The sequence below is a fragment of the Pseudomonas jilinensis genome, from assembly GCF_003586265.1.
GTDB lineage: Bacteria > Pseudomonadota > Gammaproteobacteria > Pseudomonadales > Pseudomonadaceae > Halopseudomonas > Halopseudomonas phragmitis.
In genome coordinates, this window is record NZ_QJSA01000007.1 from 54,364 (window position 1) to 111,769 (window position 57,406).

The following is a 57,406-nucleotide window of genomic DNA, read 5'->3' on the forward strand; positions in this document are numbered from 1 at the left end:
GGTGATCTGGTCGAAGTGGCTGGCCGGGTCGATGACACGGGCGCCGGCAATGGTCAGTTTCATCGGTTACTGGGCTTCCTGGTTGAGCTGGCGCTGGGCGTTCTGGCCGGCCATGGCCATCGACATCACTGCCATACGGACGGCGATACCGTAGGTGACCTGATTGAGAATCACCGACTGCGGACCGTCGGCGACTTCTGATTCGATTTCCACCCCGCGGTTGATTGGCCCAGGATGCATCACCAGGGCCTCGGGCTTGGCCAGAGCCAGGGTTTCCCGGGTCAGGCCGTAGAGTCGGTAGAACTCGCCTTCGCTGGGAAGCAGACCGCTTTGCATGCGTTCTTTCTGCAGGCGCAGCATGATCACTACGTCGACATCACGCAGGCCGGTGCGCAGGTCGTTGAACACCCGTACGCCGTACTGTTCGATACCGGCTGGCAGCAGGGTGCGCGGGGCGATCACTCGCAGATCCTCACAGCCCAGGGTCTTGAGCGCCAGCATGTTCGAGCGCGCCACCCGTGAATGCAGGATGTCGCCGACGATCGCCACCGACAGATTCCTGAAGTCGCCGGCATGCCGGCGGATGGTCAGCATGTCGAGCATGGCCTGGGTCGGGTGCGCGTGGTTGCCGTCGCCAGCGTTGACGATGGCGACCTGGGGGCAGACCTTTTCGGCGATGAAGTGCGCGGCGCCGGAGTCGCCATGGCGGACGATGAACATGTCGGCGGCCATGGCCTCCAGGTTCTGCAGGGTATCGAACAGGGTCTCACCCTTGCTGGTCGAAGAGGTCGAAATGTTCAGGTTAAGCACGTCAGCCGACAGCCGCTTGGCGGCCAGTTCGAAGGTGGTGCGGGTGCGCGTGGAGTTCTCGAAGAACACGTTGCAGACGGTCTTGCCGCGCAGCAGTGGGACCTTCTTGACTGCCCGTTCGCCGACTTCGAGAAAGGAGTCGGCGGTGTCCAGCAGTTCGGTCAGCAATTCGCGCGACAGTCCCTCGATGGTCAGAAAGTGGCGCAATTGGCCCAGGTGATTGAGTTGCAGGTGGCTGGGTGTCAGGCTCATGGGGCTCTCAGTCTGCCGGGTTCAGGGTCAGGTGCAGGGGCTCGGGGCCGGTCAATTTTATCCGTTGGCTCGGCGGCAGGGCCAGGCTGGCGCCGAGGATGTCGGCACGGATTGGCAGTTCGCGGGCTTCGATGTCGAGCAGGGTGACCAGGGTCACCGAGGCCGGGCGGCCATAATCGAACAGTTCGTTGAGCGCGGCGCGGATGGTGCGGCCAGTCATCAGTACGTCATCGACCAGTATCAGGTGGCGGTCGTCGACGGCAAACGGCAGTTCCGAGGGGCGCACCCGCTGCGGCAGGCCGACCTGCTCGAAGTCATCACGGTAGAAGGCGATGTCCAGGGTGCCCAGCGGTGCTGCGGGGGCGCAGCGCTGACGCAGGCTTTCGGCGATCCAGACGCCGCCGGTGTGAATCCCGACAAACGCGGGGTCAGGCCGCTGCAGGCGTTTGAGGTGGGCGGTCAGCTCGGTGGCCATGCGCGCCAGTAGCGGCTCGACCTCGGGCAGTGCGGTCATGATGTCTCCTCGGATAGATTGCCAAGCCAGGTTTGCAGCAGCAGCACCGCCGCCAGGCTGTCGACCGGATTGTCACGGTAACTGGTCGGCGTGCGGTCGCTGTCGCGCAGGCTCTGCTTGGCTTCGAAGGTGGAAAGGCGTTCGTCGATGCAGTGGACCGGTAGACCGAAGCGGCCCTGAAGCCTACGGGCAAATTTTTCCGCGCGGGCACTCATCTCGCTAGGGCTGCCATCCATGTTCAGGGGCAGGCCGACGACCAGGGCGTCGGGTTGCCACTCGCTGATCAGTCGGGCGATCTGCTCCCAGTCGGGCACACCATCGCGGGCGCGTAGCTCGCGCAGCGGCTCAGCGCTGCCGGTCAGGCTCTGGCCGACGGCTACACCAATTTGTCGGGTGCCGTAATCAAAACCCAGGGCGCGGATCGGCATCAGGCGTGGCCTGCCTGGCTGGTCAGCAGGTTGAGGTCGATCCCCAGACTGCGGGCGGCGGCGCTCAGACGTTGCTCGCAGGGCAGGTCGAACAGGATGGAGAGGTCGGCCGGGCAGTTCAGCCAGACGTTGTCGATCAACTCCTGGTCCAGTTGGCCGGCGCCCCAGCCGGCATAGCCCAGGGCGATGACGGCGGTGTCCGGGCCGTGTCCGCGGGCCATGTCGATCAGGATGTCGCGCGAGGTGGTCAGTTGGATCGGGCCCAGATCCAGGGTCGACTCCCATTGGCCAGCGCCCCGGTGCAGGACAAAGCCGCGCTCGGGTTGAACCGGGCCGCCGCTATAGATGACCTGGCTGGCGCAAGTGGCCGGCACTTCGAGTTCGGGCGCCAGTTGATCGAGGATGTCGCCCAGACTCAGGCCGCTGGGCTGGTTGACCACCAGGCCCATGGCGCCTTCTTCGTTGTGGTCGCACAGGTAAATCAGGGTATGCACGAAGCGCGGATCACTCATGTGTGGCATGGCGATCAGAAACTGGTGCTTGAGATAGCTCGGGGTCGATGTGCTCATAGCCATAGTATTGAGGGGAAGTCAGGCGAGGGCAAGGGGCCTGGTGCGACGGGCAAGGTTGCGCTGGACGTTGTGCTTGTCGGTTAAAAGCTCGATACCCGGTCGCCGGGCTCGAAACGCCAGGTGCGGATGATTTCCAGTACGTCGACGTCGAGCAGGTCGCCGGTGAAGGGGGCGTAGGGGGCGGCCAGGCGGACGATGCGCAGGGCGGCCTGGTCGAGGATCTGATGGCCCGAGGACTCCAGTACCTGGACATCGCGCAGGCTGCCATCGCGGTTGATGGCGACCATCAGCCGCAGACTGCCGTAGATCCGGTTTTGCCGGGCCTGGGCCGGGTAGTTCTGGTTGCCAACCTGTTCGACTTTGCGGCGCCAGGCTTCCTTGTAGTAGGCGCCTTTGTCCTGCATGGTCGAAGCGGCGTTGAGCCGGTGCACGCGCGGACGTTTGGCGTATTGCTGGCGTTCATCGGCCAGTTGCGCTTCCAGGCTGGCGATCTCCTCTGACAGGCGCGACAGATCGAAGCGTTGCAGCGGACGGGGCTGTTCGACCGGCTGCGGCTGGGTCGGAGTCGGGCTGACCCGGTCACGACTGGGGGCCTGGGTAGTTACCACCGGGGTCTGTTGCTGCGGGACCGGGGGCGGGCTGCTGGCTTCGGCCGGTGGTGTGACTTCGTGAATCTCGCTGTCCTGGAACGGTGCCTGCTCCGGGGTGCTGGGCGCGGCCTTGTGTTCCAGCGTGCCGCTGCCTTCCTGATTGATCTGGGCCAGGTAGTCGGCCTGCTCGGGCACCTTGTCGCTGGGCTGGGTGGCGAGGGTGATTTCCAGGGTTTTCGACAGCTCGCTGGGTTTGGGCAGGTCGAAGGTGATGCCGAGAACGACCAGGGCGTGCAGTATGGCGGCCAGGAACAGGGTGAAGCCCAGACGGTCATTGGCGCTGACGACTGGGGGTTCAAGCTGGCTGGGGGCGACTACTGCGGTATTCATGTGGTCCGTAAATAAGGGGCATACCCGATTCCTGCGCAGTCTGCCCCGCCATGCGGCAAAAGTCTATGCGCCAACTTTGAGCTGTTCCTCAATACAGTCCATTAGTCGTCCGCCGATGTCAGTATCGTAGGCGGCATCGATCTCGCGGATGCAGGTCGGGCTGGTGACATTGATTTCGGTCAGGTAATCACCGATTACGTCCAGGCCGACGAACAGCAGGCCACGCTCGCGCAGGGTCGGGCCAACCTGGCTGGCGATCCAGCGGTCGCGTTCGGTCAGGGGACGAGCTTCGCCGCGACCGCCGGCAGCCAGATTGCCGCGGGTCTCGCCTTGCTGCGGGATGCGCGCCAGGCAGTAGGGCACCGGTTCGCCGTTGATCATCAGGATGCGCTTGTCACCATTAGCGATTTCCGGCAAATAACGCTGAGCCATGATCTGCTGCTGACCGTGACGGGTCAGGGTCTCAATGATCACGCTGAGATTGGGGTCGTTCTCGCGGATGCGGAAAATCATCGAGCCCCCCATGCCGTCGAGTGGTTTGAGAATGACGTCACGGTGTTGTTGGGCAAATGCGCGCAAAATGTCTGCCCGGCGGGACACGACGTTGGTCGGCGCGCATTGCGGGAACTGGGTGGCGAACAGCTTTTCGTTGCAGTCGCGCAGGCTGGCGGCGCGGTTGACTACCAGCACGCCGTCGCGCTCGGCTGCTTCGAGGATGTGGGTGGCATAGAGGAATTCGTTGTCAAACGGCGGGTCCTTGCGCATCAGGACCACATCCAGTTTGGCCAGCGGGGCAGTTTCTGGCTCACCCAGGTCGAACCAGTGTTTGGGGTCGGCATGTACCTTTAGCGCACGCATCCGGCCCATGGCCTTGCCGTCGCTCAGGAACAGGTCGTCCGGCTCCAGATAGAACAGCTCCCACTGGCGTGCCTGGGCTGCCAGCAGCATGGCCAGTGAGCTGTCTTTCTTGTAGTGGATCGCGTTGATCGGATCCATGACGATGCCGAGGCGAATGTGCATAGGAGGCGGGTCCGCTGAACTGTTGATGGGTTTTGGAGTGTAACCTCTGCCTGGCTCGGGGTGGAAGATTGACGAAATGTCGGGTCTGTCCCATACCTGAGAGGGGTTTATAGATTGACCAGGAAATCTGTGTTAAAAGTACGCGGAAAGGGATTGGCTGGGCTACGGCCGGCTCTTTGCCGCCCGACGATGTAAGCCTCCATTCATAATAAGGCTGGTCTTATGGAAGAAAATTTCGAAAGCCTGAAGGTCATGGTGATTGATGACAGCAAGACCATCCGGCGTACGGCGGAAACCTTGCTGAAAAAGGTCGGGTGTACGGTCATCACCGCGGTTGATGGCTTTGACGCGCTGGCCAAGATTGCCGATAACCACCCGGATATCATTTTTGTCGATATCATGATGCCGCGACTCGATGGTTATCAGACCTGTGCGCTGATCAAGAACAACAGTGCGTTTCGTGCCACGCCGGTGATCATGCTGTCGAGCAAGGACGGTCTGTTCGACAAGGCCAAGGGCCGGATTGTCGGTTCGGACCAGTATCTGACCAAGCCGTTCAGTAAGGAAGAGTTGCTGGGAGCAATTCGCACCCACGTACCACAAACTGATAATAACGCCGCCGGGGCCGCCAGCGCCTGAGGCACGCAGTACCATTTTGGAAATACCAGGGGAGCCCAATGGCCAGAATTCTTATCGTGGATGACTCGCCAACCGAGCTGTACAAGCTGACTGGCATGCTGGAAAAAAATGGCTATGAGGTGCTCAAGGCCGATAACGGTGCCGACGGCGTTGCCCTGGCCCGCCAGGAAAAACCCGATGCAGTCCTGATGGACATCGTCATGCCTGGCCTCAATGGCTTTCAGGCTACCCGTCAACTGACCAAGGACCCGGAAACCGGGAATATCCCGGTCATCATCGTCACCACCAAGGATCAGGAAACCGACAAGGTCTGGGGCAAACGCCAGGGGGCCAAGGACTACCTGACCAAACCGGTTGAGGAAGCGACCCTGATCCAGACGCTGAAGTCGGTGCTGGGCAGCTAGTGGTCACCTCCACCGTGCCGCATAACAACCAGAACAGGGCCGGCATGTCTGAGTCAAATCACCCTTTTGATCTGCTGTTGCAGTTGACTGGTCTGTGTCGCCAGCAGGCGACCGGCTTGCCGGCTCAGGACGTGGTCAGCGAGACCTGGAGCGGCGTCGGTTTTCGGCTGGGCGATCAAGCTCTGATCGCGGCCATGGGTGAAGTCAGCGAGATTCTGCACGAACCGCGCTACACCGCCTTGCCCCGGGTCAAGAGCTGGGTGCGGGGAGTGGCCAATGTGCGTGGTCGGCTGTTGCCGATCATCGATCTCGGACGTTTTTTCGGCAGCGCCAGCAGTGGCTCGCGCAAGCAGCGTCGGGTGCTGGTGCTGGACCGCGACGGACTGTTCGTTGGGCTGCTGGTCGACGAGCTGCTGGGTATGCAGCATTTTCCGGTCAGCACCTTCACCGCCGAGGTGCCAAGCGTGGCGCCGGAATTAAGCCCTTTTGTCGTGGGCGCTTACGTCGGGCAACAGACATCGCTGGTGTTCAACTTCAGGGCACTGGCGCGCGATCAGGCGTTTCTCGACGTGGCGATCTGATCGGGGGCGGTGGCCGGCCAGGGCACCGTGACAGTCCAAGGGTAATTAGAACTACGCTGTAGGCCAGGTAGGGGCCAGAAGATGAAAAAGCTCGATTTGCAGATACTGTCCGCCATGCGCGGTAACCGCGCGATCAGTGGCCTGTTCGCCGCGCTGATCCTGTCGTTGCTGCTGCTGTTCGTGAACTTTTTGTACCTGAACCTCCAGAGTTCCTACGACACCGAATACATCGCGCACGCCGGTGAGCTGCGGGTACTGTCCCAGCAGATTTCCAAGTCGGCGACCGAAGCGGCGACCGGGACCCAGGAGGCCTTTGGTCTGCTGCTGGAGGCGCGCAATGACTTCCAGGAACGCTGGGGTTATCTGACCGAAGGCCGTGAGGAAACCGCTCTGCCGGCTGCACCGGCCAGCCTGGCTGACATCATGGGAGCTGCCCAGGCCGACTGGGACAAGGTGCGGACCAATGCTGATGCGATCCTGGCCAGTCAGCGCACGGTACTGTCGCTGCACGAGGTGGCCATGGTTCTGGCAGATACCATTCCTTACCTGCAGGTCGAGTACGAGGATGTGGTTGATGTTCTGATCGAAAACCGTACACCGGCTGACCAGGTCGCTATTGCCCAGCGTCAGTCACTGCTGGCTGAACGGATTCTGGGTTCGGTAAACCGGGTACTCAGTGGTGATGCCGATGCGGTCATGGCAGCTGACAGTTTCGGCCGTGACGCTGCGCTGTTCGGTCGGGTATTGCAGGGCATGTTGACGGGTAATGCGGTGATGGGCATCGAGCGGGTCGATGATGAGGATGTGCGCGCCCGTCTTGACGAAATCGCCAATCAGTTCAGCTTCGTATCCGACTCAGTGGATGAGATCCTGCTGACTTCCCCGGAACTCTATCTGGTGCGTACCGCCGCCAACGAAATCTTCACCGACTCGCAGTCGCTGCTGGATAACACCTCCAGGCTGGCTGATAACTTTGAGGCACGCAGCAACTCGCGTCTGGCCAATACCCTGCTGGGCTATGTGCTGGCCTTGATCGCGCTGGGCTGCATTCTGTTGATCGGTGTGCAGATGACCCGCGAGACCCGCCAGCGTCTGGCCGAAACGGCGGAAAAGAACGAACGTAACCAGGCCGCGATTCTGCGTCTGCTCGATGAAATTGCCGACCTTGCCGACGGTGACCTGACGGCTGAGGCGACAGTAACCGAGGACTTCACCGGGGCCATCGCCGACTCGATCAACTACTCGATCGACCAACTGCGGGCGCTGGTTCAGACCATTAACGAAACCGCTCTGCAAGTGGCTACAGCGGCTCAGGAAACCCAGGGCACGGCGATGCATCTGGCCGAGGCGTCCGAACACCAGGCCCAGGAAATTGCCGGGGCTTCGGCCGCGGTTAACGAGATGGCGGTGTCGATTGATCAGGTGTCGGCCAACGCTGCCGAATCGTCAGCGGTAGCGGAGCGCTCGGTAGCCATCGCCAACAAGGGCAACGAGGTGGTGCAGAACACCATCGTTGGCATGGATACCATTCGCGAACAGATCCAGGATACTTCCAAGCGGATCAAGCGCCTGGGTGAGTCGTCCCAGGAGATTGGTGACATCGTAAGTCTGATTAACGACATTGCCGACCAGACCAACATCCTGGCCTTGAACGCGGCGATTCAGGCGTCGATGGCCGGTGATGCTGGCCGAGGCTTCGCGGTGGTAGCCGACGAAGTACAGCGTCTGGCGGAGCGCTCATCGGCGGCGACCAAACAGATTGAGGCGCTGGTTAAAACCATTCAGACCGATACCAACGAGGCGGTAATCTCGATGGAGCAAACCACTTCCGAGGTAGTCAGTGGTGCGCGCCTGGCTCAGGACGCGGGTGTGGCCCTGGAAGAGATCGAGAAGGTATCCACCAGTCTGGCGGCGCTGATTCAGAACATTTCCAACGCTGCCCGTCAGCAGGCCTCGTCCGCAGGTCACATCTCCAACACCATGAACGTGATTCAGGAAATCACCTCGCAGACCTCGGCGGGTACCACCGCCACGGCGCGCAGCATCGGTGAGCTGGCCAAGTTGGCCGACGCCATGCGCCAGTCGGTTGAAGGCTTCACCTTGCCAGACCAAAAGGGCTAGTCTGAAAGACGGGGCGCCGGCTTGGCGACCCCGCTGCCGGCGTCAGCGAGGGGTACAAGGTGCAAAAACAACCCAACTGGTCATTGCAGCAACTGCCGGATATGGACAGCCATCAGTTTAACCAATGGCAAACGCTGCTGGAAAATCGCACAGGCGTCTGTGTCAGCGCGCAGCGCAAGCTGTTCCTGCAGACCAGCCTGGGTATGCGCATGCGTGAGTTGGGGATCGATGATTACCAGCACTACTACGAGCATGTGACCCAAGGGCCGGTCGGCGCGGTGGAGTGGTCGACCTTGATTGATCGGCTGACCGTGCGTGAAACCAGTTTTATGCGCCACCGACCATCATTTGACTGCGTGGCTCGCTATCTGACCCAGCGTCTGGCGCAGCGGCCTGCCGGCCAGCCCTTGCAGCTCTGGAGTGTTGGCTGTGCCAGTGGTGAGGAAGCCTACTCGCTGGCGATGGTGGCCGAGCGTAGTCTGCAAGCCCATGGCCGCGCTGCGCGCGACTACGGGGTCTGGGCGACCGACATCAGTGCGCGGGCCCTGGAGCAGGGTAGGCAGGCTCGTTATGCCCAGAGCCGCATGACCCAGTTGCAAGTCCCCGAGCGTGATACCTGGCTGCGCCCGCTGGAGGATGGCAGCTATGAGGTAGTCGCCAATCTGCGCGAACGGGTGTGCTTCAGTCGGTTGAATATTCTTGAACTTGCCCAGGCTCCGATCCGGGACCTGGACGTCATCTTTTGTCAGAACCTGCTCATCTATTTCCGCCGTTGGCGTCGGCGCGACCTGCTCAACCTGATGGCCCGGCGCTTGGCTCCGGGCGGCATGCTGGTGATCGGATTGGGTGAGATCGTGGACTGGAACAATCCCCTGCTCGAGCGGGTACCCGATGACCGGGTACAGGCCTATGTGCGCCGGGATGGTATGGAATCTCTGGAGTGAATATGGCTGATCGGCATGATTATGTCGCCCTCGACTGGGTCAAAGGCGAAATTTCCGAGACGCTTAACCAGGCCCGCCAGGCCCTGGAAGCCTTTGTCGAGACGCCTGAGGATTCTACGCGTCTGCGCTTTTGCCTGACCTATATTCATCAGGTCCATGGCACCTTGCAGATGGTCGAGTTTTACGGTGCGGCGCTGCTGGCCGAGGAAATGGAAAAGCTGGCCCAGGCGCTGATGAGTGGTGTGGCCAGACGTGATGGCGAGGCGCTTGATGTCCTGATGCAGGCCATCCTGCAAATGCCGACCTATCTGGACCGTGTCCAAAGTGGTCGGCGTGACCTGCCATTGGTGCTGCTGCCGTTGCTCAATGACATGCGCACGGCGCGGGGCGAGAAACTGTTGTCGGAAAATGCCCTGTTCAGCCCGGAAATCGAGGTGGCCGGACAAGCCGAATCGTCCAGCGCCGAGGTGTTTGATGCCGGCGCGGTGCGCCAGTTGCGCAAGTTGCGTCAGGCGCTGCAGATGTTGCAGGCCAATATCATTCGTGAGCAGGACATGCCATCCAGTTGCCAGCAACTGGGCAAGGTTTTTGCCAGGCTGGAAATACTGTGTCGTGGCCGTCCGCACGCCGAGCTATGGACCATCTTTGCCGGGCTGGCCGAGGGCCTGGAGTACGGCAGCATCGACAACGGCGCCTCGGTGCGTCAGCTTCTGCGTCAGGCTGACCGCGAATTGCGTCAGTTGCAGGATCAGGCCAGTGAGCCTGAATTGCCGCCACCGCCGCCGGAGCTGATTCGCAATCTGCTGTTCTACGTGGCCAAGAGTCCGGGCGGCAGCCCGCGTCTGGATGCGCTCAAACAGCGCTATCAGTTGCAGGCCTTATTGAGTGATGCCGACCGCGCGGCCCAGGCCAGCGGCAGTCGGCTGGTAGGGCCGGATCGCAGTGCACTGCATTCGGTGGTGTTGGCGCTCAACGAAGAACTGCTGCAGGTCAAGGATCAGCTTGATCTGTTTGTCCGTGGTGATCGTAGCCAGCCGGATACGCTGGCCGGACTGCTGCCGACCATGAAACAGATCGCCGATACCCTGGCCATGCTCGGCCTGGGGCAGCCGCGCCGGGTGCTGGGTGAGCAGATCGAGCGTCTGCAGCAACTGGTAGGCGGGTCGGCTGAGATCAATGATACGGCCTTGATGGATGTCGCTGGTGGGTTACTGTTTGTCGAAGCCAGCTTGCAGGGTATTGCCGGCCTGGAGCGACAGGATGGCAGCGATGCGGCAACGGGTGAAGAGGCACACCGCTTGGCGGTGGCCAGAGACATGCTGCATGTCCAGCAGCAGGTGGTGACAGAGGCGCGCAACGCTCTGGAGCAGACTCGTGAGGCGATCAATGCCTTTATCGCCAACCAGTGGGATCATGCACATCTGGCCCCGGTCGATGATTTGCTCAACAGCATTCGTGGTGGTCTGGCCATGTTGCCGCTGGAGCGTGCAGCCCAGGCGATAGCGCTGTGTCGGCGTTATATCAACGAGCGGTTGCTGGCTGAGCGACGGATTCCGGACTGGGTTTCGCTGGATGCCCTAGCTGATGTGATCACCAGCATCGACTATTACCTGGAGCGGCTGGCTGAAGACGATACCGAACGCAGTGACGGTATTCTCGCCGTGGCTGAAGAACGGTTGAAGAGTCTGGGCTTTGATCCGGCTGCGCCGTTCGAACCGCAGGCCGAACCGGAAACTCCACAGGCCGAGGCTGAGCCGGTCAGCAGCGCAGTGCCCGAGTCCGAGCCTGACGAGCAGGACGACGAGCTGGACGCCGAACTGGTGGAAATCTTCGTCGAAGAAGCTGGCGAGGTACTTGAGACTCTGGCCGAGTTCACGCCGCAATGGCAGGCCGACCCCGAAGATCGCAAGCCCCTGGCTGAGGTCCGACGGGCGTTCCACACCCTCAAGGGCAGTGGGCGGATGGTCAAGGCGACGATCCTGGCCGAGCTGGCCTGGTCGGTTGAGAACATGCTCAACCGGGTGATCGACCGCAGTATCGAACTCGGCGATGAGGTCTTCCAGGTAGTTAACGCCGTGCGCGCATTGATGCCGCAACTGGTCGAGGACTTCGCTGGCGGCGTTCAGCAGGCGCTTCCTGAGGTAAGCCGCTTGAGCGCCTGGGCCGATGCCTTGTCGCAAGGCGAAACCGGGGTTGAACTGTACTCATCTGAGTCCATGGCGGCGGTTGAGTCTGAGTCGCAGGCTGAAATGCTCACAGAGTCGCTGCCTGATCCGTTGCCAGTGATTGAGAGCGAAGAGCTTGAGCTGACCGACAGGGTGGAGACAGCCGGTGATGGGGATGAGCTGCCGGTTATCGAGTTTGACAGCGAGCCCGAGCCCGAAGCTGAGTCCGCTGTGGCGCAACTGCCCGCGGATGAGTCGTCGGGCATGGACCCGATCCTGCTGGAAATCTTTCGCAACGAGGCGCAGGCCCACCTGGAGCAGGTCGAGAGCTTTGTCGCTCAGTGCGCCCAAGGCTTGCCGCGTCCGGCCAGTGATGCCCTGCAGCGCGCCCTGCACACCCTCAAGGGCAGCGCTCATATGGCGGGTATCCAGCCGATTGCCCAATTGGCGACTCCGCTGGAAAAACTGATCAAGGACTTCAAGGCCAATCTGGTTCCGGTTGAACAGCCGCTGGTGGAACTGTTGTGTGATGCGCTGGCGCTGATCCGGGTCGGTATTGCGCAACTGGATCACGCCCCGCAACAGCCGATTGCCGGCACCGAGGCGTTGCTGGTCCGGGTCAGGGAGCTACACGAACAGGGCATGAAAGCCCGCGACGCCAGCCGCGCCGACCTGGAAAGTGGCCGGGCCGATGCTGGGCTGCTGTCAATTTTCCTCACCGAAGGGGTTGAGTTGCTGCTGGATGCCGGTGACCAGTTGCAGGCCGATCCGCACAGCATCGACAGTCAGGCCCTGGTCGGCAGCCTCCGGGCGTTGGGTGAGGTGGCCGGAGAGGTCGATCTGGAAGCGATCGAGCAGCTATGTCAGGCGCTTGAGGATGTACATGGGGCGCTGTATAGCGGGCAACTGACGCAAGAGCAGGTTGACTGGCCGGTGCTGGCCGAGGCGCACGAGCGCTTGATCACCATGATGGATCAGGTCGCCGCGCATCAGCACGTGGCCTCGGCGCAGGCCGAGATCGAAGCCTTGCAGGGGCTGCTGCGTTCGGCGCGCCCGGAGCCGGCGATGCCCCTGGGGAATGCCTGGCACCCGGAGCAGGCCGGTACTGATCCGGAGCTGGTCGAGATCTTCCTTGAGGAAGCGCAGGAAATCATCGACAGCGCCGCTGCCAGCTTGCAGCAGTGGCTGGCCGACACTGACAACACCCTGGCGGTGGAAGCCCTGCAGCGTGATCTGCACACGCTCAAGGGTGGTGCGCGCATGGCCGAAATTCGCCCGGTGGGTGATCTGGCGCACGAACTGGAGTATCTCTACGAAGGGTTGGGTAACCAGCGTTACCAGCCTAGTGCCGGGCTGGCCGATCTGCTGCACGCCTGCCATGACAGTCTGGCGGAAATGGTTGAAGGCGTGGTTGCCAATCGGGCGATTGACGATGGTCAGGCGCTGATTGCCTGCATTCGTGCGTTCCGCGTTGACCCGGAGCAGCCGCCCAGACTGCCCGAACAATCGCGTGCAGCTGCTCCGTCGGCCAAACCCAGCGAGCCGGTGCCAGTTGCGCCAGCCCCGGCACCGAGCTTGCCGGGCATGTTGCAGATGTTCCTCGAGGAAGGCCGCGATCTGTTGCTGCCGTGCGATGAACTGTTGGCCCGGCGCGACGAATCGGCAGCCAGTCAGGAGCTGTCGCACCGACTGCAAACCTTCAAGGGCAGTGCCCGTCTGGCCGGCCAGCATACTCTGGCCGAGCAGGCTAAGGGCCTGGAGCAGGCTTTGAGTGGCGGCGCCAGTGACGAGTCGCTGTATCAGGCGCTGGCGCAATTGCAAAATGGCCTGGAACTGCTGGCCGGACAGGACGAAGAGCCGGCGCCGGTGGTATGGACTCCGATGCCTGTCGAGCCTGCACCGGCTGCGGCGTTGCCGACGGTTGCTGAGCCCGAACAGCCAACCCTGGCAGAGGTCAAGGCACTGCTGCGCCAGGCCATGGAGGCCGGTGAGCCGGCTCAGAGTAACGGCAGTCGTGGCGGCGCCCAGGAAAGTGTCAAGGTCTCGGCCAGCCTGCTTGAGGAGTTGGTCAACCTGGCCGGTGAAACCTCGATCTTTCGTGGCCGGATCGAACAGCAGGTCAATGACCTGAGCCAGACCTTGGGCGATGTGGAAAGTACCATCGAGCGGGTACGTGACCAGCTCCGGCGTCTGGACATGGAAACCCAGGCGCAGATTCTATCCCGTCACCATGAGGAAACCGGCCAGGATTACGATGAATTCGACCCGCTGGAGATGGACCGTTACTCGCAGCTCCAGCAATTGTCGCGCTCGTTGTTCGAGTCGGCTTCCGACTTGCTCGACCTGAAGGAAACTCTGGCTAGCCGTGCGCGAGATGCCGAAACCCTGCTGATGCAGCAGGCCCGGGTCAATACCGAGCTGCAGGAAGGCCTCATGCGTACTCGCATGGTGCCATTCGACCGGCTGCTGCCGCGTTTGCGCAGGGTTGTGCGCCAGGTGTCCTCTGAGCTGGGCAAGCAGGTCGAGCTGCAGGTCGACAATGCCGAAGGCGAAATGGATCGCAGCGTTCTGGAACGGATGATTGGTCCGCTTGAGCACATGCTGCGCAACGCCATCGACCACGGCATTGAGTTGCCCGGCAAGCGTCTGGAGAGCGGCAAGCCCGAACAGGGGCAGATCGCCCTGGATTTGCGCCGCGAGGGTGGTGATATCGTCCTGACCCTGGCTGATGATGGTGCCGGTATCCGGCTTGAGGCGGTGCGCCAGAAAGCCATTGAGCGCGGTCTGATGGATGCCGATGCCGACCTCAGCGATCAGGAAGTGCTGCAGTTTATTCTGGAGGCGGGCTTTTCGACTGCCGAGCAGGTGACCCAGATTTCCGGCCGCGGGGTCGGCATGGATGTGGTCAATGCCGAGGTCAAGCAACTGGGTGGCAGCATGCTGCTGGCAACCGAGCCGGGCCAGGGCACGACCTTTACCATTCGTCTGCCGTTTACCGTATCGGTCAACCGTGCGCTGATGGTGTATTCGGGTGAAGACCTGTATGCCATTCCGCTTAACACTGTAGAGGGTATCGTGCGGGTCTCCGGCTATGAACTGGAGGCCTATTACGCTCCGGATGCGCCGCCGTTCGAATATGCCGGCAAGCGCTATGACCTGCGCTACCTGGGGGATCTGCTGGTAACCGGCCAGCAACCCAAATTGAGCGGCCACAGCCTGCCGTTGCCGGTGATCCTGGTACGCAGTGCCGAGCACAGTGTGGCGGTTCAGGTCGACGCGCTGGCTGGCTCGCGCGAGATCGTGGTAAAGGGGCTGGGCAAACAGTTCGCCGTGGTGCCAGGGATCTCCGGCGCCACCATTCTGGGTGACGGCCGGGTCGTGGTGATTCTTGACCTGTTGGCGGTGATCCGTGCCCAGCAGGCCCACTCTCAACTGCATCCGCTTGTTGCGCAGGACGCCGATGAACTGATTGAGGAGCGTCCAACGCTGGTCATGGTGGTAGATGACTCGATCACCGTGCGCAAAGTTACTTCGCGTCTGCTGGAGCGGCACGGAATGGAGGCGGTAACCGCCAAGGACGGGGTCGAGGCCATCGCCAAATTGCAGGAAATTCAACCGGATTTGGTGCTGTTGGATATCGAGATGCCGCGTATGGATGGCTTTGAGGTTGCTACTTTGATCCGCCACGACGAGCGCCTGCGGGACCTGCCGATCATTATGATCACCTCGCGTACCGGGGAGAAACACCGCGAGCGGGCACTGTCGATCGGGGTCAATGATTATCTCGGCAAACCCTATCAGGAAGCGCAATTGCTCGAACGGATCGAAGCGCTGGTCGCCGAACGTGGCTGATAGCGCCGGGCGCATTGCTCTGCTGGTCAGCCAGGAGCGACGGCGTCAGCATTTGTACCAGAGCCTGAGCAGTTTCGGCTATCAGGTGGTGTTTGCCGAACCGCCGGCCCAGCTCGCACGGCGGGCGTTGCAGCAGGTGGCGACCGATGCCTGGCTGGTCGAGCTGGCCGACGAGTCGCCCTTGGCAGACTGGTTGCTGGAGTACAGCCAGGTGCCGGTGCTGTTTGGCGCTGGCGAGATCCCCGAATCTGACAGTGACGATTATCGGCGCTGGCTACGCCGCCTGTATGGCAAGCTGTTGCCGCTGCTGGGGCCACCGCCAGGCGGAACGCCGGCCTGCCTCAGCATGTTGCCCACGGCTCCGGTTGGAGACAATGCCCGCTGCGTCTGGGTGTTGGGGGCTTCGCTCGGCGGGCCGGCGGCGGTCAAGAGCTTCCTTGATGCCTTGCCGGCTGACCTGCCGATCGCTTTCATCTATGCCCAGCATATTGACCCGGCGTTTGAGCAGCAGTTGCCGCAAATCCTTGGCCGGCATAATCGCTGGCGGATTATCAACTGTCGCCAGGGTGCCCGGTTGCATGATGGCGAGGTCTTGGTGGCACCGATTGGCCGGCGTCTGCGTTTTGGCCCGGGAGGGCATCTGCGTCTGCTCGATGAACCCTGGCCTGGCCCCTATCAGCCCTCGATTGAGGCCCTGCTGGATGAGGTGGCGGCCAGTTTTTCTCCCGCCTGTGGAGCGATCATCTTCAGTGGCATGGGTGAAGATGGCGTAGCCGCTTGCGGTCGTCTGCGTCAGCAAGGCGTCGAGGTTTGGACCCAAAGTGCCGAGACGGCAGCTTGCGCGACCATGCCCGGAGCGGTTCAGCAGGCGGGTTTCAGTCATTTTCACGGCTCCCCGGTGGAGCTGGCCAGTGCATTGCAGCGCTGGTTGCAACAGGAATGGCCGCTGGCCCTGTAGCCGGCGCTCACCAACCCAGGAGGACAGTCCGCATGGCGGATGCGCTGGAAAGTCTCAATGGTTTGATCGTGCCGCTGGCCGAACAACCTCTGCTGTTACCCAACGTTGCCGTGGCCGAACTGGTCGGCTATCGGCTTACCCAGCCTGCCGAACAGGGGCCTGACTGGTTTCTTGGCTGGACTCGCTGGCGTGAGCAGCAGGTACCGCTGATCGATCCGGAGCGGCTGCTGCAGCAGAAGCCGCTGACAACCGAGCGCCCAGCTCCCCGGGTGCTGGTGCTCAACGCCCTGGGTCGCCATGCCGGGCTGGGTTTCATCGGCCTGCGAGTGTACGGTATCCCCCGCTCGCGCAAGGTTCTGCGCGGCGAGATTGAAACTGCCGGGCCGGCCAGCACCTATGTCCAGCAGCCAGTCCATCTGGCCGAAGAAAGTCAGGCGTTGTTAATTCCTGACCTGCTGGCCATCGAGCAGTCGTTGGTCGAGGCCGGGCTGGTCAACGCGCGGGCCTGAGCCCGCGCCTTATAGCGGGAAGCTCAGGCGTGCCTCGGTGCCGCCGCCGCTGCGGTTGAGCAACTGTACAGTGGCGCCATGGTTGTCGGCGATGCGCTTGACGATGGCTAGCCCCAGGCCGGTGCCGGTGGTCGAGCGCGCCCGGTCGCCGCGAATGAAGGGCGTAAACAACGCCTCGCTCTCGCTCGGATCGATCCCCGGCCCGCGGTCGAGCACACTGACCACCAGATAGGGCTGGGCGGCGGCTCGGGTCACGTAGGTACAGATTTCCACGCCACTGCCGGCACCATGATTGAGCGCGTTTTCGATCAGGTTGGTCATGACCCGCTTGATCGACAGACGTCGGAAGTTGAACTCCGGCACTGGCTCCAGGCACAGGCGTACTCGTTCCTCGCCAGTGTTCAGCGGAGCTACCACCTCACGGATTACTTCATTGATGTCGCCGGGCTCGAGAGCTTCGTCACTGCCGTCGCGGATATAGGCCATGAACTGGTCAAGAATTGCGTCCATGTCCTCGATGTCGCGGATCATTCCGTCGGTCAGTTCCGGCTCGGCACTGGACAGCAATTCGGTAGACAGGCGCATGCGGGTCAGGGGCGTGCGCAGGTCATGGGAGACCCCGGCCAGCAGCAGGGCGCGGTCGCGGTTGGCCTGTTCGACGTCCTGGGCCATCTGGTTGAAGGCGCGGTAGACCTCGGCCATTTCTGCCGGTCCACCGGTATCGAGCAGTCGCACGCTGTGACCCTGGCCGATGCGCCGGGCGGCGAACTCCAGAGCTTTGAGCGGCTGGTTGAGCTGGCGGACGAAAATCCAGGCGGCAGCGGTCGACAGCATGCCGATCAGCAGCAACCAGGTGACCACCAGCCAGACGCGTTGTCCACGTAGCGGATGGGCATACAGCGGCAGGCGTAGCCATTGTTCTTCGTAGCCGGGCTGATGAACCCAGATCGCCGGATCATCCTGAATCCGCACCCGGACCTCGGTACGGTCGCCCAGCTCATCGCGCAGCTGGTTGGTGAAAATGCCGGAGTAGGGCCAGTGAACCTCGCCGCGTGGGACCTGGTCCTGGTGCACCAGACGAATGCCGGTCAGCTCCTGGATATCTGCCCGGGCCTGTGGGTCGCAGCTCCAGTAGGCGCGTACCAGCATGGCCGCGCCATGGCTGTACTGGCGGTCGACCAGCAGGTCTTCGTTGCTCAGCAGGTAGACCATGGTCAGCACCTTGGAAAACAGGGTGACCAGCAGAACCAGCAAAATAGTGCGGGCAAAGAAACTGCGCGGCAGCAGGGGGTGCCAGCCCGGGCCGCCTTTCACGAATGCTTGCCGTCCGGTACGAATACGTAGCCGACACCCCAGACCGTCTGGATATAGCGCGGCTTGGAAGGATCGGGTTCGAGCATGCGCCGCAGGCGCGAGATCTGCACGTCGATCGAGCGCTCCAGTGCATCCCATTCGCGGCCGCGGGCCAGTTGCATCAGCTTGTCGCGGGTCAACGGCTCACGCGGGTGCTGGACCAGCGCCTTGAGCACGGCGAACTCACCGGTGGTCAGCATGTGCACTTCATTGCCGCGTTTGAGTTCGCGGGTTGCCAGGCTGAGGATGAATTCGCCGAAGGTTACTTCGTCATCCTCGGTGCCCGGGGCACCTGGCACCTGTGGGGCCTGACGGCGCAGCACGGCCTTGATCCGGGCCACCAGTTCGCGCGGATTGAAAGGCTTGGGCAGGTAGTCGTCGGCACCCATTTCCAGGCCCTGAATACGGCTGGTCTCATCACCTTTGGCGGTCAGCATGATGATCGGGGTGGTGTTCTCCTGATCGCGCAGGCGCTTGCAGGCGCTCAGGCCGTCCTCGCCGGGCAGCATCAGGTCGAGCACAATCAGCGCATAGATCTCGCGGGCCAGCAGGCGGTCCATTTGCTCGGTGTTTTCCACTGCCCGGACTCGGTAGCCCTGCTCGGAAAGGTAGCGTTCGAGCAGGCGCCGCAGGCGCACATCGTCATCGACAATCAGTATCTTTTCGCCTTCGCTGGTCATGATCTCTTGCCCTGGTTGAAATGCCCTTATTGTGGCTGAAGCCCAACAATGGCGGTGTTCGGCCATTGTTACAAGAGGTTTCTCCTGTGCTTTCAGCGGCTTGCCGATCCCGGCAGGCTGGCGTCGCAAGCGGCGCTGACTCGGTTATACTGCGCGGCTTGTAATACACCAAGTGGATTTGCCCATGGATAGTATCGCCTCGCGGATTGCCGCGGAATTGACGGTTCGCCCGGAACAGGTGGCGGCCACCGTCGCGCTGATCGACGAGGGCGCCAGTGTGCCCTTCATCGCCCGTTACCGGAAAGAGGTTACCGGTAGCCTGGATGACACCCAGTTGCGTTATCTGGAAGAGCGCCTGCGTTATCTGCGAGAGATGGAAGACCGGCGCCAGAGTATCCTTGCCAGCATCGCCGAACAGGGCAAGCTGAGCCCGGAGCTGGAGCGCGATATCCGCGAGGCCGATACCAAGACCCGGCTGGAAGATCTCTATCTGCCATACAAGCCCAAGCGCCGGACCAAGGGCCAGATCGCTCTGGAGGCGGGGCTCGGGCCGTTGGCCGAGCAGTTGTATGCCGATCCGACGCTGGAGCCGGAGACGTTGGCAGCCGGGTTTGTCGATGCTGACAAGGGCGTGGCTGACGTCAAGGCTGCTCTGGATGGGGCCAAGTACATCCTCATGGAGCGCTTCAGTGAAGACGCCAATCTGCTTGAACGGCTGCGCCGCACACTCAAGCAGGACGGTCGGGTGGTGTCGCGGCTGGTACCCGGCAAGGAAACCGAGGGCGCCAAGTTTCGCGACTATTTCGAATACGATGAGCCGCTGGCCAAGGTGCCCTCGCACCGAGCGCTGGCGATTCTGCGCGGGCGCAATGAAGGCATTCTCAGCATTAGTCTGGAGCTGGGTGAGGCGGATCCGACTCCAGGTGCCAGTCATCCCTGTGAAGGGTTGATCGCTGAGGCGGTCAATATCAGCAACCAGGGCCGCGCTGCAGACAAGTGGCTGGCCGAGGTGGTGCGCTGGACCTGGCGGGTGAAGCTGCTGGGTCATCTGGAAACCGAACTGCTCGGTGATCTGCGTGAGATGGCCGAGGATGAGGCGATCCGGGTGTTTGCCAGCAACCTCAAGGACTTGCTGCTGGCCGCGCCGGCCGGCCAACGGGTGACCCTGGCGCTGGACCCGGGGCTGCGTACCGGGGTCAAGGCGGTGGTGGTGGATGCCACCGGCAAGCTGGTTGATCACGTCACCATCTTCCCCCATGCGCCGCGCAATCAGTGGGATCAGTCGCTGGCGGTACTCGGGGCGCTGTGCCAGAAGCATCAGGTCGACCTGATCGCTATCGGCAACGGCACCGCCTCGCGCGAGACCGACAAGCTGGCTGGCGACCTGCTGCGCCAGCACCCGCAACTCAAGCTGACCAAGATCATGGTGTCTGAAGCGGGCGCTTCGGTGTATTCGGCCTCGGAACTGGCTGCGCGGGAATTCCCGGATCTGGATGTGACCTACCGTGGCGCGGTGTCGATCGGCCGACGTCTTCAGGACCCGTTGGCTGAACTGGTGAAAATCGAACCGAAGTCCATCGGTGTTGGCCAATACCAGCACGATGTCTCGCAGGTAAAACTGGCGCGTAGCCTGGATGCGGTGGTCGAGGACTGCGTGAACGCGGTCGGGGTCGATCTTAATACCGCGTCGGCACCGCTGCTGACCCGGGTGTCCGGGCTCAACCCGACCATCGCCCAGAACATCGTCGAGTACCGTAACCAGCACGGTGCTTTCCGCAGTCGCCGTGAACTGCTCAAGGTCAGCCGCCTGGGCGACAAGACCTTCGAGCAGGCCGCCGGCTTCTTGCGGGTCATGAATGGCGACGACCCGCTCGATGCCTCGGCCGTGCACCCGGAGGCCTATCCGTTGGTCGAGCGCATCGCCGCCGACACCGGTCGGGATATCCGCAGCCTGATTGGTGACTCGACGTTCCTGCGCAAACTTGAACCGGCGCGCTTCACCGACGAGCGCTTCGGGGTGCCGACCATCACCGACATTCTCAAGGAGCTGGACAAGCCCGGCCGTGATCCGCGTCCGGAGTTCAAGGCGGCGGCGTTCCAGGACGGGGTAGAGACCCTGGCTGACCTGAAGCCGGGCATGACTCTGGAAGGTGTGGTGACCAATGTGGCCAACTTCGGCGCCTTCGTCGATATCGGTGTGCATCAGGATGGTCTGGTGCATATCTCGATGCTCTCGCATCAGTTCGTCAAGGACCCGCGTGAGGTGGTCAAGGCTGGCGATATCGTCAAGGTCAAGGTGCTGGAGGTGGATATCCCCCGTCAGCGCATCAGCCTGACCATGCGTATGGATGATCAGCCTGGCGCTGCCGTCAGTGCTGGCCGTGGCGGTGAGCGCCCGGCTGATCGTGCCAATTCCCGGTCTGGTGCACGTCAGCCGAACAAAGCCACTGGCCCGCGCGAACAGGGCGGTGCTACCTTTGCCAATCTGTTTGCCAATGCCAAGAACCTGAAGAAGCGCTGACCATGGTTGATCATCCCGCCCTCAAGAGCTTTGCCGAAAACCGCATGAGCGACTTTACTCGTCTGATTGGCCTGGAGTTCCGCCATATCAGCACGGGTGAGTGCCACTTGTATCTGGATATCGACCAGCGGCATTTCAACTCCACCGGGCGGGTACATGGCGGGGTGGTGTTCACTCTGCTTGATTCGGCCATGGGTGCGGCGGCCTTCAGCGTGCTGGAGCCCGATGAGGTCACGGCCACGGTTGAGTGCAAGATCAACTACACCCGGGCGGTGACCGGCGGCACGCTGGATGGGCGCGGCAAGGTGGTCCATGCCGGCACCCGCACGGTGGTGGTTGATGGTGAGGTCTGGCAGGACGGTGTACTGGTGGCCAAGGCCCTGGGCACCTTTGCGCGGATCTGAAATCGCTATACTGATGGAACGTCCGGGTGGCCTGTTATAGCCTCCGGATCTCTGCCGCTTAAGGAGTGACGACCTTGTCACCACAGTTCAATGCTCGACTCGACCTGTTGTCCCAGCCCGCACATCGTCAGCGTTTGCGCGATTGCCAGCATGGTATCGAAAAGGAAAGTCTGCGGATCAGTGTTGATGGGCGCCTGGCCCAGACCCCGCATCCTCTTGGCCTGGGCTCGGCACTGACCCATCCGAGCATTACCACCGACTATTCCGAAGCTCTTTTGGAGTTGATCACGCCGGTCCACAGCCGGATCGAAACACTGTTCGAGAGCCTGGATGCCGTGCACCGTTTCACCTACAGCCAGTTGGGTGACGAGTTGCTGTGGACTGAGTCCATGCCCTGTTGGTTGCCGGAAACCGACGCCGAGATTCCGATTGCCTGGTACGGCACCTCCAACATCGGCACGCTCAAACACGTCTATCGCCGTGGTCTGGCGATTCGTTACGGCAAGGCCATGCAGTGTATCGCTGGGATTCACTACAATTTTTCGCTGCCGCCGCAATTGTGGGCGCTGCTGCAGGAGCACGATGGCAGCCCGCTGTCGGCCCGCGACTACCAGTCCGAGCGTTATGTCGGGCTGATTCGTAATTTCCGCCGTTACGCCTGGTTGTTGATGTATCTGTTCGGCGCATCGCCGGCGTTATGCGCAAGCTTTCTCCAGGGTCGGGACCACAAGCTGGAGCAGCTTGGCGACAAGAGCCTGTATCTACCCTACGCTACCAGCCTGCGGATGAGTGACCTGGGCTACAACAACAATGCCCAGTCGGGGCTGAATGTCTGCTACAACAGCCTGGATAGCTACATCAACAGCATGCTACAGGCCATCAGCCTGCCCTATGCGCCTTATGCCGCGCTGGGCACCCACGACAGCCAGGGCCAGTGGCAGCAACTGAACACCAATCTGCTGCAGATCGAAAACGAGTTCTATAGCCCGATTCGGCCCAAGCGGGTGACCCACAGCGGCGAGAAGCCGGTACATGCTCTGGCCAGTCGCGGGGTGGAGTATGTCGAGGTCCGCTGCATGGATATCGATCCCTTCACGCCGCTGGGAATTGAGCCGGCCACCGCCCGCTTCCTCGACAGTTTCCTGCTCTATTGCGCATTGGAAGACAGCCCCTTTATGGACAGTCAGGCCTGCGACGAGGCTGCCAGCAACTTTGCCCTGTCGGTCAAGCGTGGCCGCGAGCCGGGGCTGATGCTGGGTCGAGGGGGAGCCGGGGCGGAGCTCAGGCACTGGGGGCTGGAACTGCTGGAGTCCATCGAGCGTTGCGCCCGGCTGCTCGACCAGACGCATCAGACCCAGGCCTACAGTGAAGCTCTGAGCGTGCAGCAGGCCAAGCTGCATGATCCGGCATTGACGCCTTCGGCCCGGGTGTTGGCAGCCATTGAGCAGCATGGCAACAGCTTCTTCCGCTTTGCCCTGGCCCAATCACAGGCGCATCAGGCCTATTTTCTTGAACATCCGCTGGAGCCTGAGCAGCAGCGCGCTTTCCAGGCCCAGGCCGACAGCTCGCAGGCCGAGCAGGCGGCGCTGGAAGCCGCCGATGATGTCGACTTCGATACCTTCGTTGCCCGCTATCTGGCCCAGCAGCCACAGGATCAGGCGCTGCGCGCCTGAGTCACGGGCCGCCCTCCGGAGGGTTACTGGGTAATCAGATTGGTAAACAGCAGGTCATCGACCAGCGCTTGGCCCTCTTCCTCTTCCAGGGTCTGGCGCACCACCGCCAGCGCCTCAAGCCGCAGTGCCTCGCGTGCTTCCAGTCCGCTCAGGCTGTCCTGGCTCTGGCGGCTGAACAGGCTGACCAGTGCATTGCGGATCAGCGGATCGTGGTACTGGATCCGCGCGACCGCCGCCGGATCGTTGGTACGCAGTGCCACATCCACCTTCAGGTAGCGGATACGCGGGCCGCTGTCGGTCAGTGTGCCGATGAACGAAGGGCTGAGTTCGACGTACTGCGGATCAGACGCCTGCGCTGCCAGAGGTAGTGACAGGATCAGAGCCAGGGTCAGAAAAACGGATCGCATAAGCTGAAGCACTCCTTGGGTTTGGTAAAGGATAGCCGAGCCGCGGTTCCAGGCCAAACCGCAAGCGGGTACGGCGTTATGGCTGGCAATCACTCCGGGGCATGGTGATTGACCAGAGGCTGGCAGTTGCGACTAGACTGGCGAAAACTGAACAACAGGGAGCTCCCCATGAAAGCGGTATTGTGCAAAGCCTATGGACCGGCCAGCAGCCTGGTGCTGGAAGAAACCACCGATCCGGTGGCCAAACCCAACGATGTGGTGATTGACATCCATGCTGCCGGGGTCAACTTCCCTGACACCCTGATCATTGAAGGCAAGTATCAGGTCAAGCCGCCATTCCCGTTCTCACCGGGTGGCGAAGCTGCGGGTGTGGTATCCAGCGTTGGCGAGAAGGTCAAGCACCTCAAGCCGGGCGATCGGGTCATGGCCCTGACCGGCTTTGGCAGCTTCGCCGAGAAGATCGCGGTCGACGCCATGCGCGTGCTGCCGATGCCCGACGATATGGACTATATCACCGCCGCCGGCTTCAGCATGACCTACGGCACCTCGATGCATGCGCTCAAGCAGCGTGGCGAGCTCAAGCCTGGTGAAACCCTGCTGGTGCTGGGCGCTTCCGGTGGTGTCGGCCTGGCTGCCGTCGAGATCGGCAAGGCCATGGGTGCACGGGTGATCGCGGCGGCCTCCAGCGACGAGAAACTGGAAGTGGCCAAGGCCGCCGGTGCCGATGAACTGATCAACTACGCTGACGGCGAGCTGAAGGAAAAGGTCAAGGCGCTGACCAAGGGTCAGGGTGCCGATGTGATCTATGATCCGGTCGGTGGCGATCTGTTCGACCAGTCGCTGCGCTGCATCAACTGGAATGGCCGTCTGCTGGTGATCGGGTTTGCCAGTGGCCGGATTCCGGAAATGCCGGCCAACCTGCCTCTGCTCAAGGGTGCAGCGGTGGTCGGGGTGTTCTGGGGGGCATTTGCCGCCCGCCAGCCGCAGGACAACCTGGCCAACTTCCAGCAACTGTTTGCCTGGTACAGCGAAGGCAAGCTCAAGCCGCTGGTGTCCCAGACCTATGAGCTGAATCAGTATGAAGATGCTCTGGCTATGCTGAGTTCGCGCAAGGCGGTCGGCAAGGTCGTGATCAAGACCCGCTAAAGCGGGCCGGCTGCAGGCTGAAAGCACCTGACTTTCAGCCTGCAGCCTGTCTCTGCGGCTTTCAACTGGCGCCCGGGTAGCCCTGTTGGCGCCAGGCCTCGTAAACCAGTACCGCGGCACTGTTGGACAGGTTGAGGCTGCGGCTGTTCTCGCGCATCGGAATCCGCAATACCTGATCGGCCGGCAGGCTTTCACGTATCTCGACCGGCAGGCCACGGCTTTCCGGGCCGAACAGGAACATGTCCCCCGGCTGATAGCTGACCTCGCTGAACCAGCGGCTACCCTTGGTGCTCAGAGCAAACACTCGGCCCGGGCGCACGGCGGCCAGGCAACTGTCCAGATCGGGGTGCACCTGCAACGCGGCAAACTCGTGATAGTCCAGGCCGGCGCGGCGCAGGCGCTTGTCATCCAGCTCAAACCCCAGCGGCTCGATCAGGTGCAACTGGCAGCCGGTGTTGGCGCACAGCCGGATGATGTTGCCGGTGTTCGGTGGAATCTCGGGTTCAAGCAGGGCGATATGGAACATGGTAGGCGTGGTTCGTTGCAAAGTCGTGCGCCAGTTTAGGGTCTGTTGCCATTTCCTCACAACCGCGCCCGCAGGTACCAGCCACAGATTTTTTCATCCCGGGTATTGCTTGTCGGCGTACGGCGACTTAGCATGTTTGAAATATCAAACAATCATGTTGTAAATGCATTACGCCTTAGCCGGCGTCCAATCGCGAGGATCTCCCGTCATGGAACTGCACTGTCCCGAGCTGTTTCGTCAGCAAGCCTACCTTGATGGTCATTGGTGCGAGGCCGACACCGGTGCCCGTACCGAGATCCATAACCCGGCTACCGGCGAGCGCCTGGGCAGTGTGCCGAATATGGGTGCCGAAGAAACCCGTCGGGCGATTGCGGCCGCCCAGGCGGCGCAGCCGGCCTGGCGGGCCAAGACCGCCAAGGAGCGGGCGGCAGTGCTGCGCAAGTGGCACGATCTGATGATGCAGCATCAGGAAGACCTGGCCCGGATCATGACCGCTGAGCAGGGCAAGCCGCTGACCGAGGCGCGTGGTGAAATTGCCTACGCGGCGTCGTTTCTCGAGTGGTTCGCCGAGGAAGGCAAGCGAATTTATGGTGACGTGATTCCCGGCCATCAGCCGGACAAGCGCATCCTGGTGCAGAAAGAGCCGATTGGAGTAACGGCGGCCATCACGCCGTGGAACTTCCCTGCTGCGATGATTACTCGCAAGGCTGGCCCGGCGCTGGCTGCCGGCTGCGCCATGGTCCTCAAGCCGGCTCCGCAAACCCCGTTTTCGGCCCTGGCCATGGCCTATCTGGGCGAGCAGGCCGGGCTGCCCGCCGGACTGCTGAGCGTGATCAGCGCCGACGTTGAGCGTTCACGCGCGGTGGGCGCCGAGCTGTGCGCCAACCCAATCGTGCGCAAGCTGTCATTTACCGGCTCGACCGCTGTCGGTATCAAGTTGATGGAGCAGTGTGCGCCGACCCTGAAGAAGCTGTCGCTGGAGCTGGGCGGCAATGCGCCCTTCATTGTATTCGATGACGCCGATCTGGATGCGGCGGTCGAGGGCGCGATGATTTCCAAGTACCGCAATGCCGGCCAGACCTGCGTCTGCGCCAACCGTATCTATGTACAGGACAGCGTGTACGAGGCGTTTGCCGCCAAGCTGAGCGAGGCGGTGGCCAAGCTCAAGGTTGGCAATGGTGCCGAACCGGGAGTGACTACCGGGCCGTTGATCGATGCCAATGCGGTGGCCAAGGTCCAGCGTCACCTCAAGGATGCGACCGACAAGGGCGCCCAGGTGCTGACCGGCGGCAAGCCGCACGCGCTCGGTGGGTTCTTCTTCGAGCCGACCGTGCTGGCCGGGGTCGATGCTTCGATGCTGGTGGCCCGTGAGGAAACCTTCGGCCCGCTGGCGCCGCTGTTCCGCTTCAGTGACGAGGCGGACGTGATCCGTCAGGCCAACGATACCGAGTTTGGCCTGGCGTCCTACTTCTATGCCCGTGATCTGGGCCGGGTATTCCGCGTTGCCGAGGCGCTGGAATACGGCATGGTCGGGATCAATACCGGGCTGATTTCCACCGAGGTGGCGCCGTTCGGTGGCATGAAGGCCTCGGGTCTGGGCCGCGAAGGTTCCAAGTACGGTATCGAGGACTACCTCGAAATCAAGTATCTGTGCCTGGGCGGTATTTGAAGCCGCTCATCAAACCCGAGTAACAGCCAAGGCTGCACGGACTCGATAGCGGTGTTGCCGGACAGCGGTTGCAGACCGTCGATGCCCTGGACGGGCATCGTCGAGCGCCCAGGGATGGGTTCACAGCGTGTCTGCAGCCGCTGTCCGGCAATGCCGCCCGCGCAGATGCCGCCTTTGACTGCCCCCGTCTCCATTCATGAGGTCCGATATGAGCAAGACCAACGACTCCCTGATGCAGCGCCGGCATAACGCCGTCGCCCGTGGTGTGAGCCAGATTCATCCGATTTTCGTCCAGCGTGCGGAAAACGCCACGGTCTGGGATGTCGAAGGACGCCAGTACATCGATTTTGCCGGCGGGATCGCGGTGCTCAATACCGGGCATCGGCATCCCAAGGTGATCGATGCGGTCAAGCGTCAGCTTGAGCAGTTCACCCATACCTGTTTTCAGGTGCTGGCCTATGAGCCCTATGTTGAGCTGTGCGAGAAAATCAATGCCCGGGTCCCCGGCAATTTCGACAAGAAGACCCTGCTGGTGACTACCGGCTCCGAGGCGGTCGAGAATGCGGTGAAGATCGCCCGGGCCGCCACTGGCCGGGCCGGGGTGATCGCTTTCACCGGCGGTTACCATGGCCGCACCATGATGACCCTGTCGATGACTGGCAAGGTGGTGCCGTATTCGGCGGGTATGGGCTTGATGCCGGGTGGTGTGTACCGGGCGCAGTTCCCTTGTCCGCTCCATGGCGTCAGCGAGGACGACGCCATGGCCAGCGTCGAGCGGATTTTCAAGAACGATGCCGAGCCGCGTGACATCGCTGCGATTGTCATCGAGCCGGTGCAGGGCGAGGGTGGTTTCTACGTCGCCAGTCCGGCCTTCATGCAGCGTCTGCGGGCGCTCTGTGATCAGCACGGCATCCTGCTGGTGGCCGATGAGGTGCAGACTGGTGCCGGGCGTACCGGTACCTTCTTCGCCATGGAGCAGATGGGCGTGGTGGCGGATCTGACCACTTTTGCCAAATCGATTGCCGGTGGCTTCCCGGTAGCGGGTGTGTGTGGGCGTGCCGAGGCGATGGATGCGATCGCCCCTGGCGGGCTGGGCGGCACCTATGCCGGTAGCCCGCTGGCCTGCGCGGCGGCGCTGGCGGTTATGGAGGTGTTCGAGGAGGAGAATCTGCTGGCCCGTAGTCAGCGTCTGGGCGAGCTGATGCGTGAGCGTTTGAGTGCGATTGCCGCCGCCGACAAGCGTATTGGCGATGTCCGCGGACTGGGGGCGATGGTCGCCTGCGAGCTGTTTGGCGCTGATGGCAAGCCGGATGCCGAGCTGACCGGTAAGGTGGTGGCCAAGGCCCGGGACAAGGGCCTGATCCTGTTGTCCTGCGGCCAGTACGGCAACGTCATCCGGATTCTGGTGCCGCTGACCGCTACCGATGTGGAGGTACAGGAAGGGCTGGATATCGTCGCTGCCTGTTTCGCGGAGCTGTAGGTTTAGAAGGTCGACAGGCCGCTGGCTTCCATCAGCCGATAGAGCCAGTAGCGCCAGCGTGAGTGATCGGCAAACTCGACATAGGGCAGACTATAGATCTGCCCTTGTTGGTTGTGCCAGTGGCGTTCGAATAGGCGGGCGGCGCGGCTGAGTGCCGGGTGCTCGGCCGGACCGTCGAGCAGCACGCTGGTTTCCGGGTTGAGGTTGTCGAGGTTGCGCCGGGTGAAGTTGGCTGAGCCGCTGAGCAGGGCGGCGCTGCCGTCAGCGCGTCTGAGCAGCAGCCATTTGCGGTGGCACTGCTCGCCATGGGTGGCGCACCAGCGCAGTTCGATACCGGCTCGATGCAGGTCCCAGGCGGCCTGGCGGTTGGGGATTCCGTTCTTCTCGCGGCCAAAGGCGTCGCGGTTGGGGTCGAGCATGACCCGCACCTGTACTCCGCGCTGGTGGGCGGCGATCAACGCCTGGATCATGGGTCGGTGGGACAGGTAGAACACTTCCAGATCAAGCTGCTCGCCGGGCTGAGCGCTGTCGATCAGTTGTAGCAACTGATCACGGATAGCTCCTTCGGTCAGTATCTGGACGGTGGCGTCGCCGTTGATTGGCGTGGCCGCAGGGGGCAGCGGCCAGTCACGGGCCAGTTGCGGTGCGCTGAGGTTGATGATCGCTCGCTCGGTTTCCAGCAGATCGAGCGCTGCCGGGCCGCGAAACACCAGGGCCTGATTGCTATGGCGGCTGCTGCCGTCATGCGGGTTGGCCGAGGTTACCAGGCCGGTCCAGTGCAGGCCTTTGTCGACGACCAGGGTCTTGCGATGGTTGGCGCGAAAGTTCAGCAGGTGCAGGTAGCTGCGCAGGGTGACCTTGCCAGCACCGACGGGGTTGGGTAACCAGCCACCGGTCTGGCTGTTGCCCAGATAGCGGCAGCACAGTTGCCAGAGTCCGGTCCACACCGGGTTGGAGGCTGGCAGCGCCGCCAGATTGCTGACCAGTACCTGGACCCCAGCCTCTTCCAGCTGCTGCAGATGTGCAGCAGCCACGCCCCCGTACAGAGTATTGAACGGATCGGTGATCAGAATCACTGGCATGTCCGGTTGGCGCCTGCGCGCCTCAAGCAGCGCCTGGGTCAGTTCGCGGGTCAGTGCTCGGTAGCTGTCTGCGCCGGCAAACTCGTTGAACAAGAACATATCGAGCACGACCAGGCGGCGGGCCTGGCCGATCAAGCGCAGCACTTCATCGAATATTTCCTGCTCGCTGTGGCTTTGGCCAGCACTGTCCTGCCAGGTTTGGTCGATCAAGAGTTCGACCTGTTCGGCAGCCCGCACCGGCATGCTGGCGGCCAGCCCCGGTGGCAGTGTTCGCCAGGCTGTCAGCAGGGCGCTGATCAGCCAGACAAGGGCCAGTGCCAATAGCCAGAACCAGAGCGAACGTAGCTGCGCGAATCCCGTCATGATCCTGTGTTCCAAATCAGAAACAGCAGCCATGCTAACCTGATGTCGGTGAATTGAGGAGAGCGATGGATGCGCAGAGGATGGCGGATTCTGGCCCTGATCGGTGTTCTGTTGCTGGTGGTGGTGATCGCCACCGGGTGGGCTGCCCAGCGGGCGTTACAGGCGGCCGGGGTGGAGCAGTGGGATGCCCAGGGACTTGGCTGGCAGGATGGTGGGCCGTACCTGCAGTCACTGAGCCTGGTACAGCGCAGTGATCAGGGGCTGGTTGAGCTGCAGTTGCAGGGCCTGTCGCTGACGCCGGGCTGGCAGCTCGGAGCCTGGCTGAAGCGGCTGACGCTTGAGCGAGTCGAACTGGCCTGGTGGCCCGCTGACACAGCGCCGGAGCAGCCGGTACTCGCGTTTGAAGATCAGCCGATACCTGACCCGCTGGCCTGGGTGCCGTTGCTCGCCTGGGCTCCGGAACAATTGGCGGTGGCCGAGTTACTGCTTGATCTGCCCTGTGCCAGCGGTCGTTGTGAGCTGGATGGTCAGCTCGATATGCAATTGATGCGGGGCGAGCCGAGCAGCCTGGCCAGTCAGATTGTGTTGAACTCGTCCGGGGTGATGCTGCATGGGGACGTGCAACTCAGTGCCGAAGCCGAGGTGCTGCGTCTGGAAACCGAATGGCAACTGGAACAGCACCCGGCACTGGCGCTGCACAGCCAATGGCGTCAGGCGGCGCAGGGGTATCACTGGCAGGGCTGGCTGAGTATTCCCGAGTGGCCCGGCAGCGAGGCGCTGTTTCCAGCCCTGCAGGCCTGGCTGGCACCGGGGCTGTTGCCGCTGGATGATTTACCTCGGGGGTTGCAGGCCACTCTGGGCTGGGACTGGCAGGGTGAACAACTGGCTGAACGGCTGGGTGCCCTGCTCGATGGTTCCGCCCGGCTGGGGGGGATGCTGCGTCTGGAACAGCCCTGGTTGCTGGACGGCGTAGGGCTGATCAGCGGCGAGCAGCAATGGGCTCTGGAGGTCGAGCAGCGGCGCTGGCGCCTGCATCAGGGCCAGGCCCAGTGGCGTTTGCAGCAGCCGGCTGCGGCATTGTTTGGCGAGGCTCTGCCGGGCGATTGGCTACCCAAGAGCCTGAACCTGACACTGAGCCCCAGTGAGGTGCTGGAACTGGACTGGGCCAGTCGCCTGCCGTTTGCGGCCCGGCTGGAGATCGACGGCCCGTTGGCCGGACAGTTGCAGGGCCAGCTGGGGCTGACCGCCCAGCCGCAACTGCGCTTGGAACTGACGGGCGGGCAGTTGGAGCTGCGGGCCGCGGCCTTGGCCTGGGATGACCTGCGGATGCGTGAAGCGCGATTGCAGGCCGCGATCGAAGCAGCATTCGACGGTCAGCGTTTGAGCGTGCAGTTGGGCGAGAGCAGCCAGGCCCGGTTGACCGAGCTGGCGTTGCCTGAGCTTGAGCTGCAACTGGCAGGCGTCGAGCTGCGCCTGCCCGGCTTGCGCTTGGAAATGGGCTTGGCCGAGGGTAGCGACTGGGCGCTGGAAACACCTTTGCGCCTGGGCATGACCCAGGTGCGCCACCCGCAGCTCAAGCCTCAGGGCTGGAGTTTCAATGGTCGTTTAAGTCAATCTCCTGCGCGGCTTAGCCTGTCGGGAACTCTTGCTGCTGCTTCCGGGCTGGCGGCAGAGCTGCGCTTCAACTGGCCGGAGCAGGCCGACTGGCAGGCCGAACTGGTGTTGCAGGAGCTGTTTCTGCGCGCTGCCAACCCGCTGGCCGAGACGCTGAGCGCCTGGCCTGAGCTGCTGAGTTTTTCCACTGGTCGATTGCAGGCACGCTTTGAACTGGGCGGGGCTGATGCCCTGGCCCGGGCCGACGGTCAGGTACGCCTCAGCGGTGGGGCCGGTATTTATGACCGCAGCAGTTTCGAGGGGCTGGAGTTGCCCCTGTCGGTCCGGCTGCGTGGTGAACAATTGCAACTGGGTTTTACCGAGCTGAAGGTGCGCAGCCTCGATCCGGGCCTGCCGCTGGGCCCGCTGGTACTGCAGGGCGAGTATCAGGCGAGCCTGGAGCGCCTGGAACAGGGCCGGTTGCGCCTGGACAGTGCGCGGCTGGGAATACTCGGCGGGCAACTGTGGCTGGAACCGGCGCAACTGGATCTGGCGGCCAGCCGCCAGGACCTGGTGCTCGGGCTTGAGGGGGTTGAACTGGCCCGATTGTTCGAGGTCTATCCAGCAGAGGGCCTGAGTGGTCGCGGTACGCTGGATGGCCGCTTGCCGGTCAGCCTGGAGAACGGCAAACTGCTGGTTGAGGGGGGGCGGGTCCAGGCCCGTGAGCCGGGTGGCATCCTCCAGTATCAGTCCGCACAGTTGCAGGCGATGGGCCGCAGCAATCCCGGTATGCGCGAGTTGGCCGTGGCCCTGGAGGATTTTCGCTATTCGGTGCTCAGCAGTGATCTGAACTATGGCAGCGATGGGGTGTTGGTACTGGCGTTGCGGCTGGAAGGTTATAACCCTGACCTGCAACGCGGGCGCCCGGTGCATTTGAACGTTCGGCTGGAAGAGGATATTCCGGCCCTGCTGGCCAGTCTGCAATTGAGCGGGCAGGTCAGCGACATCATTCAGAAACGGGTTCAGGAACGGCTATTGCAACGCCGTCTGAATCCCTAGATGCGGAGGAGCGCTGATGCGGTGGCGTACGCTTGCGGTGATAGCCGGAGCGGTCTGGTGGCTGGCGGCCTGTACGCCAACCGTACAACTGGCCGCGCCGAGCGAACCGATCAACATCAACCTGAACGTCAAGATCCAGCACGAGATCTACGTCAAGGTCGACAAGGAGCTGGATGAGCTGTTCAGTGAATCCAGTGGCCTGTTCTAGGGGAATCAATATGCGTATGACGTTCCGTAATCTGGGTCTGCTGCTGGCATTGCTGCTGAGTTCGCCGGTATGGGCCATGAGTCTGAATGATGCCATGGGTGCCTTGCCGGCGGCCAAGGCGGCTGGTCAGTTGGGCGAGCAGCCTGACGGCTATCTGGGGGTGGTGACGCCCGGCGGCAACGCAGCGGAAATCGCCCGACAGATCAACCAGGCACGTCGGGCCGAGTACCAGAAACTGGCCAACGACAATGGCATCCAACTGCGCGATGTAGAGTCGATGGCCGGCAAGAAGGCGATTGAGCGCACGCCGGCCGGGCAATACATCATGCTCAACGGGGTGTGGATGAAGAAGTAGCCCGCCAGCGGATGGTGCCGTACCAGCCTTGGGTTGGCTGACCGCTGTTGTCACAATCGGTCATGATCGCCAGCCCGTCGATATGGCGCGGCGCCTGGCCGTGCAGGGCGAGAAAATCCTCACGCACGTTGCGCTGCTCGCTCACCAGTTCGCCCGGCTGGGAGGCCGGACCACTGCGTAGCGCCAGCATCATGGCTTGCCGGGTAAAGGCGTTGGGCCAGTGACTGCCAATTGGCTGGTGGCTGGACCAGACGTAGTTGACCGCCCGGGTGCGCCAGGGGCGCAAGCCGCCATCAATGACCACGTACAGCCGGACCGGGTAATCATCGCCGGCTTTGCTACGCTCGTTGGTCCCTGCAAATACCTGATCCACGCCCCAAGACCACTCCAGAATCGGTGTTTGCTCCAGGTCGATGCGCTGGCGCAGATACAGGGCCGAGGCACTGTTGTCGCAGCGTGCATGCAGCCGGGGTGGCAACTGGTCGGCAACCAGTCGATAGTCGGTCAGCCCGGCAAAACTGCGTTGTTGCCAGGTCAGTATTTCGTGCGGCGGATAGCTGCGCTCGGCCCAGACCGGGCCGGCCAGCAGTGCGCCGAGCAGCAGCAGAATTGGCATGACGGCCTCCGAAATCATCAGGTTGATGATGACCGGTAGGCCGCCATATTGCCAACGCAGGTAGTTTCTCAGAGGCTTCCTAGCGTTCGGCGCGGCTATCGAGTTCGAGCAGACTACTGACCCTGAGCCGCTCATGCTCGCTGAACTGCTCGTGCAGCAGGGCCTCAATCGCGGCCTGCTTGTCGCTGTCGGCCAGCCCCGGCTGGCTGATGATCGCCTGACGCTCGCGATTGAACCCGCTCAGGCGCTGATCCCATTCGCTGCGCTGGCGGTCCAGCGCTTCCAGTCGCTCGGTTGCCTGGGGACCGACCAGGTTCAGGCGCAGCTGGCGTAGCTGCTCCGGCTCGGCACCTTGCTCCAGCAACTGCTGGGTCTGCTGGCGCAGGGTCAGATGCAATTGCGGTACCAGCAACTGTTGCAACTCTTCGGGCAGCCCTTCGCGCAGCCGCTCGATCCGTTCGGCCTTGTCCTGCGGATCCAGCGACGGATCGTGCAGTATCGCCAAACGCTCAAGAGTGAACTGGTTATAGACCTCTTCGCTGGCGAAGAAGGCGGCATGCTCCTGCGCGTTGAACAGGCTGGCGCGCAGGCGCTGTACGGCATCTTCTCGGGCGCGCAGGCCGTCCAGCTCGGTCACCATCGGGAAGCGTCGCTCCAGTTCCACCAGCTCAGTCTTGTAGTCGATATAGCGATCCAGCAGATCCAGGGCCTGACCCAGAGCCGGTTCATGCAGCTGGCTGGCCAGATAGTCGCGGATACCGCTGCTGGCCTGCTCGAATGACTGTTCGCCGACGGTGCTGAAGAAATAGTCGAACAGGTGACGCAGCTGGTCGGTAATCACCAGATTGCCCTGGGCATCGACTTCCAGTTGACCATCGATTTCGGTATCGCGCAGTGAGGCGGGCAGGTTCTGGTCGGTGCTGCGAGTGACCGGACGGGGCTGGTTCAAAGGCGTTGTGGCGGGTTGTTCACTGCTGGCTTGTGGCGGCTTTGATGAAAGGCTGGATGGGCTGGGTGTCGGTGTGCTCAGGTGCCAGCCGAGCAGGCCCAGGCCGAGTAGCAAAGGCAGATAAATCAGTGGCTTCATGTCGATATCGGTACCTGTGACTGGCCCCTGAGGGCCAGTCCTGTCTGGTTGTAGAGCCTATTTCAGAGCCCGACGTTCTTCAGGCGATTGGCTTGCTGGCGATAGACCGATACCGGGCTGGTCTCGAATATGCTGGTCAGCCCGAAGGTCTGGTTCACCTCATCCAGGTGGTTCATCCGGTAGTTGTCGCGGATCACCATACCCAGCCGGGAGCTGCAGCGTCCGACCAGACCATCGTTGGCCTCGAAGCCGAAGGTCAGGGAGGTGGCGCCGAGCAACAGATCGGAAGGGTCGAGTATGTTGGTCAGCGGGCTGGTGCCGCTCCAGGAGTAATAGCGCACGCCATTGACCACGTAATCACCCTCGCCGCAGGCACTGGTCGGCACCCCTTGGGGGAAGCGGGCGTTGAACCGCGCGGCGCCTTCGGAGTTCAGCGACTCCAGCGTGCCCAGCGAGTTCTGTGGGGTGTCCGAACTGCTACCGGAGAGGAAGTTGATCAGCGCCCCCAGACCGTTGACGATCCCGGCCAGGATCGCTTCGCTGGCCGAGTCTTCCGGCACCTGGCGGATGAAGTCGGCGGCGGCCGAACCTTTGTGCGGCGCGCCGATGCTGGTGACCGAGGCGACCAGATCCGGGCGCACGGCGGCGACGTAGCGGATGGTGGGCCCACCATGACTGTGGCCGAACAGGTTGACCTTGGGTTTGCCGCTGATGGCGACGATTTCCTCGACCTGGGTCAGCAGTTGTTCGCCCCGGGCTTCGGAAGTGTCGAGCTGACTGACTTCGGTGACGTAGACAGTGGCACCGTCTTTACGCAGGGCAGAGGGAATGCCGTACCAGTAGTCGACCCCGAGCAGGCTGTCGAAGCCGAGCATGCCGTGGGTCAGGACGATCGGGTACTGGGTCTTGGTGTAGTTCGAGGAGCCGAACAGGAAGGCCTGGGCCTGGGTGCTGATGCCCAGCGTAGTGGCCAGCCCGAGGGCGAGCGAGAGCCGAGTCTTGTTGCGCATAATGCGAGTCCTTGTGCGGTTTTATTGTTGTTGTGTCTCTGACTGCATCACAGAGGCTGTCCGGGAGCATAGTCAGGCCGGGTACTGAATTGAAGGCGCGGCGCAGGGTTGAGTTGGGTTGACCTTGGCGGCTGAAAAGTGACCAATTGGTCGCGGGCTCTGGCATCCGGATATTGTCCGGATGAATCCGATGAACGGTAATTCAGATCTTGGGCATGTCAGCAGTGAAACTGTGAACGGGTTCCGCAAACCCGATTGAGCGCCCCCGAGCCGGGGCAATCTGGTAGACTCTCAGGCTTTGCCTGCCACCGTTAATGCAAGGATGTCATCATGCTGCTGAGCAGTTATGTCAACGGGTATGCCTTCTGGCTGCTACTGGGGTTCGCCCTGCTGATTTCCGAATTCTTCGTCCCGGGGCTGATCGCGGCTTTCTTTGGCCTGGGCGCGCTGATTGTCGGAGTTCTGACCCTGCTGGGGATCATTGAAGGGCTGTCGGCCCAGATCACCCTGTTCTCGCTGATCAGTCTGGCCATGCTGTTTGGTCTGCGTCGGCGCTTTCAACGCTGGCTGATCGGTGCCAGCTCCGACAAGGCCAAGACCGATCTGGACAACTCCGGCTATGTTGGCGCGCGTGTCACCGTGCTGGCCGATTTTGTCCAGGGCGTGGGCCAGGTCTCGCTCAACGGAGCCAAATGGGATGCCGAGTCCAGTGAACCGCTCAAGGCCGGAGATGCCGCCTGGGTCATCAGTCACCACGGCATTGTCCTCAAGGTCAGCACCCAGCAAACCGATACCAACACCCCCAAGTAGTCTCAATACGGAGTTAAAGCATGGATATTGCAACCATTATTTCCCTTGCGTTTTTGGCGCTGGTCATCATCACGGTCGTCAAGACCGCGCAGATCGTGCCGCAGCGTTCGGCCTATGTGGTCGAGCGTCTGGGCAAGTACGTCAAGACCCTGGATGCCGGCTTTCACCTGCTGATCCCTTTCGTTGACCGGATCGCCTACAAGCACACCCTCAAGGAAGAGGCCATCGACGTACCGCGTCAGGCCTGTGTGACCAAGGACAACATCCAGGTGGTGGTCAACGGGGTGATCTACCTGCAAGTGATCGATCCCAAGGATGCCAGCTACGGTATCAACGACTACCGCTATGCGGCCATGCAACTGGCCCAGACTACCCTGCGTTCGGTGGTCGGCAAGATCGATCTGGACAAGACCTTCGAAGAGCGTGACGCGATCAACGTGCAGGTGGTGCATGCGCTGGATGAAGCAGCCAAGCAATGGGGCGTGAAGGTGATGCGTTATGAGATCGCCGATATCGAACTGCCGGCGACCATTCTCGATGCGCTGGAGAAGCAGATGCGCGCCGAGCGGGAGCGTCGTGCGGTGGTGGCCCAGTCCGAAGGTGAACGTCAGGCCAAGATCAACGTGTCTGAAGGTATCAAGCAGGAAACCATCAACCTGTCCGAGGCGGACAAACTGCGCCAGATCAACGAAGCCGAAGGTAAGGCTCGCGAGATTGAGTTGATCGCTGAAGCAACGGCCCTGGGCCTGCGCCGGGTAGCCGAAGCGATTACCTCCGAGGGTGGCAAGGATGCGGTAGCGTTGCGCGTGGCCGAACAGTATGTACGTGAATTCGGCAACCTGGCCAAGACCAACAACACCATGATCCTGCCGGCAGAGCTGAGCAACATTGGTTCGGCGGTGGCCGCAATCACCAAGACCCTGGAAGCTGCCAAGGCCTCGTAATTGGTGAAAATGAAAAGCTTTCCCATCTGGGCGTGACGCAGAACCGTCTTTCGCCTTACACTGCCTCACGATATGGACGTTTTAATGAGGATAGAGACCGATGCAAGCAACTTTAGTGGCGGATGAAGCCGCTGAGGCTCGGCAAAAGGCTATGCTGATGCGTCTGGCCAGGGTTGAAGGCCAGATTCGCGGCATCCAGGCGATGATTCGGCGCGGAGAGTCCTGCGAAGCGATTGCCCAGCAGTTCTCCGCCTCACGCAGCGCCCTGGACAAGGCCTATCGCATGCTGCTGACCTGTCTGATCGAGGAAACCTTGCAGGAGCCCGGTCAGGACACCGCTGAGGCGGTGGAGCGGGTGCGCAAGTTGTTTATCAAATACACTTGAGGATGCTCTGATTTAATCGGGGCTTGACGCTAGGTAGCGTCGCGCGTCCGCGCGATGCTGAAACTGCGGGATAGTGCAGTGTTGCAGGGTCGTCCTGTGTCGCGCAGGCACACGCCCCTCCCCTGGGGATTAGAAGATGCTCAGGTTGGCGAGCTTCCAGCGCAGCTATGCAGAAACGATCAATGCACGGAAATTGGTCGCATGATTGACTTTGGCGTATAAATTTAATCAGGATGGCTTCGCGCAGCAAGATTTGCCATATTGCTGGCCATGCGGCGGTGGTCGCCGGCTTAACGCAGTATTGCCAGCACAGGTAGTTTTAAGGGACTCTCTGGTTCAATCTTTTGGTTTGTGTTTTTCAATAAAAGCTTCCATCTTTTTTCTTCTTTCGGGGTCGATATTTGGGTTTTTCTCTAAGTTGCTTTCGAGTTGAGATGCAATGGTTTTTGGTGCGTTCTTAACTATCTCTGTTCCCAAAAATAATGTGGTGTTGAATAGTGTTTTTCCTAAGAGCTTTGCTCCGGCAAAGGTCTTTTCTTTTGCGCCACAAGAAAATGATATGTCATTCACGGCCTCCTTTAGATCAAAGTATAGCTTTTTTCTAAAATCTTCTTTTTCATTGCTCATGTCGTTGCCTGTAATTTTTCTGTGGGGGCTTGGTTTGCGATATTTTTTTCTTTTGCTCTGAGGTGGTTATGGTGTGCCCTTTTGTAATAGCTCGCAAACTTTAAGGTTTAGAGCTATGAACTCATCCCAAGTGTAATGTTTGGCGTAGTGGAGTTTATATTGCCGATCCACCCGGCAGATATCCGGGCGTTTGGCGTAAATACTGCATCCTTTGCTAGCGTTATCGTAGTGCCGACAGGTGCCGTCACCGCGATCCAGGTAGCGTGTTTCTTCAGCCAGATTAACGCGCTGGCAGCACAGGCCGCATTGGTTGCAGGGGAAGGCGCGCATGTCATTTAACCAGTGATGCTAGCCATTTTCGGGTGCTAGCGCTGTTGCCAATCTTATAAGGAAGTTCAATGTCGCGCTTGGCGATTTCTTCCTTGAGCAGCAGGCCGCGTTGCAGTTCGTCATTGCAGCTAGCCAGCTGCTGGGCAAACTCAGCGAGCTCATCTGCATCCAGATTGAGTTCTATGCGGCCAAGCTCGGTCAGGTAGCGATCCAGTTCCGCATTGATCGCCTGAAATTTTCGCACGCTGCTAGCATGTGGCATGAGGGCGTCGACGAATGCCCAGACTTTGTCGGCCAGGCGACTGTAGAGCAGGAAATAGTTGAGCCCCAAGGTGATCAGGCCTGTTACCAGGGCACTGGCGAAAGAGGCCAACTCGCTACCGAATGGAAAATTGCACAGGGGGAGTAGCTGGGTATAGATCATCGTGCCTGCAACTGTGGCGGCACCGACTGAAAGTATGGCCGTCACGGCTTTGCAGAGGTCGACGAAGGGCAACTGCTGCGGGTTGAAGATCAGCAGCTTGACCGCCTTTACCAAGCTGCCCCACAGCTCCCGGATAATCTTGATTGCCATTTTCTGAGTAGTGGCGAAAACATTGAACAAGGTGGTCGTAGCGCTGCCGAGGATGCCGGCGAAGGCACCATCCTTGAAGCTGGTCAGGAAGTCCTTGAAGCGTAACTTGATGCGCTGCCATATGCCTTGCAAGGTTTGCTGCATGCTTGTCATGAAGGCGTCGAGGCCGAAGTTGGTCTTCAGTTTTTCCAGCGTCTTGGGGAGTTGTTCCCGTAGTTCGAACCAGGCTTCGGCCATTATCAGGCCCAGCATTTGCCGTGTTCCCATGTTCAGTCCAGCCACGGCGGATGCGCCGGCAGTCTGTTTCCAGAATTTGCTGCTGGTGTAGTACTTCTGGTTGATCTGTTGGTTGTAGGGCTCTCGGGCCTCTTTGTCCCGTTGCCGCATCGCCTCGGAGTCTACGGACTTGAGGGCTTTTATTTTTTCCTCCTTTTTTCTGATCTTGTCTTCCAGTTGGCGCGCCTCATGCTGTTGCGCAGGTGTGTCGCGGGGCATGCTGGCAAGCCGCTTTTGGTGGCCGGCCAGGCTCTTTTCATGGTTTTCGATCAGTTCCGGAAGTTTGGCCAGATAATCATCAATGGAAGTTTCACCCATTGACCTGTTGATACTCTGGTGAGTGGATTGCAGGTTACTGCTTTGGTTGGCCAGCTCTACGCCATCCAGTTCGGCCAGAACGCGGCCAGGGTCATTATGTATTTCTTTGGCGCTGATGACGTGATCAAGGTCGCGCGGATCATTACGTGCCATCGTGGTATCTCGATAGGCGTCGTGTAGCATGCCCTTTTGTTGAGAAATCTTATCATTTTCTCCAGTTTTTTTATAAATGCTATCTTTTTTCTCTACATATTTATCGTGATACTTATCCGAGTCATAGGGTTCTCGATTTTCGTAACGTTGTTTCTCCTTGCCACTGGCCCAAATACCCTGGCGAGCGTTGTTGATAGTATCCACTTCGCCGCCGACCTTGTCCTTGAACAGGAGAAAGTCGAGGCCGAAGCTCGTGGCAAGGCTGTGGACCACGGTTCTTTCGAGCTCTTCGGTCCATGGATATTGGGTGGCCGTTGTCTTCATGTTGGGTCTACCATGCAGTGAGTCGGAAACAAAGGAAGGGGGTGTCCCCCTTCCTAAGCATCAAGCACTTTCGATAGCGCTAGCTCTGCCATCGGCTTCAAACAGGGACTTATCCAGCTCTAGCTCGTTGAGGATCATGGAGCCATCTGCATCCGTTTCCATGATGGGCAAGCCATTTTGATCTTTTACGATTTCCGCGCCCTCTTTCTTGGCTTTGAAAAGAGGCGTAGTGATTACGTCGACCAGAATGGTCGCCAGGGCAAAGCCGTTTTCGATGATCCTGATGATTTCATCGTTGAAGCTACTCAGGGCTGCATCGATGTCTACGTTGCGACCTTTTACGTCCTCCAGGAAGTTGTCGATGTCCTTTAGACTGTCGAAGTACAGAGAGAACTGATCGAAGATGGACAGCAGCGTCAGTTTGATCTTGCGGGCATAGCTCTCGGTGGCGGCAAGCTGCTTGACGGCTCGGGCCAGTTTTTCGACCGCCGCATCGACTTCCCGGCTTGCCTTGTGCGCGTTTCTGAGCGCCTCTTCACCATGGCTGTTATAGGCCCAACCGGCAATAGCCAATACCGGAGCCGCTACTGCTGCACCGAGGATGGCTGTGCCCCCGGCGATGCCCAGTCCGCCGGTTGCCAGTGAGCCGCCGCCAATGGCGGCCAGGGTCGCTTTGGTGGCAGCGGCGCCAGCCAGTGAGGAAATGGCGGTGCCTGTGGAGGCTGCGCCGAGGGTCATTACGCCGCCGTATACGGCAAATCCAGCCGCTGCGCCAGCCAGACCGGCGCCAGCGGCGGAACCTAGTACCCCAACGGCGGTGTAGCTGTAGTTCTCGATGCGTTGTAGCTCATGTCTGGGAATATGGATTTCCAGCTTGTTCTGGCGATCTGCGTTCAGCTGCTGCAAGAGCTTGTCGGCAAGGGTTTTGAATTCGCCGAGGTTCTTGCCGATGTCGAGTTGCCGTCTTCCCAGCATTTCGAGGGCATGTGTGGTTTCCTTCTCCTGGTCGTCGAAGATGGATTTTTTTCGGTCATAGCGGTGCTGGGCGCTTTTGACGATTTCGTCGGCTTCCGAATGCTTCTGATAGCCGTCGTAGCCTTTTTTGGCACCGTAGGCGGCAGTGGCAAGTGCCGCAGCACCAATGATGAGAGGGAGTGGCATTGTTTGTTACCTCTGTTGGTGGAAAAAATTCAGGATAGGTAAATGGCTGTTGAGCGGCAGAAATGAGCCGTGTGAAGCAGGTGTGTGACGGTCCCAGCAAGTACAGTCCTGCTGGAGCGATAATAAAGTTCGAAAGGGTTGTGCCCGCCAGCGGGCGAGTTCAGGCTGAGCTGTGAGCTTATCGCGCATACAGCTTCTCCAGCCTGGCGATCTTTTCTCTAATGGCCTGCATCCAGCTATCCGGCCCCCAAACTCGCACATTCTCCCCCAACCCAAACACCCACCACAGCGTTTCCTGGTCATCAGGCACCATGGCTTTCAAACGTCGCCAGTCAGTATCAGGCAGGGGCTCCAGGGTCTGGTTTGGGCTCAGTGGTGTCTCGTTCAACAGCCAGGCGATCTGCGGGGAAACGTCGGCAATCAGTTCAACCTGTTCGACCGGGCCCGAGCTGTTGAAGCCGCCGCCGTTGAGGTAGTCATCGATATCAAGAGGCTGCTCATGTTGGGCTGAGGTTTCCAGGCATTCGGCCTGTTGAATACGGTGCAGGGCAAACTGGCGGGTATCGCTGTAGCCGTCTACGGTGCCGAGCAGGTAGCTGATGGAATGACGGGAAATCAGCCCGGCAGGATGGATGAGCAGTTGTTTTTGTTCTGCCTTGCTGCGGCTTAGGTAATTGATCCTGAGCTGCTTGCGTTCAAGCAGGGCGGTGGAAACCTGTGCCCAGGCGTGAGGCTGTACGGGGGCCGGTAGGAGGGCTTTGCCATTGGGATGGGCGCGTACTCTCTGTGCCCAGTGTGCAAGGCCGTTCTGACCGTTGTTGTCCAGATAGCCCCGGGCCTTGTTGAATTGTGGGGTAAGCAGGTCCAGTACGGCCTGTGGCAGCAGGTTTTTCAGGTGGCTTTCGGCCAGGACCAAGGCCAGTGCAGTCGAGGGCTCCATGCTTCTAAGGTCGAGAGGGGCATTTTGGGTCAGACTCCATTGGTAGCGCCCAGAAGGTTCCTTGTGGCTGATCAGAGCGAAGGGTATGGATAGCCGGTTCAGGTCACGCTGTACAGTACGTAGGTCAACGTCAAAGCCCTGTTCCGTGAGCTTTTCCTGCAATGTGGTTGATGCAATAAACTTGGGCTGTTGCGGGATTAGCCGTAGTAAAGCAAACAGTCTGAGTAACGTATCCCTTGTATCAAGCATCGCTGAACTACCCTGTAATCCTGCCGGAAAAGCCATTAAATTGGCATCAAAATAATGTCAAATAATCGCTATAATTGAATTTTTTGGCAAGCGCCTATGCTGGCCTGTCGCCTGCTAGGCAAACTCAGCAGTCAGTTATTGAGATTATTCAACAGAAAGGCGACAAGCTGAGTCGCGCCATTAAGTGGTGCTGCGTTGCTCTTTTTCACGTTTCAGCACCTGATACTCGCAGTAGTGCTCAAAGGCTGCTTTGGCCACGACAGCCAGACCGATACAGGCAAAAATATTCTTCAGCATGGTGTCAGCTCCTTTCAGGGGATTTGTTCGTTAGTCGCTGTGTTGGAGAAATTCATCCAGCCGCGCCTTCATGGTCTCTACCCGCCCTGCCGGTCTGCGAGTAAGCTGGGCGTCACCACACTTTGGGCAGCAGAAGTACCAGTTGACGCCTTGCATCAGGCAGTCACTGGCTGGTAGTGTGGTTTTCTTCCAGCTACAAGCCTGACAGATAAAAGTTTGTGGGGGCGGCGGAATCGGCATGCAGTGACTCTCCGTCTATCTGATAGGATCGAGTATGCATGCATGGGGCGACAATGTGTGTCGCGCAGTTGGCTAGGTAATCCGGTGGCGGGTCCGTGACTGCATCAAATCATTAGGCAAACACAGATCAAACCGGTAACACCGTGCTATCTGCCGGTTCCAGCATCGCGCAGGCGCGCGACGCTACCCAGGTCAGGCACCAATCACCAATCTTCGAGCAACTGATTTAATCAGTGTTTCCCTAAGCCCTCTGCATAACGGGTCCGGCCATCAGGCCGGACCCGTTTCTTTTGCCCCATCCATTTCACTGCGGCGCTGCCAGTGGCTCTCCAGTACCGACAGCAAGGCCGGAATCACCAGTAGTACCAGCAGAGTTGAGAAGCCCAGACCGAAGGCGATTGAAGTGGCCATCGGGATCAGGAACTGGGCCTGCAGCGACTTCTCGAACAGCAGCGGTGTCAGCCCGCCGATGGTGGTCAGCGAGGTCAGCAGCACTGCGCGCAACCGTTGGACTACCGCTTCATTGAGCGCTTCGTTGACCGCCAGCCCGCGTTTGCGCTGGAGCTGGTAGAAGCTGGTGAGAATGATCGAGTTGTTGACCACGATGCCGGACAGGCCGAACAGACCGAACAGCGACAGAATGGTCAGGTTCAGGCCCATCACCCAGTGCCCGAACAGGGCCCCGACCAGCGCCAGCGGGATCACCGCCATGACGATCAGTGGGGTGCTCCAGGACGAGAACACCCAGACCAGTACCGCGTACATCAGCAGCAGCCCGACCAGCAGGCCAGTGCGCATGTCGGCGAAGGTCTCGCGCTGGTCGGCGGAGCGACCTTCGAAGCTGTAGCGCACGTTGTGGCGCCCTGCCAGCTCCGGTAGGACCGGTGTCAGGGCTTCCAGTACCTGGCCAGCAGTGGTCTGGGTCGGGTCGAGATCGGCGCTGACTTCGACAGCCAGCCGGCCTTCGGCGTGGCGCAGGGCTTCAAACCCCTGGCGGGTGGAGAACTGGGCTACCTGACTCAAGGGCACGAAACGGCCGTCGTCCAGGCGGATGCTCAGGTCGCTGAGGCTGGCCAGTTGTTCGCGTTCGGCGCGGGGCAACTGAACCCTGACTTCGATCTCGTCGGACTGCTGCTGGTAGATCTGGGCCAGACGACCGTCGTAGGCGGCGCGCAGTTGCCGGCCCAGGCTCTGGGTGCTCAACCCCAGAGCCTGGCCGTAGGGTGTCAGCCGATAGACCAGTTGTTCGCGGCCCCAGGCCATGTCGTCCTCAGTGCTGACTACGCCTTCGATCGAAGCAAGCATCACCCCCAGTGCGTCGGCGGCTTCCTTAAGTTGTTCCGGCGTTTCGCCGGTCAGGCGTACATTGATGTCCTTGCCCGGTGGCCCGGCAATGCGCTCGTTGATGCTGAGGCGGTCGATACCGGCCGGCAGACGGATACGTTCGCGCCAGGCGCGGATGAACTGCTGGTTGCGTACGGTGCGGTGGTCTGGGGAGACCAGCTCGACCAGGATCGAACCAAGCTGATCGCCCTGACGCCCGGTGCCGGCCGCGCCGATCACCTCACCCTGGCGGACCACCGCCGTGGCGATCAGGTTGCCGCCCAGCGCCTGTTCGGTGGCGTTGAGACTGTCCTGCAGATGTTCGAGAAAACGCTCGACTTCGGCCCGTGGGGTGCCGGCGACAAAGCTGGCGTTGGCGTACAGGACCTGGGGCTCGGGGGTCGGGAAGAAACTGAAGCCGATCCGTCCGCTGCTGAGCAGGCCGAAGGCCAGCAGCACGCAGGCAAACGCGCTGGCCAGCGTTGCGCCACGGTGGCGCAGCGACAGCGCCGAGAGTCGGCGGAACGGGCCATCACGAAAACGTCCGAAACGCTGATCGAAGCTCAGTCGCACACTGTCGACCCGGTTCATCAGCCGGGCCCAGCGGCCGTTGCCGGGCAGGGTCGGGGCTGGTTTGAAGGCATTGCGCAAATGGTGCGGCAGGACCACGAAGCATTCCAATAGCGAGGCGATCAGGATGCAGATCATCACCGTCGGGATGTCACCGAGGATGTTGCCGAAGATCCCGCCGACCATCAGTAGCGGCATGAACGCGGCGATGGTGGTCAGTGACGAGGCCAGTACCGGCCAGAACATCCGCTTGGCTGCACCCTCGGAAGCGTAGTCGGGGTCTTCGCCGCTGCGAAAGTGCGCATCGGCATCCTCACCGACCACAATGGCGTCATCGACAATCACCCCGAGCGCCATGATCAGGGCGAACAGCGAGATCATGTTGATCGAGCCGCCGATCAGCCAGAACACCCCGAGCGCAGCGAGAAAGGCGGTGGGAATGCCGACCGCGACCCACAGCGCGACCCGCGCCGGCAGAAACAGGTAGAGCAGCAGCAACACCAGCACCAGACCGCCGAGCCCGTTGTTGATCAGCAGGCTGACCCGGTCATTGATCAGTTGCCAGGCTTCGTCGTAGGTCTTGAGTTCAAGGCCTGGCGGCAGGCTCGGGCGGACTTCGTCGAGCCAGTCATTGAGAAGCTTTGCCGAGGTCAGCGAATTGCCGTTTTCGGCCCGCTGCAAGGCCAGTTCCACAGCCGGATAGCCTTGGTAGCGCAGCTTGACCTGATTGCGCATGGCTTCCTGACGGATCTCGGCGATATCGCCCAGGCGCAGGTGATTGATGGTGCCCGGTTGCAGCGGCAGGTCGGCGAACTGTTCGGGGCTGCGGCGCTGTTCGATCGCCCGAAGCTCGCGGGCCGAGTCCTGATCGCCGGCCTGCCCGGCCGGCAGGTCACGGGATTCGGCGGCGATCCGGTCGGCGATCTGGTCAAGCGACAGGCCCAGTTGCTGCAGGCGGGCGTTGGGCACTTCGATGCTGATCTGCTGCTCGGGCAGGCCGCGAATATCGATCCGGTCGATGCCACGGGCCAGTAGCTCACGCTCGAAGCGGTAGGCCAGACTGCGCAGTTCATGGTCGGCGTAGGGGCCGTAGATCAGCAAATTGGCCACCGGGTCATAACGTGCAACCCGGACCACTTCGGGCTTTTCCGCATCACCGGGCAGGTTGCGGAACTCATCGACCAGTTGCCGGGCATCGTCCAGGGCGACGATGGCATCGGTGCCCTCATGGAACTCCAGGGTAATGCTGGAAATGCCCTGGGCTGAGGTCGAGGTCATCGACTTGAGGTTCTGCAGGCTGCGCAGGCGCTGCTCCAGCGGCAGGGTGATGGCCTGCTCGATATCCTCGGCTGCGGCCCCGCTCCAGACCACCCGCACGGTAACGAAGTCGAGGGCGAAGGTGGGGAAGAACTGGATATTCATCCGCGACAGGCCCATCAGGCCGCCGCCGAGCATCACCAGCATCAGCAGGTTGGCGGCGACCTTGTGGCGGACGAAAAAGCCGATCGGGCTGCGTGAGCGGCTCATGCCTCGGGCTCCACGGCAGCTTCACCGGTATCGACCTTCAGCCCCGGCATGGCGTTGGGCAGGTGGGTGACGACGATGCGCATGCCGGCCTGCAACTGGGGAGAGCGCAGCAGTACCCGGCGTTCGCCGTCCGGGCCATGGGTTTCGCCCAGACGCTCGACCTGGATCCGTTGCAGCCGCTGGTCATTGACCGCGTAGATGGTGTCGTTGCCGTAGAGTGCACTGTAGGGCAAGGCCACACTGTCCGGCTGGTTGGGGCGCGAGACGCTGATTGCCAGCAGGTTGCCGACCCGCAGGGCCGCAGTGGGCTGGTCGAGAGTAAAGATTGCGTCGACCCCGCGTGGATCGGCCTGGCCGGCGATCCGCTCCAGGGTCAGGGTTAATGGTGGCTGGGTTTCCAGGCTGCGGGCTTGCAGTCGCTCACCTCGGGCCAGGGCGTCGATGTAGGCTTGGCTGTGGGTCTGCGGCAGAGTGGCGCGCAGCTCCAGGCCGTCCAGTGGATACAGGGCCAGCAGGGCGGCATTGGCATTGACCTGATCGCCGACCGCGACCTGCACCTGACTGACCACGCCGTCGAAGGGCGCACTGAACCGGCTGCGCTGGGCATCGCGTTCCATGCTTTCCAGGGTGGCTCTGGCCCGTTCAAGCCGGGCTTGGAGTGCGGCGCGCCGAGATGGGTAGCTGTCGATATTGCGCTGGCGGTTGGCAACGGTCAGTGCGGCGCGCTCAAGCACATCCTCGGCATTGTCCAGTTCGGCGTGTGGTGCCAGTTGCCGTTCAACCAGTTGGCGCATGCGTTCCAGCGCCTTCTGGGCGTTGCCCTGGATACGTTTTTCCAGCTCCAGTGCCTGACGATCATTGCTATGGATGCTCGCTTCACTGGCCAGCTGGGCCTCGGCATCGGCCAGATCAGCCCGGGCCTGCTGCAGGCGCGGCAGAATATCGGCCTCATCCAGCGCCACCAGCAATTCCCCGGCGCTAACCTGCTGGCCATCGCGCACCGGCAGCTCGGCGATCCGCCCGGCCAGGGGCGCGACCACGGTAAAGCGTAGCGGTGATTCGATCTGGCCATAGAGGGTCAGGCTTGGCTGGAACGTGTCGGGGCGAATATCGACCACATCGACGCGCCAGCTGCGTTCTTGCGGGGCGACCGGATCGGGTACATCACGGGTCAGGCGCAACAGCAGAAACACCGCCAGGCCAAAAATGATTATTAGTATGGGTATGAGGCGCTTGCGCATGGTCAATCCTGACAGGACAGAAGTGCGCTCTGTATAGCCTGCCGGTCCGGGTTGGGGCAATACCCTGATGTGCCCAGGGTATTACCGAATGTGCCTCTATCACTTTAGCCGATGGTGGCCGGGGTGAATGTCAGGCCTGCTGCAGGTGCGCAATCAACCCCTGCTGACGCTCGACCTGCTGGCCAACCGCTGCGCCAGCCTGCAGGGTGTCGAGCAGGTGTTGGTGGGTAGTGCTGGCTACCTGGTGGATATGTTGCAGGCGCTGGCTGATCTCGCTGGCGGTCTGGCTCTGCTGGTCGCTGGCGGCAGCGATCTGCTGGTTGCGGTCATCGCCCTGTTCGATGCCGGCGCAGATGCTGCCCAGCGCCTCGTGGCAGGCGTTCACATGCTCGACGCTTTGCTGCGAATGGCTCTGCCCGCGGTGCATGGCGGTGACCACCGCTTCAGCGCCCTGTTGCAGGGTGCTGATCATCTGCTGGATTTCGTCGGTCGAAGCCTGGGTACGTTGAGCCAGGGTTCTGACCTCGTCGGCGACCACCGCGAAGCCGCGACCATTCTCGCCAGCACGGGCGGCTTCAATCGCCGCGTTGAGCGCCAGCAGGTTGGTCTGCTCGGCAATCGCCCTGATCACTTCGAGAATGCGCCCGATCGACTGGCTGTGCTGGTTCAGACTGTCGACTGCGACAGTGGCCTGCTCCAGCTCACTGGCCAGGGCCCGAATGCTGGCCCGGGCATCTTCGGCGCGCTGGCGGCCAAGTTGCCCGGCCGTGCGGTTGGCGCTGCCCAGCCGGGCGGCGTCGCGGGTATTGGCCGCAACCTCGCGGATGGTGGCGCTGAACTGTTCGACGGCGGCGGCAATCGCCGCCAGGCTGTCCTGTTGTTGCTGGCTGCCATGGTGGCTGCTGGAGAGCAAATGATTGGCAGTCTGGACGTGCCCGGTGATCTGCTGATTGCTGTCGCCGAAGCGGGTGACCATGACCGCCAGTCGGGTTTCGAGCAGGCGCAGTGACAATTGTATCTGTCCAATGGCATCGGCCCGCCCAGTGTAGATCAACTGTTTGATCGGATGGGCAAGCAGTTTTCGGCAATGGCCGGTCAACTGTTCCAGGGCCCGGTTATGCCAGCTCAACAGCAGACCGGCGGCTGTCAGGCTGGCAAGAATACAAAGCGCGCCGATCAGGTCGCCCCGTTGCAGCGCCAGCACTACCAGCGGCATGAAGCCCAGGCTTGCCAGCAGCAGTTGCCAGTGTGCCGGTCGCAGCCAGGCCCAGCGTAGCTCCGGCGGCTGGCGGCCTTGGCCGCGAATACGATAGATCCGCTGGGTACGGGCGATGGTGATGGGGTCAGGCAGATGGTAGATGGCCTGATACTCGAGAATCTGGCCGTTGCTATCGGTGATCGGGCTGATATAGGCATCAACCCAGAATTCACTGCCGTCAGCGCGGCGGTTCTTGAGCATGCCCATCCAGGACTGGCCCTTGCCCAGAGTCTCCCACAGGTCCTTGATCGGGCCCTTGGGCATGTCGGGATGACGCAGTCGGGCAATCGGCTGACCGACCAGCTCGGCCGGACTCAGCCCGGCGGCGGCGCAGAACATGTCGCTGGCCTGCAGTACCCGGCCGGCGGTATCGGTAACGACCAGCAATTGGGCAGGCTGGTGGTTGATGGTCTTTGGCAGCGGTTGATGGCGGCTCATCCTTACCCTCGCGTGTTGTTGTTATTCAGCCAGTGTGCTGCCGTGCCTGATGTACCAGGTAGCGTGCTGGCGCAATGACTGATTCAGGAGCGCAGTTTTGGAAAAACGGGGCCCGCATTGCGCGGGCCCAAGGAGCAGCAAAGGGGGTTAGTTGCCGGTGGCGCGCATGTGCTGCACGCTGAACATCTCCGGCGTGCTCAGGCTGGGGTCGACCTGGCCCTTGAACTGGCCGGTGGTGCAGTGCATGGCCTGAACATCGATCATGCTGAAGCTGTCATCGATCGATACCCCGCTGCCCTTGTTCTTGGGCAGGTGATGGTCGGGGTGGGCCTGGCCGATGGTGAAGGTCTTCCACAGGCTGCCACGCCGGTCATAGGCCACGGTACGCGGGATGGTGAAGGTTTGCGCATCCATGTAGTGGGTGCGCTTGGACAGCGGGTGGCTGCCATCGACCGGCTCGGCCTCGACCTCATAGACCTTGCGCAACTGCCAGGTGATGTTGGGGAAGCAGCCGCCCTGGCCACCGAAGGCCACCACTTGATAGCCGTCGCTGTCGCTGTGGGTTTCGCTATCCAGAGTCAGGTCGTTGTGGTTGTAGAACGGCATCAACATGTAACGGGTGCCCTTGTAGCTCCAGTTCATGTCGGAGATCCGGCCGTTGTAGCCTTCGAAGTCCTCGATCATCAGATCCGAGCCGAGGAAGGCGTCGGTCACCTGACCGGTGGCCAGGCGCCGGACCCGACGCTGGAAGCCCAGGTACAGCCAGGAGTTGTCACGCTTGAGGTCGTCCATGGCGCGGTGAATCAGCAACTGGGTGTTGCGCACATCATGGGGTTCGAGCACCTGTACGTAGATGCCACGGAACAGCTCCGAGGGGTTGGGGGTAATCGCCGGTTTGGGCTCCTGGTTGACCCGTCCGGTGAAGTTGAGGAAGTGGAAGTTGAACTTGATGGTCCGCTCGACACGGCCACTGTTCATGTCCCGGTACTTCCAGTAGAAGGGCATGATCGCGGCGCTGTCGCCCCAGTTGTAGCCGTACTTGTAGTTCCAGGCCAGCTTTTCACCCGCGCGTGGATCGTTCGCGTCCGGTTCTTCGGGAAACGGCCGTCCGGCCTGCCAGCCGTTGATTTCGCCGGGCTTGGTGCCAAGGCTGACCTGGCCCAGGCCGGCGCGGGTGGCTTCGACATAGTTGGGGTGCAGGTCGAAGGAGGTGGTTTCGCCAACCTTCAGCTCGACCCAGCCCTGTTCGATAAAGTTCAGGAAGGCCGGGTCGATGATGTCCTTGAACTGCGCGACATTGCCCTGGTTGATGGTCATGCCGGCCGTCAGGCCCGGATGGCTGGGCTGGCTGTCGCGATAGGGATAAAAGCTGTTGTCGACCACGTCGGCCAGCGCTTGGCTGCTACCGAGGGCAGCAGCCAGACCCAGAGCCAGGGTGCAGCGAGTGAGTGTCTTGTTGTTCATGTCCAGTCCTCGTTTTAGAAGCTGTAGCGCAGTGTCAATTGCAGTTCGTCCTGGCCCTTGGCCATGCCCAGCGGGCCGGCGCGGAAGCGTCCCAGCGGCTCATAACCGCCCAGACCAGGGCTGTAGCCCTCCGGATGGCCGGGGAAGGCGGCGGTGAAGGGGTCCCAGGGGTTGCAGGTGCGGCAATCGTCGAACTTGTTGGCGCCGCTGCCGACCTTGAGGTTGGCACCGCCGATCAGCCGCAGGTTGTCGCTGACCAGCCATTCGATGCTGGGTGCTACGGTGGTGGCACCGGCACGGAAGTCGTGGGCGGCGAGTAGTTGCGGGCTCAGGCGATCACGCATCCACCAGCCCTTGACCAGCAGGGTGCCGATCCAGTTGGCCTTCCAGTCAGGGATACCGGCCCGGCCCAACTCACGCTTCTCGCTCTCGTACTGATGGATGTGCTGACCAAAGATCTGCCCGGAGAACAGGAACGCCCGGCGACTGTTCAAGGCCGGAATGAAGATGTTCTTGTCGGCGCCGATCACATAGCGGGTCACACTGTTTTCCGAGTACAGCCGGCTCTTCATGGTGTTGGCGAACTCTTCACCCTCGGTGTGTGCGACTTCAACCCGGAACACGGTATCCAGCCCTTGCGAGTAGTAGTCGAGTGAGCCGCCGAGCAGGTTGACCCGCGGGAAGTGGATATCGAAGGCGATCAGGCTAGGCCAGATCCCGGTTTCCCCGGTAAAGCCGTTCTGCGCCGGGATACCGCCACGCAGGGATGGCAGCTGGCTGCGGTAGGTCAGGGCATTGAGCGAGAAGCCGATATCCCCATAGACCCCTTCGAGCTTGAGACCGAACTGGGTGTTGGACAGGCTCCAGGCCGGCATGTGGGCCTTGCGGATGCCAATCTGGCCGGGCCCGAAGTCGGTGGCGATATCCCCGCCGGCAAAGTTGGCCACGGTGCCGCCGTACTCCCACAGGGTGTTCATGCCGCGGAAGAAACAGCCGGCGTCGAGGATCACGTTGGGGGAGCCGCACTGGCCGATGTCATGCGGGCGGAAACGGTCGAAGTTCCACACGAACGACAGGTTCAGGTCATCGAACACCTCGCCGGCACCCATGCGGTAGTCGGACTTGAGAATCCACATCGGGATGCGGATGTCCTCCAGCTCGTCATAGATGTTGTTGCGCGAGAAGTCCACCGGGTTGATGACATCGAGTACCCGGAACAGGTCGGTCCGGCCCCAGATGACCTGCTGCTTGCCCAGCCGGGTACTGAGAATGTGGCCGTTATCGAAGCCATAGTCGAAGTCGACATACAGCTCACGGATGAAGTCCAGCCGGTCGTTGAACTCGGCGAATCGCAGGTCATTGCTGTCCTTATCCAGGTAACCGTTGATGCAGCCGCGCTTGTCCTTGTCGCAGGGCCGCACCGGAACCCCGAAGGCAACCCCTCCGGAGGTTTTGTGCAGGTTTTCACCCAGCACGATCATCCCGCGATTGGGGTGGTTGGCGACGTCGAAACTGTTGGGCAGTTTCAGGCCGCTGCCGTGTGGCACGCTGGTTGTGCCACCAAAGCCGCTGGTGTTCTCCAGGCTGACCGCGCCGCCGGCCTTGCGCCCGTACTCGCTGCTGTTGAGGTCGTAGACCCCGTCGTAGCTGCCGCGCAAGACGGCATTCCAGGACACGTTGTTGAACGGACCGCGTTCGCCGAGCTTGCGTTCGGCATTGAGTTGCAAGGTATTGCGGAATTTCGACAGACCGGCATGATCGCGCACGTAGGTGGCGTTCTCATAGAAGCCGGTGATCTTGGTTTCCTCATCGGCGATGGCGCTGGCCAGTGAGGTCAGCGCCAGCCCGGCGCCGCCGAGCAGGGCCAGACTCCAGTGTCTGAGGCCTTTTCTTGTTGTTTGCATTGGCAGTTCCTCTTCAGGGCTTAGAAAGGAGCGGCTGACGGGGTGTCAGCCAACCCCCGGGAGTGGGCCGCCCTGGGGCTGGGCGGTCAGGGTTGGGGTGTGTTCCTCATCCAGGTCGGCATGCAGAACACCGTCCTCGTCGGCATAGACGTTGGTGATGAAGCGTGGGCGGAACACCAGGATCCAGGACGGCACCAGCAGCATGGCGGCCAGGCCGTTGATGACGATCATCACGCACAGCAACATGGCGGCATCGGACTGGAAGCGCAGGTCGGAGAGGATCACCCACATGATGATCCCGGCCATCAGAGTCACGGCGGTGAAACTGATGGCCATGCCGGTGGTGGCGATGGCATGGCGTACCGCTTCGGGCAGCCGGCCGCGTTTGGCCATTTCCTCGCGGATGCGATCCATCATGTAGATCGAATAGTCGATACCCACGCCAATGCCGACCGCGATCACCGGCACCGTGTTGATGTCGATGTTGAGTCCGGCCAGGCCCATGTAGGCATAGGTCAGGGTGGTGGCAAACAGCATTGCCAGCAGCATCATCAGCCCGGCATGCCAGGAGGTGTAGAACAGCATGACGAAGGCAAAGATCAGCAGAAATACCAGCGGCAGCACGATCAGGTTGGTCTCGAACGCCGACTCGTTCATGGCCGCGGCCACGCCCAGCGTGCCGCCGGCCAGGCGAATGCTCAGGCCCTCGACCTTGCCTTCGTTCTCAGCGATCCATTCACGGGCCATGTGGATGGCGCGGCGGATGGTCTCGCCCTGACGGTCCTTGTAGTAAAACACCAGGTTGGCGATGCGGTCGTCGGTGTCGTTGAACTCGTTGAGCGCGCCGGGAATCGGGCTGGAGGCCATGTAGGTGAACATCAGCCCGCCGACGTAATCGGCCTCATGGGGAATCTGGAACCAGCGCGGATCATCGTTGTGCATCAGCCGGTTGACCTGTTTGATCAGGTCCGGCAAACCCTTGCTGCCGCCAACTCCGGGGTCGGCCAGCATGTGTGCCTGCAGATCCTGCAGGGCACGCAGCACCTCGGGCTTTTTCAGTCCACCGATTTCGGCGTGCTCGGCGATGATGTACAGCTCTTCGGAGCCGGGGAACCGCTCGTTGACTTCCTTGGACGACAGGTTGTAGTCATGGTCGGGGTAGAGAATCGGTGAGCCCGGCTCGGAGTCGCCGATGCGCACCTGCGAAGCCGAGAACAGTCCGATCAGAATCGCCAGTGCGGCGATGCCCAGGACGATACGCGCGGCACCCGGACGGCTGACGGTATTGGCACAGACGACTCCGATATGGCGCAGGAAGGTTTCCTTGATCTGCGGATTCTTCGGGGTTGGCAGGATCGACAGCAGCAGTGGGACGCCGATCAGCACGGTGAGAATCACCGTGGTGGCCCACAGCGAGGCATAGATGCCGAGCTTGGTGTTCAGGGCAATCGAGCCGATGGCGATCAGCGACAGGCCGACGGCATCGGACACCACGCCCAGCGTGCCGGGACGGAACAGACTTTCGAAGGTGGCCCGAGCGGCCCGCGGGCCATCGCCGCATTCGCGCACCTCGGCATAGTAGCGCTCGACCAGTTGCACCCCGTGGCTCATGGCCCGGGCCGCGATCAGAAACGGAATCACCAGTCCCAGCGGGTCGAGGTTGAAACCCAGCAGGCTGATGATGCCCAGGCCCCAGATAGTCGAAATCAGTACCCCGCCGAGCGGAATCAGTACGCCGTAGGCCTTGCGGAAGTGGAAGACCAGCAGGGCGAGCATGGTCAGCACGGTGAAGATGAAAATCTGCAGGATCTGATCCATGTAGGTATAGGCCCAGCCGACCAGTACCGGCTGGCCGGTGGCATACAGGGTGATGCCATCGCGGGTCTCCGCCTCACGCAGCGCCTGCAGTTGGGCAAAGGTCTGCTCGTAATCGAGCTGGCCTTCGATCAACTGGGCCTTGACCAGCGCCATCCGAAAATCCGAGGAAATCAGCGGCCCATAGATCTGCGGGTTGGCGGCCACGTCGGCGCGCATCTGCTCCAGTTGCTCGGCGCTGTAGGGCGCGCGCTCGGCTTCAAAGTAGGGCTCGGAGTTGATCGAGCCGACTTCGGTCAGCCAGATCTTGCGCGAGTTGCGGTGGGTAATGCTGGAAACCAGGTTGTGGTTGACCCCCGGCAGACTGTCGACCGCATGGGTGATCCGGTCGATGGTCGCCAGGTTGGCGTTGCTGAAGATGTCGCCCTCGTCGAAGGCGATGCCGACCACCAGTACGTTGGCCCCGCCGAAGCTGTCCTTGATGCTGTTGTGCAGCTCGATGTAGGGGTGCTGCTGAGGCAGCAGATCGGCGAAGTCGGTATAGATCTTCAGACCCGGGATGCGCAGCGCGAACATCAGGGTCAGCAGGGCGATGGCGGCCAGTACCTTGCGTGGATTGTTGAAGATCCACACTTCGAGGTTATGCATGGCATGGGTGAAACGGTGCAGTCCAGGCATGTCGATACCCTCAGTCAGTGCTGGCCGCCAGGGCCTTTGGGAGTTCAAGGTTCAGTAGCAGGCCGCGTCCGCCAGCGACCAGCAGTTGCTGGTTCGGCAGCAGTTGGCCGGCGCGCAGGTACAGTGGCTGCTCGGGGGTTGGCAGCGACTGCCAGCGGCTACCGTTGAGGCTCAGCACCGTGGCGTTGTCACCGACCGCATACAGGCCGTGCTCACCGCTGATGAAGCCGAAGATCGGGACCTCGGTGCCGGTCGGCTGGCGCCGCCAGTTGTCACCACCATCACGGGTATGCCAGATGAAACCGTTGAGACCGCCTACCCAGCCTTCCTCGAGCGAACGAAAGTGGCTGGTGTGCGGGTAGAACTCATCCGGCAGGCTGCCGGCTGGCTCCCAGCTCTGGCCGCCGTCGCGGCTGGTGAACACCAGCCCGTACTCGCCGGCAACCACGGCCTGATCGGCGTCGATGAATTGCAGGGTGGTGAGAATGGCGTCTTCATCCAGGCTGGTCTCGTCCCAGCTCTGGCCCTGGTCATGGCTGCTTTGCAGGGTGCTGTAGCTGCCGGCGGCCCACCAACTGCCGTCCGGGGCGCAGGTGGCGGTCATCATCTGCTCGCTGCTGGGCAGTGGGTGGGCGTTCCAGTCACTGGCATCGGGGCTGATGTGCCAGAGCTGGTTGTCGAAGGCCAGGGCGATGAAGCTCTGGTCAGGGCAGACATCCAGATCAATCAGGCCCATGTCGGTGGGCAGTTGCTGGCGCTGCCAGTGCTGGCCGAGGTCGCTGCTGATCAGCACCACACCATGGTTACCGGCCAGCAGAGTGAGCTGGTCGTTGCTGGCCATGGCCTGGTAGAAGTCGGTGCGCTGAATCGGTTGCAGGCTCTGCTGCTGGACCGCCTCAAGATCGAGCGGAGCTTCGCAGCCACCCAGCCAGAGCAGCATGAGTCCCAGAGGTGCCAACTGCAGGGGCTGGCGGACAGGGCGCGCAAGGCGCAGGGGTACATCGAACATGGTGAGTCACCGTCACGGTCTTGTTGTTGTGTGCAAAGCGGCTGGAGAGGCATAAAGCAACGCCTGTGCCAGAGACCGTTAAGTGTTTTCAGGTGACTGATTGGTAAAGATTTTTTGCTGTGCCAGGGTGGCGGTGGAAGAGGCTTGGGCCGATTTCGTGGATTTGATATTGATCAAATGGTAAAGCGGCTCGGGGTGCTTGCTGATTTCATCAAAAGGGCGTGCCCGCCAGGAAGGACTCCGAACGGGCAGCTGTGGGTATCAGGCATCGCTGTCTTCAAAGATGCCGGTCTTCTTCAGCCGGTAGGCCAGGGCCGGGCGGGTCAGACCGAGCAGACGGGCGGCCTGTGAAACATTCTGGTTGGCCAGCTCCATGGCCCGGCGCATCAGTTGCTCCTCGACCTGATCAAGGCTGATCTGCTGCTCGATGATATGGCTGACCCAGTCCCCGCTGACCTGACTATGGGCATGGACCAACTGGCCGCTGGCATTCAGGCGCTCTTCCGGGCAGTCACCCGAGTGTTCGGGAAAGACGGCAAACAGTGCATCCTGGCTGATGGTTTCGTTGCT

The 57,406-nt window shown here is 61.5% G+C and carries 48 protein-coding genes and 1 pseudogene (2 of these 49 running past the window's edge); 20 read left to right on the top strand and 29 right to left on the bottom strand.

Annotated elements, in window-relative coordinates; translation table 11 throughout:
- From C2846_RS09050 to gshB, 7 genes are all read right to left on the bottom strand, one after another.
- Positions 1–63 carry the start of a dihydroorotase gene (locus C2846_RS09050; protein WP_080049164.1) on the bottom strand. Its footprint begins 1,209 nt before the window's first position, so the window shows 63 of its 1,272 coding nt (coding positions 1–63); its start codon is at positions 61–63; the stop codon falls past the left edge of the window.
- A gap of 3 nt (positions 64–66) precedes the next feature.
- Positions 67–1,062 (bottom strand): aspartate carbamoyltransferase catalytic subunit, encoded by a 996-nt coding sequence (locus C2846_RS09055; protein WP_080049165.1) that lies wholly within the window; start codon positions 1,060–1,062, stop codon positions 67–69.
- A 7-nt stretch (positions 1,063–1,069) separates the two neighbouring features.
- The gene (pyrR, locus tag C2846_RS09060; RefSeq protein WP_119701283.1) at positions 1,070–1,576 is read right to left on the bottom strand and encodes a bifunctional pyr operon transcriptional regulator/uracil phosphoribosyltransferase PyrR; all 507 of its coding nucleotides are present in this window, start codon (positions 1,574–1,576) and stop codon (positions 1,070–1,072) included.
- On the bottom strand, positions 1,573–2,004 hold the full coding sequence (gene ruvX, locus C2846_RS09065; protein ID WP_420849035.1) for a Holliday junction resolvase RuvX: 432 nt from the start codon (positions 2,002–2,004) through the stop codon (positions 1,573–1,575). Before ruvX ends, pyrR begins: the two co-directional genes overlap by 4 nt.
- The gene (locus tag C2846_RS09070) at positions 2,004–2,573 is read right to left on the bottom strand and encodes a YqgE/AlgH family protein (RefSeq protein WP_119701284.1); all 570 of its coding nucleotides are present in this window, start codon (positions 2,571–2,573) and stop codon (positions 2,004–2,006) included. Before C2846_RS09070 ends, ruvX begins: the two co-directional genes overlap by 1 nt.
- Positions 2,574–2,656: 83 nt before the next feature.
- Positions 2,657–3,556, bottom strand: coding sequence for an energy transducer TonB (locus C2846_RS09075; RefSeq protein ID WP_119701285.1), 900 nt, complete (start codon positions 3,554–3,556; stop codon positions 2,657–2,659).
- Positions 3,557–3,619: 63 nt separating this feature from the next.
- Positions 3,620–4,576 (bottom strand): glutathione synthase, encoded by a 957-nt coding sequence (gene gshB / locus C2846_RS09080; protein ID WP_119701286.1) that lies wholly within the window; start codon positions 4,574–4,576, stop codon positions 3,620–3,622.
- 222 nt (positions 4,577–4,798) lie between these two features.
- Between gshB and C2846_RS09085 the strand changes: the two genes are divergently transcribed.
- The 8 genes from C2846_RS09085 (at position 4,799) to C2846_RS09120 (ending at position 16,749) form a co-directional block, all read left to right on the top strand.
- Positions 4,799–5,215 (top strand): response regulator, encoded by a 417-nt coding sequence (locus tag C2846_RS09085; RefSeq protein ID WP_080049171.1) that lies wholly within the window; start codon positions 4,799–4,801, stop codon positions 5,213–5,215.
- A 38-nt stretch (positions 5,216–5,253) separates the two neighbouring features.
- On the top strand, positions 5,254–5,619 hold the full coding sequence (gene pilH / locus C2846_RS09090) for a twitching motility response regulator PilH (protein ID WP_080049172.1): 366 nt from the start codon (positions 5,254–5,256) through the stop codon (positions 5,617–5,619).
- A 44-nt stretch (positions 5,620–5,663) separates the two neighbouring features.
- Positions 5,664–6,200: a chemotaxis protein CheW gene (locus tag C2846_RS09095; RefSeq protein ID WP_119701356.1), complete on the top strand. Its 537-nt coding sequence runs from the start codon at positions 5,664–5,666 to the stop codon at positions 6,198–6,200.
- Positions 6,201–6,281: 81 nt separating this feature from the next.
- Positions 6,282–8,321 (top strand): methyl-accepting chemotaxis protein, encoded by a 2,040-nt coding sequence (locus C2846_RS09100; protein ID WP_080049173.1) that lies wholly within the window; start codon positions 6,282–6,284, stop codon positions 8,319–8,321.
- 59 nt (positions 8,322–8,380) lie between these two features.
- A complete protein-coding gene (locus C2846_RS09105) occupies positions 8,381–9,265 on the top strand; it encodes a CheR family methyltransferase (RefSeq protein WP_373279479.1) in 885 nt (294 codons plus the stop codon).
- 2 nt (positions 9,266–9,267) lie between these two features.
- On the top strand, positions 9,268–15,282 hold the full coding sequence (locus C2846_RS09110) for an Hpt domain-containing protein (protein ID WP_119701287.1): 6,015 nt from the start codon (positions 9,268–9,270) through the stop codon (positions 15,280–15,282).
- On the top strand, positions 15,275–16,240 hold the full coding sequence (locus C2846_RS09115) for a chemotaxis protein CheB (RefSeq protein ID WP_231705574.1): 966 nt from the start codon (positions 15,275–15,277) through the stop codon (positions 16,238–16,240). Before C2846_RS09110 ends, C2846_RS09115 begins: the two co-directional genes overlap by 8 nt.
- Before the next feature lie 32 nt (positions 16,241–16,272).
- Positions 16,273–16,749: a chemotaxis protein CheW gene (locus C2846_RS09120; protein WP_165443798.1), complete on the top strand. Its 477-nt coding sequence runs from the start codon at positions 16,273–16,275 to the stop codon at positions 16,747–16,749.
- Positions 16,750–16,758: 9 nt separating this feature from the next.
- Here C2846_RS09120 and C2846_RS09125 read toward each other — a convergent pair whose 3' ends face one another.
- Together C2846_RS09125 and ompR are read right to left on the bottom strand one after the other, a co-directional pair.
- A complete protein-coding gene (locus C2846_RS09125) occupies positions 16,759–18,063 on the bottom strand; it encodes an ATP-binding protein (protein WP_231705575.1) in 1,305 nt (434 codons plus the stop codon).
- Positions 18,060–18,782, bottom strand: a complete 723-nt coding sequence (gene ompR, locus C2846_RS09130; RefSeq protein ID WP_080049178.1) for an osmolarity response regulator transcription factor OmpR — start codon at positions 18,780–18,782, stop codon at positions 18,060–18,062. The genes C2846_RS09125 and ompR overlap by 4 nt, the downstream gene beginning before the upstream one ends.
- 184 nt (positions 18,783–18,966) lie before the next feature.
- On the opposite strand from ompR, the gene C2846_RS09135 reads away from it, so the two are divergent.
- From C2846_RS09135 to gshA, 3 genes are all read left to right on the top strand, one after another.
- Complete coding sequence (locus C2846_RS09135) at positions 18,967–21,303, top strand: Tex family protein (protein WP_119701288.1); 2,337 nt, start codon at positions 18,967–18,969, stop codon at positions 21,301–21,303.
- Between the two features lie 2 nt (positions 21,304–21,305).
- The gene (locus C2846_RS09140; protein ID WP_080049180.1) at positions 21,306–21,707 is read left to right on the top strand and encodes a PaaI family thioesterase; all 402 of its coding nucleotides are present in this window, start codon (positions 21,306–21,308) and stop codon (positions 21,705–21,707) included.
- 74 nt (positions 21,708–21,781) lie between these two features.
- Entirely contained in the window at positions 21,782–23,380 is a 1,599-nt protein-coding gene (gene gshA / locus C2846_RS09145; protein ID WP_080049181.1) for a glutamate--cysteine ligase, read from the top strand.
- 23 nt (positions 23,381–23,403) lie between these two features.
- On the opposite strand, the gene C2846_RS09150 is transcribed toward gshA, so the two are convergent.
- Positions 23,404–23,787 carry a flagellar basal body-associated FliL family protein gene (locus C2846_RS09150; RefSeq protein WP_080049182.1) on the bottom strand — a complete coding sequence of 128 codons (384 nt, stop codon included), beginning with the start codon at positions 23,785–23,787 and terminating at the stop codon, positions 23,404–23,406.
- Positions 23,788–23,955: 168 nt separating this feature from the next.
- Here C2846_RS09150 and C2846_RS09155 point away from each other — a divergent pair, with 168 nt between their 5' ends.
- A complete protein-coding gene (locus C2846_RS09155; RefSeq protein ID WP_080049183.1) occupies positions 23,956–24,933 on the top strand; it encodes an NADPH:quinone oxidoreductase family protein in 978 nt (325 codons plus the stop codon).
- A gap of 61 nt (positions 24,934–24,994) precedes the next feature.
- Here the strand turns inward: C2846_RS09155 and trmL are convergent, their stop codons facing one another.
- On the bottom strand, positions 24,995–25,459 hold the full coding sequence (trmL, locus tag C2846_RS09160; RefSeq protein WP_080049184.1) for a tRNA (uridine(34)/cytosine(34)/5-carboxymethylaminomethyluridine(34)-2'-O)-methyltransferase TrmL: 465 nt from the start codon (positions 25,457–25,459) through the stop codon (positions 24,995–24,997).
- A gap of 208 nt (positions 25,460–25,667) precedes the next feature.
- Between trmL and gabD the strand changes: the two genes are divergently transcribed.
- On the top strand, positions 25,668–27,128 hold the full coding sequence (gene gabD, locus C2846_RS09165) for an NADP-dependent succinate-semialdehyde dehydrogenase (RefSeq protein ID WP_119701289.1): 1,461 nt from the start codon (positions 25,668–25,670) through the stop codon (positions 27,126–27,128).
- Between the two features lie 208 nt (positions 27,129–27,336).
- Positions 27,337–28,608, top strand: a complete 1,272-nt coding sequence (gene gabT / locus C2846_RS09170) for a 4-aminobutyrate--2-oxoglutarate transaminase (RefSeq protein ID WP_119701290.1) — start codon at positions 27,337–27,339, stop codon at positions 28,606–28,608.
- Positions 28,609–28,610: 2 nt separating this feature from the next.
- Here gabT and C2846_RS09175 read toward each other — a convergent pair whose 3' ends face one another.
- Positions 28,611–30,053 (bottom strand): phospholipase D-like domain-containing protein, encoded by a 1,443-nt coding sequence (locus C2846_RS09175; RefSeq protein ID WP_119701291.1) that lies wholly within the window; start codon positions 30,051–30,053, stop codon positions 28,611–28,613.
- Between the two features lie 69 nt (positions 30,054–30,122).
- On the opposite strand from C2846_RS09175, the gene C2846_RS09180 reads away from it, so the two are divergent.
- The 3 genes from C2846_RS09180 to C2846_RS09190 are packed head-to-tail and all read left to right on the top strand — an operon-like array spanning position 30,123 to position 33,268.
- Positions 30,123–32,705, top strand: a complete 2,583-nt coding sequence (locus C2846_RS09180; RefSeq protein ID WP_119701292.1) for an intermembrane phospholipid transport YdbH family protein — start codon at positions 30,123–30,125, stop codon at positions 32,703–32,705.
- Positions 32,706–32,721: 16 nt separating this feature from the next.
- Positions 32,722–32,913, top strand: a complete 192-nt coding sequence (locus tag C2846_RS09185; RefSeq protein WP_080049189.1) for a YnbE family lipoprotein — start codon at positions 32,722–32,724, stop codon at positions 32,911–32,913.
- 10 nt (positions 32,914–32,923) lie between these two features.
- The gene (locus tag C2846_RS09190) at positions 32,924–33,268 is read left to right on the top strand and encodes a YdbL family probable chaperone protein (protein WP_080049190.1); all 345 of its coding nucleotides are present in this window, start codon (positions 32,924–32,926) and stop codon (positions 33,266–33,268) included.
- Here the strand turns inward: C2846_RS09190 and C2846_RS09195 are convergent.
- The 3 genes from C2846_RS09195 to C2846_RS09205 form a co-directional block, all read right to left on the bottom strand.
- Positions 33,243–33,884: a DUF3047 domain-containing protein gene (locus tag C2846_RS09195; protein WP_205890151.1), complete on the bottom strand. Its 642-nt coding sequence runs from the start codon at positions 33,882–33,884 to the stop codon at positions 33,243–33,245. The two genes, C2846_RS09190 and C2846_RS09195, sit on opposite strands and share 26 nt — an antisense overlap.
- 79 nt (positions 33,885–33,963) lie before the next feature.
- Positions 33,964–34,971, bottom strand: a complete 1,008-nt coding sequence (locus tag C2846_RS09200; protein WP_119701294.1) for a lipase secretion chaperone — start codon at positions 34,969–34,971, stop codon at positions 33,964–33,966.
- Between the two features lie 62 nt (positions 34,972–35,033).
- Positions 35,034–35,981 (bottom strand): triacylglycerol lipase, encoded by a 948-nt coding sequence (locus C2846_RS09205; protein WP_119701295.1) that lies wholly within the window; start codon positions 35,979–35,981, stop codon positions 35,034–35,036.
- Between the two features lie 330 nt (positions 35,982–36,311).
- Here C2846_RS09205 and C2846_RS09210 point away from each other — a divergent pair, with 330 nt between their 5' ends.
- The 3 genes from C2846_RS09210 to C2846_RS09220 all read left to right on the top strand — a co-directional run bounded on the left by C2846_RS09210 (position 36,312) and on the right by C2846_RS09220 (position 38,120).
- A complete protein-coding gene (locus tag C2846_RS09210) occupies positions 36,312–36,791 on the top strand; it encodes an NfeD family protein (protein ID WP_080049193.1) in 480 nt (159 codons plus the stop codon).
- 20 nt (positions 36,792–36,811) lie between these two features.
- A complete protein-coding gene (locus tag C2846_RS09215) occupies positions 36,812–37,735 on the top strand; it encodes an SPFH domain-containing protein (RefSeq protein WP_080049194.1) in 924 nt (307 codons plus the stop codon).
- A gap of 100 nt (positions 37,736–37,835) precedes the next feature.
- On the top strand, positions 37,836–38,120 hold the full coding sequence (locus tag C2846_RS09220; protein ID WP_080049195.1) for a metal-sensing transcriptional repressor: 285 nt from the start codon (positions 37,836–37,838) through the stop codon (positions 38,118–38,120).
- A gap of 336 nt (positions 38,121–38,456) precedes the next feature.
- Here C2846_RS09220 and C2846_RS09225 read toward each other — a convergent pair whose 3' ends face one another.
- From C2846_RS09225 to C2846_RS09290, 14 genes and pseudogenes are all read right to left on the bottom strand, one after another.
- The gene (locus tag C2846_RS09225) at positions 38,457–38,747 is read right to left on the bottom strand and encodes a hypothetical protein (protein WP_119701296.1); all 291 of its coding nucleotides are present in this window, start codon (positions 38,745–38,747) and stop codon (positions 38,457–38,459) included.
- A gap of 66 nt (positions 38,748–38,813) precedes the next feature.
- Positions 38,814–39,077, bottom strand: a complete 264-nt coding sequence (locus tag C2846_RS09230) for a YkgJ family cysteine cluster protein (protein ID WP_119701297.1) — start codon at positions 39,075–39,077, stop codon at positions 38,814–38,816.
- 1 nt (position 39,078) lies between these two features.
- A complete protein-coding gene (locus tag C2846_RS09235; RefSeq protein ID WP_119701298.1) occupies positions 39,079–40,722 on the bottom strand; it encodes a hypothetical protein in 1,644 nt (547 codons plus the stop codon).
- A 60-nt stretch (positions 40,723–40,782) separates the two neighbouring features.
- Positions 40,783–41,883, bottom strand: coding sequence for a chemotaxis protein (locus tag C2846_RS09240; protein ID WP_119701299.1), 1,101 nt, complete (start codon positions 41,881–41,883; stop codon positions 40,783–40,785).
- A gap of 178 nt (positions 41,884–42,061) precedes the next feature.
- Positions 42,062–42,823: a helix-turn-helix transcriptional regulator gene (locus C2846_RS09245; protein WP_338067865.1), complete on the bottom strand. Its 762-nt coding sequence runs from the start codon at positions 42,821–42,823 to the stop codon at positions 42,062–42,064.
- Positions 42,824–43,879: 1,056 nt separating this feature from the next.
- Positions 43,880–47,029, bottom strand: coding sequence for an efflux RND transporter permease subunit (locus C2846_RS09255; RefSeq protein WP_119701302.1), 3,150 nt, complete (start codon positions 47,027–47,029; stop codon positions 43,880–43,882).
- Positions 47,026–48,270 carry an efflux RND transporter periplasmic adaptor subunit gene (locus C2846_RS09260; RefSeq protein ID WP_119701303.1) on the bottom strand — a complete coding sequence of 415 codons (1,245 nt, stop codon included), beginning with the start codon at positions 48,268–48,270 and terminating at the stop codon, positions 47,026–47,028. Before C2846_RS09260 ends, C2846_RS09255 begins: the two co-directional genes overlap by 4 nt.
- 130 nt (positions 48,271–48,400) lie before the next feature.
- Entirely contained in the window at positions 48,401–49,486 is a 1,086-nt protein-coding gene (locus tag C2846_RS09265) for a methyl-accepting chemotaxis protein (RefSeq protein ID WP_420849037.1), read from the bottom strand.
- A 153-nt stretch (positions 49,487–49,639) separates the two neighbouring features.
- A pseudogene (locus tag C2846_RS19115) lies at positions 49,640–49,966 on the bottom strand (PAS domain-containing protein); the annotation flags it as partial.
- Positions 49,967–50,113: 147 nt separating this feature from the next.
- On the bottom strand, positions 50,114–51,430 hold the full coding sequence (locus tag C2846_RS09270) for a DUF1329 domain-containing protein (protein ID WP_119701305.1): 1,317 nt from the start codon (positions 51,428–51,430) through the stop codon (positions 50,114–50,116).
- A gap of 14 nt (positions 51,431–51,444) precedes the next feature.
- Positions 51,445–53,334 (bottom strand): DUF1302 family protein, encoded by a 1,890-nt coding sequence (locus tag C2846_RS09275; protein ID WP_119701306.1) that lies wholly within the window; start codon positions 53,332–53,334, stop codon positions 51,445–51,447.
- A 45-nt stretch (positions 53,335–53,379) separates the two neighbouring features.
- Positions 53,380–55,827 carry an efflux RND transporter permease subunit gene (locus C2846_RS09280; protein WP_119701307.1) on the bottom strand — a complete coding sequence of 816 codons (2,448 nt, stop codon included), beginning with the start codon at positions 55,825–55,827 and terminating at the stop codon, positions 53,380–53,382.
- A 10-nt stretch (positions 55,828–55,837) separates the two neighbouring features.
- Entirely contained in the window at positions 55,838–56,836 is a 999-nt protein-coding gene (locus C2846_RS09285) for a WD40/YVTN/BNR-like repeat-containing protein (RefSeq protein ID WP_119701308.1), read from the bottom strand.
- A gap of 261 nt (positions 56,837–57,097) precedes the next feature.
- On the bottom strand, positions 57,098–57,406 hold the end of the coding sequence (locus C2846_RS09290) for a sigma-54-dependent Fis family transcriptional regulator (RefSeq protein ID WP_119701309.1). It continues 1,401 nt past the right edge of the window; the window shows 309 of its 1,710 coding nt (coding positions 1,402–1,710); its start codon lies beyond the right edge, outside the window; its stop codon occupies positions 57,098–57,100.

Excerpts from the sequence above, each read along its gene's own strand:
- C2846_RS09055 (WP_080049165.1), bottom strand. The coding sequence starts at position 1,062 with ATGAGCCTGACACCCAGCCACCTGCAACTCAATCACCTGGGCCAATTG.
- pyrR (WP_119701283.1), bottom strand. The coding sequence starts at position 1,576 with ATGACCGCACTGCCCGAGGTCGAGCCGCTACTGGCGCGCATGGCCACC.
- ruvX (WP_420849035.1), bottom strand. The coding sequence starts at position 2,004 with ATGCCGATCCGCGCCCTGGGTTTTGATTACGGCACCCGACAAATTGGT.
- C2846_RS09070 (WP_119701284.1), bottom strand. The coding sequence starts at position 2,573 with ATGAGCACATCGACCCCGAGCTATCTCAAGCACCAGTTTCTGATCGCC.
- C2846_RS09075 (WP_119701285.1), bottom strand. The coding sequence starts at position 3,556 with ATGAATACCGCAGTAGTCGCCCCCAGCCAGCTTGAACCCCCAGTCGTC.
- gshB (WP_119701286.1), bottom strand. The coding sequence starts at position 4,576 with ATGCACATTCGCCTCGGCATCGTCATGGATCCGATCAACGCGATCCAC.
- C2846_RS09085 (WP_080049171.1), top strand. The coding sequence starts at position 4,799 with ATGGAAGAAAATTTCGAAAGCCTGAAGGTCATGGTGATTGATGACAGC.
- pilH (WP_080049172.1), top strand. The coding sequence starts at position 5,254 with ATGGCCAGAATTCTTATCGTGGATGACTCGCCAACCGAGCTGTACAAG.
- C2846_RS09095 (WP_119701356.1), top strand. The coding sequence starts at position 5,664 with ATGTCTGAGTCAAATCACCCTTTTGATCTGCTGTTGCAGTTGACTGGT.
- C2846_RS09100 (WP_080049173.1), top strand. The coding sequence starts at position 6,282 with ATGAAAAAGCTCGATTTGCAGATACTGTCCGCCATGCGCGGTAACCGC.
- C2846_RS09110 (WP_119701287.1), top strand. The coding sequence starts at position 9,268 with ATGGCTGATCGGCATGATTATGTCGCCCTCGACTGGGTCAAAGGCGAA.
- C2846_RS09120 (WP_165443798.1), top strand. The coding sequence starts at position 16,273 with ATGGCGGATGCGCTGGAAAGTCTCAATGGTTTGATCGTGCCGCTGGCC.
- ompR (WP_080049178.1), bottom strand. The coding sequence starts at position 18,782 with ATGACCAGCGAAGGCGAAAAGATACTGATTGTCGATGACGATGTGCGC.
- C2846_RS09135 (WP_119701288.1), top strand. The coding sequence starts at position 18,967 with ATGGATAGTATCGCCTCGCGGATTGCCGCGGAATTGACGGTTCGCCCG.
- C2846_RS09140 (WP_080049180.1), top strand. The coding sequence starts at position 21,306 with ATGGTTGATCATCCCGCCCTCAAGAGCTTTGCCGAAAACCGCATGAGC.
- C2846_RS09150 (WP_080049182.1), bottom strand. The coding sequence starts at position 23,787 with ATGCGATCCGTTTTTCTGACCCTGGCTCTGATCCTGTCACTACCTCTG.
- C2846_RS09155 (WP_080049183.1), top strand. The coding sequence starts at position 23,956 with ATGAAAGCGGTATTGTGCAAAGCCTATGGACCGGCCAGCAGCCTGGTG.
- trmL (WP_080049184.1), bottom strand. The coding sequence starts at position 25,459 with ATGTTCCATATCGCCCTGCTTGAACCCGAGATTCCACCGAACACCGGC.
- gabD (WP_119701289.1), top strand. The coding sequence starts at position 25,668 with ATGGAACTGCACTGTCCCGAGCTGTTTCGTCAGCAAGCCTACCTTGAT.
- gabT (WP_119701290.1), top strand. The coding sequence starts at position 27,337 with ATGAGCAAGACCAACGACTCCCTGATGCAGCGCCGGCATAACGCCGTC.
- C2846_RS09175 (WP_119701291.1), bottom strand. The coding sequence starts at position 30,053 with ATGACGGGATTCGCGCAGCTACGTTCGCTCTGGTTCTGGCTATTGGCA.
- C2846_RS09180 (WP_119701292.1), top strand. The coding sequence starts at position 30,123 with ATGCGCAGAGGATGGCGGATTCTGGCCCTGATCGGTGTTCTGTTGCTG.
- C2846_RS09185 (WP_080049189.1), top strand. The coding sequence starts at position 32,722 with ATGCGGTGGCGTACGCTTGCGGTGATAGCCGGAGCGGTCTGGTGGCTG.
- C2846_RS09190 (WP_080049190.1), top strand. The coding sequence starts at position 32,924 with ATGCGTATGACGTTCCGTAATCTGGGTCTGCTGCTGGCATTGCTGCTG.
- C2846_RS09195 (WP_205890151.1), bottom strand. The coding sequence starts at position 33,884 with ATGCCAATTCTGCTGCTGCTCGGCGCACTGCTGGCCGGCCCGGTCTGG.
- C2846_RS09200 (WP_119701294.1), bottom strand. The coding sequence starts at position 34,971 with ATGAAGCCACTGATTTATCTGCCTTTGCTACTCGGCCTGGGCCTGCTC.
- C2846_RS09205 (WP_119701295.1), bottom strand. The coding sequence starts at position 35,981 with ATGCGCAACAAGACTCGGCTCTCGCTCGCCCTCGGGCTGGCCACTACG.
- C2846_RS09210 (WP_080049193.1), top strand. The coding sequence starts at position 36,312 with ATGCTGCTGAGCAGTTATGTCAACGGGTATGCCTTCTGGCTGCTACTG.
- C2846_RS09215 (WP_080049194.1), top strand. The coding sequence starts at position 36,812 with ATGGATATTGCAACCATTATTTCCCTTGCGTTTTTGGCGCTGGTCATC.
- C2846_RS09220 (WP_080049195.1), top strand. The coding sequence starts at position 37,836 with ATGCAAGCAACTTTAGTGGCGGATGAAGCCGCTGAGGCTCGGCAAAAG.
- C2846_RS09225 (WP_119701296.1), bottom strand. The coding sequence starts at position 38,747 with ATGAGCAATGAAAAAGAAGATTTTAGAAAAAAGCTATACTTTGATCTA.
- C2846_RS09230 (WP_119701297.1), bottom strand. The coding sequence starts at position 39,077 with ATGCGCGCCTTCCCCTGCAACCAATGCGGCCTGTGCTGCCAGCGCGTT.
- C2846_RS09235 (WP_119701298.1), bottom strand. The coding sequence starts at position 40,722 with ATGAAGACAACGGCCACCCAATATCCATGGACCGAAGAGCTCGAAAGA.
- C2846_RS09240 (WP_119701299.1), bottom strand. The coding sequence starts at position 41,883 with ATGCCACTCCCTCTCATCATTGGTGCTGCGGCACTTGCCACTGCCGCC.
- C2846_RS09245 (WP_338067865.1), bottom strand. The coding sequence starts at position 42,823 with ATGGAGCCCTCGACTGCACTGGCCTTGGTCCTGGCCGAAAGCCACCTG.
- C2846_RS09255 (WP_119701302.1), bottom strand. The coding sequence starts at position 47,029 with ATGAGCCGCTCACGCAGCCCGATCGGCTTTTTCGTCCGCCACAAGGTC.
- C2846_RS09260 (WP_119701303.1), bottom strand. The coding sequence starts at position 48,270 with ATGCGCAAGCGCCTCATACCCATACTAATAATCATTTTTGGCCTGGCG.
- C2846_RS09265 (WP_420849037.1), bottom strand. The coding sequence starts at position 49,486 with ATGCCGCTGGTAGTGCTGGCGCTGCAACGGGGCGACCTGATCGGCGCG.
- C2846_RS09270 (WP_119701305.1), bottom strand. The coding sequence starts at position 51,430 with ATGAACAACAAGACACTCACTCGCTGCACCCTGGCTCTGGGTCTGGCT.
- C2846_RS09275 (WP_119701306.1), bottom strand. The coding sequence starts at position 53,334 with ATGCAAACAACAAGAAAAGGCCTCAGACACTGGAGTCTGGCCCTGCTC.
- C2846_RS09280 (WP_119701307.1), bottom strand. The coding sequence starts at position 55,827 with ATGCCTGGACTGCACCGTTTCACCCATGCCATGCATAACCTCGAAGTG.
- C2846_RS09285 (WP_119701308.1), bottom strand. The coding sequence starts at position 56,836 with ATGTTCGATGTACCCCTGCGCCTTGCGCGCCCTGTCCGCCAGCCCCTG.